33 protein-coding genes and 1 pseudogene (1 of these 34 only partly in view) are annotated in these 41,595 nt (G+C 73.0%); 25 read left to right on the top strand and 9 right to left on the bottom strand.

Annotated elements, in window-relative coordinates; all coding sequences use genetic code 11:
• The 6 genes and pseudogenes from ABZX67_RS21960 to moeZ all read left to right on the top strand — a co-directional run.
• Positions 1 to 70, top strand: a pseudogene (locus tag ABZX67_RS21960) (protein-tyrosine-phosphatase); the annotation flags it as partial.
• Positions 71 to 177: 107 nt separating this feature from the next.
• Positions 178 to 1,830 (top strand): DUF3492 domain-containing protein, encoded by a 1,653-nt coding sequence (locus ABZX67_RS21955; protein ID WP_355362673.1) that lies wholly within the window; start codon positions 178 to 180, stop codon positions 1,828 to 1,830.
• Positions 1,823 to 2,944 carry a hypothetical protein gene (locus tag ABZX67_RS21950; RefSeq protein ID WP_355362661.1) on the top strand — a complete coding sequence of 374 codons (1,122 nt, stop codon included), beginning with the start codon at positions 1,823 to 1,825 and terminating at the stop codon, positions 2,942 to 2,944. The genes ABZX67_RS21955 and ABZX67_RS21950 overlap by 8 nt, the downstream gene beginning before the upstream one ends.
• 153 nt (positions 2,945 to 3,097) lie before the next feature.
• Positions 3,098 to 4,090 (top strand): NAD-dependent epimerase/dehydratase family protein, encoded by a 993-nt coding sequence (locus ABZX67_RS21945; RefSeq protein ID WP_355362660.1) that lies wholly within the window; start codon positions 3,098 to 3,100, stop codon positions 4,088 to 4,090.
• A 59-nt stretch (positions 4,091 to 4,149) separates the two neighbouring features.
• Positions 4,150 to 4,938 (top strand): spherulation-specific family 4 protein, encoded by a 789-nt coding sequence (locus ABZX67_RS21940; RefSeq protein WP_355362672.1) that lies wholly within the window; start codon positions 4,150 to 4,152, stop codon positions 4,936 to 4,938.
• Between the two features lie 62 nt (positions 4,939 to 5,000).
• Positions 5,001 to 6,179, top strand: coding sequence for an adenylyltransferase/sulfurtransferase MoeZ (moeZ, locus tag ABZX67_RS21935; protein ID WP_355362658.1), 1,179 nt, complete (start codon positions 5,001 to 5,003; stop codon positions 6,177 to 6,179).
• Between the two features lie 120 nt (positions 6,180 to 6,299).
• On the opposite strand, the gene ABZX67_RS21930 is transcribed toward moeZ, so the two are convergent.
• The 3 genes from ABZX67_RS21930 to ABZX67_RS21920 form a co-directional block, all read right to left on the bottom strand.
• Complete coding sequence (locus tag ABZX67_RS21930; protein WP_355362656.1) at positions 6,300 to 7,865, bottom strand: alpha/beta hydrolase; 1,566 nt, start codon at positions 7,863 to 7,865, stop codon at positions 6,300 to 6,302.
• Positions 7,866 to 7,967: 102 nt separating this feature from the next.
• A complete protein-coding gene (locus ABZX67_RS21925; protein WP_355362654.1) occupies positions 7,968 to 9,554 on the bottom strand; it encodes an alpha/beta hydrolase in 1,587 nt (528 codons plus the stop codon).
• 113 nt (positions 9,555 to 9,667) lie between these two features.
• The gene (locus ABZX67_RS21920) at positions 9,668 to 12,304 is read right to left on the bottom strand and encodes a lysylphosphatidylglycerol synthase domain-containing protein (RefSeq protein ID WP_355362671.1); all 2,637 of its coding nucleotides are present in this window, start codon (positions 12,302 to 12,304) and stop codon (positions 9,668 to 9,670) included.
• Between the two features lie 170 nt (positions 12,305 to 12,474).
• On the opposite strand from ABZX67_RS21920, the gene ABZX67_RS21915 reads away from it, so the two are divergent.
• The 5 genes from ABZX67_RS21915 to nudC all read left to right on the top strand — a co-directional run bounded on the left by ABZX67_RS21915 (position 12,475) and on the right by nudC (position 22,299).
• Positions 12,475 to 12,909: an MGMT family protein gene (locus tag ABZX67_RS21915; protein ID WP_355362652.1), complete on the top strand. Its 435-nt coding sequence runs from the start codon at positions 12,475 to 12,477 to the stop codon at positions 12,907 to 12,909.
• Between the two features lie 69 nt (positions 12,910 to 12,978).
• A complete protein-coding gene (locus ABZX67_RS21910) occupies positions 12,979 to 16,311 on the top strand; it encodes an ATP-dependent DNA helicase (RefSeq protein ID WP_355362650.1) in 3,333 nt (1,110 codons plus the stop codon).
• A gap of 56 nt (positions 16,312 to 16,367) precedes the next feature.
• On the top strand, positions 16,368 to 19,841 hold the full coding sequence (locus ABZX67_RS21905) for an ATP-dependent DNA helicase (protein WP_355362648.1): 3,474 nt from the start codon (positions 16,368 to 16,370) through the stop codon (positions 19,839 to 19,841).
• A gap of 10 nt (positions 19,842 to 19,851) precedes the next feature.
• Positions 19,852 to 21,318, top strand: a complete 1,467-nt coding sequence (locus ABZX67_RS21900; RefSeq protein WP_355362646.1) for a dipeptidase — start codon at positions 19,852 to 19,854, stop codon at positions 21,316 to 21,318.
• A 36-nt stretch (positions 21,319 to 21,354) separates the two neighbouring features.
• A complete protein-coding gene (gene nudC, locus ABZX67_RS21895) occupies positions 21,355 to 22,299 on the top strand; it encodes an NAD(+) diphosphatase (RefSeq protein WP_355362644.1) in 945 nt (314 codons plus the stop codon).
• 11 nt (positions 22,300 to 22,310) lie between these two features.
• On the opposite strand, the gene ABZX67_RS21890 is transcribed toward nudC, so the two are convergent.
• Positions 22,311 to 22,553, bottom strand: coding sequence for a mycoredoxin (locus ABZX67_RS21890; protein WP_355362642.1), 243 nt, complete (start codon positions 22,551 to 22,553; stop codon positions 22,311 to 22,313).
• 194 nt (positions 22,554 to 22,747) lie between these two features.
• Between ABZX67_RS21890 and ABZX67_RS21885 the strand changes: the two genes are divergently transcribed.
• The 5 genes from ABZX67_RS21885 (at position 22,748) to ABZX67_RS21865 (ending at position 26,612) form a co-directional block, all read left to right on the top strand.
• A complete protein-coding gene (locus ABZX67_RS21885) occupies positions 22,748 to 24,928 on the top strand; it encodes an ATP-dependent DNA helicase UvrD2 (protein ID WP_355362640.1) in 2,181 nt (726 codons plus the stop codon).
• A gap of 166 nt (positions 24,929 to 25,094) precedes the next feature.
• Positions 25,095 to 25,427, top strand: coding sequence for a hypothetical protein (locus tag ABZX67_RS21880; protein WP_355362638.1), 333 nt, complete (start codon positions 25,095 to 25,097; stop codon positions 25,425 to 25,427).
• Between the two features lie 169 nt (positions 25,428 to 25,596).
• Positions 25,597 to 25,974, top strand: a complete 378-nt coding sequence (locus ABZX67_RS21875; RefSeq protein ID WP_355362636.1) for a WhiB family transcriptional regulator — start codon at positions 25,597 to 25,599, stop codon at positions 25,972 to 25,974.
• On the top strand, positions 25,971 to 26,300 hold the full coding sequence (locus tag ABZX67_RS21870) for a hypothetical protein (protein ID WP_355362634.1): 330 nt from the start codon (positions 25,971 to 25,973) through the stop codon (positions 26,298 to 26,300). Before ABZX67_RS21875 ends, ABZX67_RS21870 begins: the two co-directional genes overlap by 4 nt.
• Before the next feature lie 114 nt (positions 26,301 to 26,414).
• Complete coding sequence (locus tag ABZX67_RS21865; protein WP_355362632.1) at positions 26,415 to 26,612, top strand: hypothetical protein; 198 nt, start codon at positions 26,415 to 26,417, stop codon at positions 26,610 to 26,612.
• A gap of 54 nt (positions 26,613 to 26,666) precedes the next feature.
• Here the strand turns inward: ABZX67_RS21865 and ABZX67_RS21860 are convergent, their stop codons facing one another.
• Positions 26,667 to 28,043, bottom strand: a complete 1,377-nt coding sequence (locus ABZX67_RS21860) for an AarF/ABC1/UbiB kinase family protein (protein WP_355362630.1) — start codon at positions 28,041 to 28,043, stop codon at positions 26,667 to 26,669.
• Positions 28,044 to 28,106: 63 nt separating this feature from the next.
• A complete protein-coding gene (locus tag ABZX67_RS21855; protein WP_355362628.1) occupies positions 28,107 to 29,255 on the bottom strand; it encodes a ThiF family adenylyltransferase in 1,149 nt (382 codons plus the stop codon).
• Positions 29,256 to 29,455: 200 nt separating this feature from the next.
• Here ABZX67_RS21855 and ABZX67_RS21850 point away from each other — a divergent pair, with 200 nt between their 5' ends.
• The 4 genes from ABZX67_RS21850 to ABZX67_RS21835 all read left to right on the top strand — a co-directional run bounded on the left by ABZX67_RS21850 (position 29,456) and on the right by ABZX67_RS21835 (position 33,300).
• Complete coding sequence (locus ABZX67_RS21850) at positions 29,456 to 30,031, top strand: M48 family metallopeptidase (protein ID WP_355362626.1); 576 nt, start codon at positions 29,456 to 29,458, stop codon at positions 30,029 to 30,031.
• Between the two features lie 108 nt (positions 30,032 to 30,139).
• Positions 30,140 to 31,831, top strand: a complete 1,692-nt coding sequence (locus ABZX67_RS21845) for a TerD family protein (protein WP_355362624.1) — start codon at positions 30,140 to 30,142, stop codon at positions 31,829 to 31,831.
• A gap of 13 nt (positions 31,832 to 31,844) precedes the next feature.
• Positions 31,845 to 32,525, top strand: coding sequence for an AIM24 family protein (locus tag ABZX67_RS21840; RefSeq protein ID WP_355362622.1), 681 nt, complete (start codon positions 31,845 to 31,847; stop codon positions 32,523 to 32,525).
• A 19-nt stretch (positions 32,526 to 32,544) separates the two neighbouring features.
• Positions 32,545 to 33,300, top strand: coding sequence for an AIM24 family protein (locus tag ABZX67_RS21835; RefSeq protein ID WP_355362621.1), 756 nt, complete (start codon positions 32,545 to 32,547; stop codon positions 33,298 to 33,300).
• 54 nt (positions 33,301 to 33,354) lie between these two features.
• Here ABZX67_RS21835 and ABZX67_RS21830 read toward each other — a convergent pair whose 3' ends face one another.
• A complete protein-coding gene (locus ABZX67_RS21830) occupies positions 33,355 to 33,867 on the bottom strand; it encodes an NUDIX hydrolase (RefSeq protein WP_355362619.1) in 513 nt (170 codons plus the stop codon).
• Complete coding sequence (locus tag ABZX67_RS21825) at positions 33,864 to 35,291, bottom strand: zinc-dependent metalloprotease (protein WP_355362617.1); 1,428 nt, start codon at positions 35,289 to 35,291, stop codon at positions 33,864 to 33,866. Before ABZX67_RS21825 ends, ABZX67_RS21830 begins: the two co-directional genes overlap by 4 nt.
• A 189-nt stretch (positions 35,292 to 35,480) precedes the next feature.
• Here ABZX67_RS21825 and ABZX67_RS21820 point away from each other — a divergent pair, with 189 nt between their 5' ends.
• From ABZX67_RS21820 to ABZX67_RS21805, 4 genes are all read left to right on the top strand, one after another.
• A complete protein-coding gene (locus ABZX67_RS21820) occupies positions 35,481 to 36,593 on the top strand; it encodes an SDR family oxidoreductase (RefSeq protein WP_355362615.1) in 1,113 nt (370 codons plus the stop codon).
• A 122-nt stretch (positions 36,594 to 36,715) separates the two neighbouring features.
• Positions 36,716 to 37,177, top strand: coding sequence for a molybdenum cofactor biosynthesis protein MoaE (locus tag ABZX67_RS21815; protein WP_355362613.1), 462 nt, complete (start codon positions 36,716 to 36,718; stop codon positions 37,175 to 37,177).
• Positions 37,178 to 37,323: 146 nt separating this feature from the next.
• A complete protein-coding gene (locus ABZX67_RS21810; protein ID WP_355362611.1) occupies positions 37,324 to 37,494 on the top strand; it encodes a hypothetical protein in 171 nt (56 codons plus the stop codon).
• A 71-nt stretch (positions 37,495 to 37,565) separates the two neighbouring features.
• On the top strand, positions 37,566 to 38,654 hold the full coding sequence (locus ABZX67_RS21805) for a PDZ domain-containing protein (RefSeq protein WP_355362609.1): 1,089 nt from the start codon (positions 37,566 to 37,568) through the stop codon (positions 38,652 to 38,654).
• A 106-nt stretch (positions 38,655 to 38,760) separates the two neighbouring features.
• Here the strand turns inward: ABZX67_RS21805 and ABZX67_RS21800 are convergent, their stop codons facing one another.
• The gene (locus ABZX67_RS21800) at positions 38,761 to 39,318 is read right to left on the bottom strand and encodes a PPA1309 family protein (RefSeq protein ID WP_355362607.1); all 558 of its coding nucleotides are present in this window, start codon (positions 39,316 to 39,318) and stop codon (positions 38,761 to 38,763) included.
• A 137-nt stretch (positions 39,319 to 39,455) separates the two neighbouring features.
• Between ABZX67_RS21800 and ABZX67_RS21795 the strand changes: the two genes are divergently transcribed.
• A protein-coding gene (locus ABZX67_RS21795; protein ID WP_355362669.1) for a UPF0182 family protein crosses the window boundary here: on the top strand, positions 39,456 to 41,595 show its 5' portion. 845 nt of this gene lie beyond the right edge of the window; 2,140 of the gene's 2,985 nt are visible here — the first part of the coding sequence; the start codon lies at positions 39,456 to 39,458; the stop codon falls past the right edge of the window.

The following is a 41,595-nucleotide window of genomic DNA, read 5'->3' as shown; positions in this document are numbered from 1 at the left end:
GGGGCGTGGCATAGGCGGCACGGAGACCGACACCTTCCGCATCCTCCACGTCAGCACCGGCAACGTCTGCCTGGACAACCGTCCATCGCGCCACCGGCATGTCCGCTTACGTTCGTCCGAGCCGCGCGCCGCCGGAACGAACGGCGGCCGTACTCAAGGGAGATCGGGGGTGTGCTCGTGCGGATCGGACTGCTGGCCGAGGGCGGGTACCCGTATGCGTCGGGCGAGGCCGGGCTCTGGTGCGACCGGCTCGTGCGCGGGCTCGCGCAGCACGTCGTCGACGTCTACGCGCTCAGCCGCAGCGCCCGTCAGGAGGACGGCGGCTGGGTCTCCCTCCCGCCCCAGGTGGCGCGGGTGCGGACGGCGGCCCTCTGGGAGCCCGCCCAGGACGCCCGCCGCCACGGACGGCACGCGCGCCGCCGGTTCGCCACGCACGTCGGGCAGCTGGCACAGGCCGTGTGCGGCACCCGGGAGGACGCGGTCGACTCCTTCGCCGAGGGGCTGTACGGGCTCGCGGAGCTGGCGCGCGAGAGCGGCGGCCTCTCCGCGGCGCTGCGCTCCGAGGCCGCCCTCCGCGCCCTGGAGTCGGCGTGCCGCGCGCCCGGCGCACGCCGGGGCCTGCACGGCGTCACCGTGACCGAGCTCCTCGCCATCGCCGACCGGCTGGAGCGCGCCCTGCGCCCCCTCTCCCTCGACTGGTACGGCGAGGAGGACGGCCTCGGCGCGGTCGACCTGTGCCACGCCACGTCGGCGGGACGGGCCGCGCTCGCCGGGCTGGTGGCCAAACGCTTCTTCGGAGTCCCGCTGCTGGTCACGGAGTACGGCGTACGGCTGCGCGCGCACTACCTCGCCGGCGCCGAGGCGGGCCTGAGCGCTCCCGTCCGCACCCTGCTCGCCTCCTTCCACCGCCTCCTCGCCGGCGAGGTGTACCGGCAGGCCGCCGTCATCACCCCCGGCAACACGCACGCCCGCCGCTGGCAGGAGCGGTGCGGCGCCGACCGCGCCAAGCTGCGCACGGTGTACCCCGGCATCGACGCCGAGCCGTTCGCGGCGGTGGGCGAGGCCGGGGACAGGGTCGACCCGGGTGTGGCGCGCACGCTGGTGTGGGTGGGGCGCGTCGAACCCGCCAAGGACCTGATCACGCTGCTGCATGCCTTCGCCCGGGTGCGTGAGCGGGAGCCCGACGTACGGCTCCGGATCATCACCGAACCCGGGCGCGGGCGGAACTCCGCGGCGTACCTCGCCCACTGCAAGGCCCTGGCGGCGCGGCTCGTCCCCGCCAGTGCCGCCGGTTCTTCCGACGACGCTCCGGTGGTGTTCGCGCCGCGGTCCGGCGGCCCGGCGGAGGCGTACGCGGCGGGCGGTGTGAGCGTCCTGTCGAGCGCCGTCGAGGGCTTTCCGGCCGGGCTGGTCGAGGCCATGCTCTGCGGCCGCGCGACCGTCTCCACCGACGTGGGCGCGGTCGTCGAGGTCATCGGCGGTACGGGACTGGTCGTACCCCCGCGCAACGCCCCGGCGCTCGCCGATGCCTGCCTGGCGCTGATGCGCGACCCCGAGCGCCGTGCGCGCCTCGGCGCCGCCGCACGCGCCCGCGCACTGGAACTGTTCACCGCCGAGCAGAACGTGGCGGCATTTCGCGGCATTTACCTGGAGCTGCTGTCGCACACCCCGGCGCGCCGCGCCACCGGGGCGGTGAACGCCGCCGGTGACCCCGTGCCCTTCGCCCACCCGGCCGAGGACTTCCTCCAGGGCACCTGGACCGGGCGCCCCGGCACCCCGGCGTGGGCCGAGCGCCCCGTCGGCGCGCCCGTGGGAGGCGGCCGTGGCTGACCCCGTCAGGGCGCTGCTGCTCCGCCACCGGGAGCTGTGCGAGCGCGCCGTCGACCCGCTGGACATCGCCGCGGGCCTGGAGGCGTACGGCATCACCGACCGCACCGCCGCCCGCTTCCGGCACCGCGACGTCTTCTCCTTGGCCGAGGAGCTGTACGCCCGCGTGCCGCGCGCCGCCGAAGGCGAGGCGAGGCCGCCGTCCCCGCCGCCGGCCTCTCCGCCCGAGGCGGGGAGGCGCGTGTGGGTGCCGCTCACGCTGCTCCCCGGCGCCGTCGTCGCGGCCGCCCTGGCGGGCGCCGCCGTGACGAACGGAGTGCTGCGCACCGCCGTCGGCGTGGCCGGGGCGGCCGGGGCCGCCGCCGCGCTCGCCGGGTGCCTGCGGCGAGGGCCGCTGCGGGCGCGCGCCCGGCGCACGGCCCCCGCCGTGCGCGCCTGGCCCGCCCTGCTGCTGCTCGCGTACGCCGCGTACGGCGACGGCCTGCTCGTGGCGATCCTGCGGGGCGGGCCGGACGGGCCGTGGCCCCTCGCCCCGGCGCCGCTCCTGGGGCTGGCGCTCGCGGTGGCGCCCGCCGCCTGGTGCGCGCGGCTCTTCGCCGTACGAGCGCGCCGCCGGCTCGCGGCCGGCCGGAGCCTGCGCGACGTCGCCGCCGCCGTGCGGCCGCTGCTCGCCCTCGCCGTCGTGTCGTACGCCGTGGCGCTGACGGCACTGCTGGCGGCCGCGGGCGCGGCCGTGGCGGCGGTGCGGCCGGCGGACTCCCACGCTGACGGCGGCGGGTCGGGCGCCTTCGTCGCCTTCGGGGGCGTGAGCGGGTTCCTGGCCGCCGTCGCCCTGGGGGTCCTGCTCTTCGCCGCCCGGCTGCTCACCGTCCACGGCTTTCCCGAGCCGGCCGCCGCCGGGCTGCTCGGCGCCTGCGCCGCCGAGGCGCTCGCACCGGCCTCCCTGCTCGCAGGGCGCCTGCCCGGCTGCGAGGTCCTCGCCCGGCCCGTCGAGGCCGCGGTCGTGGCCTGGGGGCCCGGGGCCGTACCGGCCCTCGTCTGCGGCGTGGCGGCGCTGGCCCTGCTGGCGCGCGCCGCGGCCGTCCTCGCCCGGGCCTCCGCCCACGCGGCGCCCTGATCCCACGGCGCCCGCCGTCGCCGTGCCCGCTCGCGGAGCCGACACCGTACGGGCGCGGCGTACAGCCCTCACCCGGTAACACCACCCCAAGGAGAGAACAGACATGACACCCCGAACCCCAGCAACGGCCGGTCGGCACGAAGGGGCCGCGCGATGAGGGTGCTCCTGCTCGGTGCCAACGGCTTCATCGGGCGCTTCGTCGCCGACCGGCTGCTCGCCGACCCCGCCGTGCACCTCACCGCCCTCGGGCGCGGCGACGACGCCGACGTACGCTTCGACCTCGCCGGCGGCAGCCCCGGCGCGCTCACCCGGTTCCTGGACGCCGTCCACCCCGGGGTGGTCATCAACTGCGCCGGCACCACCCGGGGCGGGGCGCGCGACCTGATCCGGCACAACACCGTCGCCGTCGCCACCGTCTGCGAGGCGCTGCGCCGCAGCGGCTGCGGGGCCCGCCTGGTGCAGGTCGGCTGCGCGTCCGAGTACGGGCCCTCGCAGCCCGGCTCCTCCACCGCGGAGGACGCGGTGCCGCGCCCCGGCGGACCGTACGGCGTGTCCAAGCTGGCCGCCACCGAGCTGGTCCTCGGCTCCGGGCTGGACGCCGTCGTCCTGCGGGTCTTCTCGCCCGTCGGGCCCGGCACCCCGGCCGCGTCGCCGCTCGGGCGGCTCGCGGAGGCGATGCGCCGCGCCATGCAGGCCGGTGACGGCGAGCTGAAGCTGGGCGGACTCGGCGCGCAGCGCGACTTCGTCGACGTTCGCGACGTCGCGCGGGCCGTGCACGCGGCGTCCCTCTCCGCCGCGCAGGGCATCGTCAACATCGGCACGGGCCGTGCCGTACGGCTCCGGGACGCGGCCGCCGTCCTCGCGCGCGTCGCCGGTTACGCCGGCTCCCTGCACGAGCTCGACGCTCCGCCCTCCCGGCCCGTCATGGGGGCCCCGGGCCTCGGGAGCTCCGTCATCGGCGCCCAGCGCGGCGAAAGCCTGCCGGACCACCTGGCGGCCGCCCCGCCGTACCCGTACCCCGACGGCTGCGGCAGCTGGCAGCAGGCGGATGTCCGCACCGCGCGGGACCGGCTCGGCTGGCGGCCCCGCATCAACCTGGAGGAGTCCCTCGCCGACATCTGGATGGAGGCGGCATGCCGCATCTGAGGACGGCAGCCCGGCAGGCGGACCTCGCGCGAGGCATGGTGTACGACACGGCGCCGGGCATGGCGCACGGCGCGGCGTACGGGACGGCGTACGGCACGGCCCTCTCCGCGACCGGGCCGGACCGGCTCGGCCTCGGTGTGCCCGGCTACGCCCATCCGCTGCTCGCCCCCGCCGAATGGGCCGCGCTCACCCGCCCGGGCGCACCGCTGCACTGGGCCGTCCTCAACGTCGCGGACGGCCCCGGGACGCGGCCCGACCCGCACTGCCTGGAGGCGGCGGGCCGACTGCGCAACGCGGGCGTGAAGGTCCTCGGACACCTGGACCTGGGCCACGGAGCCCGGCCCTTCGAGGAGCTCGTCTCCGACGCCCAGCGGTACGTCGACTGGTACCGCGTGGACGGCTTCCTGCTGGACCGCTGCCCCGCGGACCGGGCGCACCTCGCCGACGTACGGCGCATGGCGGCCACGCTGGAGGTGCTCCTGGACCACGCCGACGGCGGACACCTGGTGCTGGGCCACGGCGGCCACCCCCACCCCGGGTACGCGCGGATCGCCGGCCAGCTGGTGACCTTCTCCGGGTCCTGGGCCGATTACCGCTGGTCGCAGGCGGCGCAGTGGACGGCGGCCCATCCGCCCGAGCGGTTCGTGCACCTCGTCCACGGCGTGCCGCGCACGCATCTCGACGAGGCGCTGCGCATCGCCCGCTGGCAGGGCGCCGGGACGATCTTCTTCACCGACCAGGCCGAAGACCGGTCCGCGGGGCGCGCGGGACAAACCAGTCCATTCGCGGCGCTGCCCGGCTACTGGGACGAAATCGTCTCGCGTATCGGACCGGGTGTCTCGGAATGAGGAGGGCCGTGGCAGTGTTACGGGGAGAACAACCGTACTGACTACCGACCAACGGAGTCCCCGTGTCGCTGCCACCCCTGGTCGAGCCGGCTGCCGAGCTCACCGTAGACGAGGTCCGCAGGTACTCCCGCCACCTGATCATCCCGGATGTCGGGATGGACGGGCAGAAGCGGCTGAAGAACGCCAAGGTGCTCTGTGTGGGCGCCGGCGGCCTCGGCTCGCCCGCCCTGATGTACCTGGCCGCGGCCGGCGTGGGCACGCTCGGCATCGTGGAGTTCGACGAGGTCGACGAGTCGAACCTGCAGCGCCAGATCATCCACAGCCAGTCCGACATCGGCCGCTCCAAGGCCGCGTCCGCGCGGGACAGCGTCCTCGGCATCAACCCGTACGTGAACGTGATCCTTCACGAGGAGCGGCTCGAGGCCGACAACGTGATGGACATCTTCAGCCAGTACGACCTGATCGTCGACGGCACGGACAACTTCGCCACGCGCTACCTGGTCAACGACGCCTGCGTGCTGCTCAACAAGCCGTACGTGTGGGGCTCGATCTACCGCTTCGACGGCCAGGCGTCGGTCTTCTGGTCCGAGTACGGGCCCTGCTACCGCTGCCTGTACCCGGAGCCCCCGCCGCCGGGCATGGTGCCCTCCTGCGCCGAGGGCGGCGTGCTGGGCGTGCTGTGCGCGTCCATCGGCTCCATCCAGGTCACCGAGGCGATCAAGGTCCTGGCCGGCGTGGGCGACCCGCTGGTCGGCCGCCTGATGATCTACGACGCCCTGGAGATGCAGTACCGCCAGGTCAAGGTCCGCAAGGACCCGAACTGCGCGGTCTGCGGCGAGAACCCGACCGTCACCGAGCTCATCGACTACGAGGCCTTCTGCGGCGTCGTGTCCGAGGAGGCCCAGGAGGCGGCGCTCGGCTCGACGATCACTCCCAAGCAGCTCAAGGAGTGGATCGACGAGGGCGAGAACATCGACATCATCGACGTCCGCGAGCAGAACGAGTACGAGATCGTCTCGATCCCCGGCGCCCGGCTGATCCCGAAGAACGAGTTCCTGATGGGCAGCGCCCTCCAGGACCTGCCGCAGGACAAGAAGATCGTCTTGCATTGCAAGACGGGTGTCCGCAGTGCGGAAGTGCTCGCGGTGCTGAAGTCGGCGGGCTTCGCGGACGCGGTGCACGTCGGTGGCGGCGTCATCGGCTGGGTCAACCAGATCGAGCCGGAGAAGCCGGTCTACTAGGCCTCTGGCCAGGCCTCTGACCAGGCCTGTGGCGGACCTCCTTCCTCACGTCAGCGCGCGGGGCCGGACCCAGGACGGGTCCGGCCCCGTGCGTTTCGCGCGAGCGCGCCGCGACGCGGCTTACGACGAGCAGGTCGTGCCGTTCGCCGGCACTTTGCCGTCCAGCAGGTAGTCGTCCACCGTCCCGGTCACGCAGGACGACGAACCGTACGCCCCGTGCCCCTCACCCTTGTTGGTGACGAGGACGCCGACGCCCGGGCCGAGCTCGGCCGCCATCTTCTGCGCCCCCTCGTACGGGGTCGCCGGGTCGCCCGTGGTGCCCACCACGAGGATCGGCGCGGCGCCCGGCGCGCTCGCCGCGGGGTGCGCGGCCTCGCCCTTCACCGGCCAGTCCGCACACCAGCCGGCCAGGTCCCACGCCAGGAAGTCGCCGAAGACCGGGGATATCCTCCGGAACTCCGGCAGCAGCGCCTTCACTTCACCGGTTGTCGGCCGCCGGCTGCTGTCGGCGCAGGAGATCACCCGCTGGGAGTGGGCCTGGGTGCTGTAGCGCCCGCTGCCGTCGCGGTTGTTGTACCAGTCGGCGAGCTCCAGCAACTTGTCGCCGGTGCCGTCCCGTTCGGCCTCCTCCAGCGCGCCCGTCAGCTTCGGCCACAGGCTCTCCGCGTACAGCGCCTGTGCGATGCCGGTCAGCGCCAGGCTGTCGGTGACGTCCCGGCCGCTGCTCGTCGGCAGCGGCTCCCGGTCGATCCGCTTCAGCAGCCCGGCCACCCGCGCGGTGCCCGCCTTCGCGTCCTCGCCGGTGGAGGCGAGGTAGTTGTCCAGCGCCCGCTGGAACCCGGTGGTCTGGTGGCGGGCGTGCGCCACGGAGTCGGCCGTCGGATCGACGACGGCGTCCAGGACGGTCCTGCCGACGTTCTTCGGGAACAGGTGCGCGTAGGTGCCGCCGAGCTGCGTGCCGTACGAGATGCCGAAGTAGTTCAGCTTCCGGTCGCCCAGCACGTGCCGGATGAGGTCCAGGTCCCGGGCGGTGTTGGACGTGGTCAGATGGGGGATCAGCGTGCCGTTGCGGGCGGCGCAGTCCTTGCCGAAGTCCGCGCCGTCCCGGAGGAACGCGGTCGTCTCCGCCTCGGTGTCCGGTGTGAGGTCGACGCTCGCCTCGGCGGCGGCCAGCTCCTCGTCGTCCCGGCACCGCACGCCCGAACTGCCCGCGACCCCGCGCGGGTCGAAACCGACCAGGTCGTACCGCGTGCCGAGCTTCCGGTACCCGTCGGCGAACTGGGGCAGCAGCTCCACGCCGGAGGCGCCCGGGCCGCCGAAGTTGAACAGCAGCGAGCCGATGCGCCGGTCCTTGTCCTTCGCCTCCTGGCGGATCAGCGCGACGCCGATGGTCTCGCCGCCCGGGTTCTTGTAGTCCAGCGGGACCTTGACGCTCGCACACGTCCACTCCCCGCCGGGCCGCTCGCCGCCCTCGGGCTTCGGGCACGCGCGCCACTCCGGCCGCTGCCCGGTGAGCGCGGCGGGCAGCGCGGCCGCCTGGCCGGTCGGAGCCTGCTGCTGCGGCGCGCCCCGCTCGCCGCCGCCCCCGGAGGAGCCGGGGCCCTCCCCGGTGGTGCAGCCGGCCATCGCCCCGGCGAGCAGCACCGCGGCCGCGGCCAGGGCCCCTGCTCGTACCCGCTCGGACATATGTCCCCCCAACATGTGCACTGGACCGCCCATCGTAGGCCCGGCCACTGACAGTGACGACGCCGAGCCGCACCGGGCGGCGTACGGCCGCCCGGAGGCGCCCTACGGGCAGACCGTCCCCGAGCGCGGGACCTTGCCGTCCAGCAGGTAGTCGTTCACCGTCCTGCGTACGCAGGCGTCGCCGCTGGTGTAGGCGCCGTGGCCCTCGCCCCGGTACGTGACCTCGATCCCGACGCCCTTGCCCAGGGCCTCCGCCATCCTCTTGGCACCTCCGTACGGGGTCGCCGGGTCGCCGGTGTTGCCGATGACGAGGATGGGCGCCGCGCCCTTGGCGCTGACGTCGGGATGGTCCCGGGTACCGGGCACAGGCCAGTGGGAGCAGCCGCTCAGGCCCCAGCCGAGGAAGGGGCCGAAGAGCGGGGACGCCTCCCGGAACTCGGGCAGCTTCGCCTTGGCGTCCTCCAGCGAGAACCGCGCCTTGTCGTCGACGCAGCCGATCGCCGTGTTCGCCGCCTGGAGGTTGTTGTAGTTGCCGTTCTGGTCGCGTCCGTTCATGGAGTCCGACAGGGCGAGGAGCAGCGCGCCCTGGCCACCGTCCGCCTCGTCGATGCCCTGTTCCAGATACGGCCAGTACTGCTTGGAGTACAGCGCCTGCACGATGCCGTTGACCGCCTGGGTCTGGCCGAGCTTGCGGTCGCCCATCCCCGCGACGGGCTTCTTGTCGAGCCGGGCGAGCAGGTCTCCGACGAACTTCTCGATCTCTTCCACGCTGCCGCCGGGCAGCTTGCAGGCCTCGCCGCGCTTCACGCAGTCGGCCGCGAAGTTCCGGAACGCCAGCTGGAACCCCCTCGTCTGGGCGAGCGCGCCCTGTTCGGCGGTGCCGGTGGGGTCGACGACGGCGTCGAAGACGGCGCGCCCGACCCGTTCGGGGAACTGGTGGGCGTAGACGCCGCCCAGTTCGGTCCCGTACGAGATGCCGAAGTAGTGCAGCTTGTCGTCGCCGAGGACCGCCCTGATCAGGTCCAGGTCCCGGGCGGCGTCCACGGTGCCGACGTGGGGCAGCAGATAACCGGAGTTCTCCTCGCAGGCGGCCGCGAAGTCCTTCAGGCCCTTCTGGTACGCCTCCTCCTCCCGGGCGTCGTCCGGTGACGCGTCCAGGGAGAGGAACGCGTCGAGCTCCCGGTCGTCCTGGCACTCCACGCCCTCGCTGCGGCCGACCCCGCGCGGGTCGAAGCTGACCAGGTCGTAGCGGGTGCGCAGCTCCTCCAGCTCCTTTGCGAAGGAGGGCAGGGCGGTGATGCCGGAGCCACCGGGGCCGCCGAAGTTGAAGATCAGCGAGCCGATCCGCCGGGCCGGATCGGTGGCCCTGGCCCGGATCAGGGCGAGCTCGATCGTGTCGCCCTCCACGTCCTCGTAGTCGAGCGGCGCCTCCATGAAGGCGCACTCCCATCGCGCGCCGCCCGGCAGCGGGGAGGGGGCCGTTCCGCTGCCCTCCTCGGCGGACGGGGCACGGCACGCGGACCACTCCAGTTCCTGGGCCGCCAGGTCCGTGGGCTGGTCCGGGGCCCCGCCGTCCTTGCCGCCGTCGGAGCACCCGGCGGCGAGCAGGACGGCGGCGGCGGTCGCGGCGCTCGCCACGGCGAGCACGGCGGTACGCCGGTGGGCGCGGGCGCGGGTGGGCGTCGGCATGCCCCCATGCTGCGCCGGTGCTCCGCCCGCCGCCCGCGACGGCGGTCCATGCGGGTGGCCGGGCCCGTGGCCAGGGCCCGTCGCCGGGGCTCTTCCAGAGCGAGCCCTTCTGGCTAGAGCCAACCCTTACGCGTCAGGAAGTTGAACGAGAACCACCCCGGCAGCACCGGCAGCCACAGCGTCAGCAGCCGGTACAGCAGCACCGCCGGCGTCGCGACCTCCAGCGGAAGCCCCACCGCCACCAGGCCGAAGGTGAGCGCGCCCTCCACCGCGCCGACACCGCCGGGCGTCGGCGCCGCCGAGCCCAGCGCGTTGCCGGCCAGGAACACCACGGCGAGGCTGGCGTAGCTCAGCTGCTGGTCGCCCTGGTCGAACGCGCGGATCGAGGCGTCCAGGCACAGCACGAACATGGCCGTCAGCAGCAGCATGCCGCCGATGCCGGTGAGCAGCTTGCCCGGCCGCTGGAGCACGTCCAGCATGCGCGGCACCACACCCGCGAACAGCGAGCGCAGCCGTGTCGAGACGAACTTGCGCAGGGCCGGGATCGCGGTGACCACCAGCACCAGCACGGCGACCGTCAGCAGGCCCGCGATGACCGTCCTGGACGGCGTGAAGTCCTGCGTCTTCTCCGTGCCCGTCAGATAGCCGAAGGCCAGCAGCAGCAGGATGTGCGCGCCGAGGCCGAAGAGCTGCGAGGCGCCGACGCTCGCCACCGCCAGGCCGGGCCGTACGCCGGACCGCTGGAGGAAGCGGGTGTTCAGCGCCACGCCGCCGACCGCCGCCGGGGCGACGATCTTCACGAACGAGCCCGCGACCTGAGCCACCACCGTCCTCACGAACGGCACCCGCTCCGGTACGAAGCCGAGCAGGCTCATCGCCGCCGCCACATAGCTCAGCGCGGAGAAGAGCACGGCCATCGCCACCCACGCCCAGTCCGCGTGCGCGATGGTCGACAGCGGCGTGCGGGCGATCTGCGACAGCAGGAAGTACGCCGCGATGGCCCCGGCGATCAGGCTGATCAGGGTGCGGGGCCTGATCCGCTCCAGCCGCACCGGTTCCACCGGCGCCTGCGGCCTGATCAGCAGCACCTGCCGCCGGATCTGCGCGAGCAGGTCCTCCTCGCGGGCCTCGTCCAAAGCCTCGTCCAGCGCCCGCTTCTCGGCCTGCTTCTCGGCCCGGACGGCCTTGCGCTCGGCCTTCTCGTCCTTGACGGCGCCCTCCGGCTGCCCGTGCTCCGCCGCGGCCTCCAGACGCGCCTGCCGGGCCTCGTCGGACGCCTTGAGGACCGCCTCACGCTCGCGCTCCGCGCGCTCCCGGGCGAGCTTGCGCAGCGTGGCGCGGGTGGAGCGGCTGAGGGCGATCGGCTGGAGCAGCGGCAGGCAGTCGGCGACCTTGTCCGGCCCGAGCACCTCGACGGCGGCGGCCACCGCGCGTTCCGCGCCGACCCGCAGGCCCAGCGTGGTCAGCAGCTGCGCGATGTCCATCCGCAGCACCAGATCACCGGCGGCGATCTCCCCGCCCCGCAGATCCGTGAGGATCACCTTGCCGGAACGATCCACCAGAATCGCGTCACCCGTGAGCCTGCGGTGGGCGATGCGCCGCGACTGCAGCGCCCTGACCTGCTCCCAGGCGCCGCGCACCAGCTCGTCGGTGATCTCCTCGTCCGTCAGCGCGTCCAGGGAGCGCCCGCCCAGGTGCTCGTACACCAGCATCACGGCGTCCGGACCGAGCTCGGAGGTGGCGATCAGCTTCGGCGCGCTGGCCCCGGCGGCGATCGCCGCGTACGCCAGCAGCGCCTCCTGCTCCAGCGCCTGCCGCAGCGACTGGATGGAACGGCGGGTGGTGATGCCGCGCAGCGTCATCCTGCGCCACAGGCGGTAGAAGAATCCCTGCGCCTGCTGCTCGCGGTCGACGACCGTGACGTCGAGCGGAGGGCCGTCCTCCAGGGTGACCAGATAGCGTCGGCCCCGGTCGCCCTGCTCGGTCGACTCGGACACGTCCTCCGCGCGCATCGCGCTGACCGGACGGAACCCGACGTGGCGCAGACCGGCGAGAAGCGTCTGCCCGGTGGGCCGCACATTGGGGGAGCCGACGGCGTAGAGCGTGCCATAGGCGACGGTCCAGCCGATCAGGATGGTCAGGATGATCGAGAGGGGAGTGGTGTAGCCCGCCACCAGCATGGTGAACGCGTCGAGCAGCAGCACCACCCACAGGGCCACCCGCCAGCGCGGTCTGCGGGCCATCCCCACGGCCGACATATAGGCGATGACCGGTGCCAGATAGCCGTGCACGGGGTCGGTGAGCCCGCCCCCGGCCTGCGGCTGCGTCAGCGCGTCCTGAATGGTGCCGGGCGCGCCCCGGGCCACCCAGAGGTCGGTGGCGAGCGTCACCCCGTGCGCCAGTACGGCGGCGAGGACGCCGTCCGCGATGCGCAGGCCGTCCCGTTTGATCAGCCGCTCGATGGCGAAGGCGACGGGCACCAGGAGCACGGCGATGCTGGAGGCGAGACCGGCGAGCTTGACGAAGAGGTCGGACGCCTGGCCGGTGCGCTCGTTGATGTCCTGCTCCAGGCCGGACGTGGTGGCCTGGGCGAACGCGGCGATGGCCAGGACGACGGCGATCGCGAAGAGACCGATGAGCAGCCGCAGCAGATCGGACGGGCGGTGTACGCGGGCGGCGAGAAGCGGCTCGTCACCGGAGACGCGGTCGATGGGCCCCTCCGCGTTCACGCATACCGTCTCCTTCTGCATCTCCCCGAGAGGCCGTACATCCTGCCCCTTCATGGTGCCTCTGTCTTGTTGATCTCGTATCACCGGTCACCGCCCTCACCGCCCGGAAGATGGTGGCATGACCTGGTGCCGGCGGAGGGCATCAGGGTGCGCGGACCGTGGTGTCGGTGGCGTGGGGCAGGATGGTCCGGATGAGTACGCAGAAGCCTGAGGGGCTTCCGGACCCTTCCGACCCTTCCGAACCGCCCGCGCTTCCCGAGTACGCGGAGCGGGTCCTGGAAGTCGCCGAGCTGATCCCGCCCGGCCGGGTGATGACGTACGGGGACGTCGCCGAGTGGCTCGAGGAGGGGGGACCTCGCCAGGTGGGCCGCGTCATGGCGCTGTACGGCGGGGCCGTGCCCTGGTGGCGCGTGGTGCGGGCCGACGGGCGGCTGCTGCCCGGGCACGAACTGCGGGCCCTCGCGCACTACCGGGAGGAGGGCACCCCGCTGCGCGCCGCCCCGAGCACCGAGGAGGGGCACCTGCCGCGCCTCGACATGCGACGGGCGCGCTGGGACGGCGGCGAGGCGCCTCTCGGTGACGCAGGTGATACAGGTGATGCAGGTGACGCGGCGAGCGGCGCATGACGGTGCCGCCGTCCGCGTAACGTTGTTGCCCTTCACCACCAGCACACCCACCAGGACCGGCGATCCAACGTGAGCTCCTCCTCCACCACCACCGGGCGTACGCCGTACCGGGAGCGCACTCCCGGCGCGTACCGGCTGGTGCGTACCCCGCCGGCTCCCGTGAGCCCCCCTCTCCTGGACGCATCGCAGCGTGCGGTGGTTGACCACACCCAAGGGCCCCTGCTGGTGCTGGCCGGTCCGGGCACCGGCAAGACCACCACCCTGGTGGAGGCGGTCGCCGCCCGCATCGCCCAGGGCGCCGATCCGGAACGGCTCCTGGTCCTCACCTTCAGCCGCAAGGCGGCGGTGGAGCTGCGGGACCGGATGGCAGCGCGCATCCCCGGCGCACGCGCCCCCCAGGCCACCACCTTCCACTCCTACTGCTACGCCCTGATCCGCGCCCACCAGGACGCGGCCCTGTTCTCCGAACCCCTGCGGCTGCTGTCCGGCCCCGAGCAGGACCTCGCCGTGCGCGAGCTGCTCGCCGGCCAGCTGGACCTGGAGCGCGAGGGGCTGGCCCGGGTCCACTGGCCCGACGAACTGCGCGCCTGCCTGACCACGCGCGGCTTCGCCGACGAGGTCCGCGCCGTACTGGCCCGCTCGCGCGAGCTGGGGCTCGGCCCGCGCGCGCTGGGTGATTTCGCGGCGCGCCAGGGACGGCCCGACTGGTCGGCGGCGGCGCAGTTCCTCGCCGAGTACCTCGACGTGCTCGACATGCAGGGCGTGCTGGACTACGCCGAGCTGGTGCACCGGGCCGTGCTGCTGGCGGACGCGCATTCCGTGGCGCTGCCCGCGTACGACGCGGTGTTCGTCGACGAGTACCAGGACACCGACCCCGCCCAGGTCCGGCTCCTGAGGGCGCTCGCGGGCGGCGGGCGGACCCTGTACGCGTTCGGCGACCCGGACCAGTCGATCTACGCCTTCCGGGGCGCCGACGTCAACGGCATCCTTGACTTCCCGCACACCTTCCGCCGCGCCGACGGCACCCCCGCGCCGGTCGCCGTCCTGACCACCTCGCGGCGCTCGGGCGCGGCCCTGCTGGCCGCCACGCGCCTGCTGACCGCGCGGATGCCCCTGCCGCGCCTCCCGGGCGACAAGGTCCGCGCCCACCGGGAGCCGGCCGCGGTGCGCGCGGGCGGCCGCGTGGAGGCGTACACCTTCCCGACCCCCTCCACGGAGCTCGACAACATCGCGGACATCCTGCGCCGCGCCCACCTGGAGGACGGGGTGCCCTGGCAGGAGATGGCGGTCCTGGTCCGCGCGGGCGCCCGTACGATCCCCGCCCTGCGCCGCGCCCTCACCTCCGCCGGCGTGCCCCTGGAGGTCGACGCCCCGGACATCCCCCTGCGCCACGAGCCCTCGGTGGCCCCGCTGCTGACGGCGCTGCGCGCCACGGCGACGGCCGCGCTCGGGCAGACGGCGGCGCCCGAGGACGGCGTTCCGATAACCCCAGAGGCCCGTGAGGCCCCCGTCGAGGAGGCGGCCGCCGGGTGGCTCGACCCCGAGACGGCCATCAGCCTCCTCACCTCGCCCCTCGGCGGCATGGACGCCGCCGACCTCAGGCGCCTGGGACGGGCGCTGCGCGACGAGGAGCGGGTCGGCGGGAACAAGCTCCCGCCGCCCTCCGACACGCTCATCGCCCGCGCCCTCGCCGAACCGGAGCGGCTCGTCGCCCACGACCCCGCCTACGCGCGCGGCGCCCAGCGGCTCGGCGGCCTCCTGCGCCGCACCCGCGAGCTCCTCGCGGACGGCGGCACCGCCGAGGAGGCCCTGTGGCTCCTGTGGGACGGCACCCCCTGGCCCGCCAGGCTCCAGCGGGCGGCGCTGCGCGGCGGCGCGGCGGGCCGCAACGCCGACCGGGACCTCGACGCCGTGTGCGCCCTCTTCGAGACCGCCGCCCGCGCCGAGCAGCGCACCGGCGGCCGCGGCGCCCTGAACTTCCTGGAGGAGCTCGACGCCCAGGACATCGCCGCCGACACCCTCATGAAGCGGCCCGTCCGCCCCGACGCCGTACGGCTGATGACGGCGCACCGCTCCAAGGGCCTCGAATGGAGCCTGGTCGTCGTCGCCGGCGTACAGGAGGGCCTCTGGCCGGACCTGCGCCGCCGCGGCTCCCTCCTCGAAGCCGACCGCATCGGGCGCGACGGCCTCGCCGAACCGCTCACCCCCGGCGCGCTGCTCGCCGAGGAGCGCCGGCTCTTCTACGTAGCCGCCACCCGCGCGCGCGACCGCCTCGTCGTCACCGCCGTCAAGGCGCCCGCCGACGACGGCGACCAGCCCTCCCGCTTCCTCACCGAGCTGGGCGTCGAGCCGAAGGACGTCACCGGCCGCCCCCGCCGCCCCCTCGCCGTGGCCGCGCTCGTCGCCGAGCTGCGCGCCACCACCGTGGACCCCGAGGCGTCCGAGGAGCTGCGCGACGCCGCCGCCCGGCGCCTCGCCCGGCTCGCCGCGCTCACCGACGAGGACGGCCAGCCGCTCGTCCCGGCCGCCCACCCCTACCGCTGGTGGGGCCTGTACGACCCGACGCACTCCGCCGTGCCCCTCCGGGACCGCGACCGGCCCGTCGCGCTCTCCGGCAGCGCCCTGGACCAGCTCGCCAACAGCTGCGCCCTCCAGTGGTTCCTGGGCCGCGAGGTCAAGGCGGACGCCCCGGCCACCGCCGCCCAGGGCTTCGGCAACGTCGTCCACGTCCTCGCCGACGAGGTCGCCTCCGGCCGCACCCCCGCCGACCTCGCCGTCCTCATGGAGCGCCTCGACTCCGTCTGGGACGCGCTCGCCTTCGACGCCCCCTGGAAGTCCGCCCAGGAGAAGGAGCACGCGCGCGTGGCGCTGGAGCGGTTCCTGCGCTGGCACGTCATGGACCGCGGCGGCCGCACCCCCGCCGCCACCGAGCACGACTTCGACGTCACCCTGGAGGCGGGCGCGTACGAGGTGCGCATCCGGGGCTCCATGGACCGCGTCGAGGCCGACGAGCACGGCCGTGCCTACGTCGTCGACTTCAAGACCGGCAAGCAGGCGCCGACCAAGGACGAGGTCGCCCACCACCCCCAGCTCGCCGTCTACCAGCTCGCCGTCCGCGAGGGCGCCGTCGACGAGGTCTTCGACGGCCGCCGCCCCGAGCCCGGCGGCGCCGAACTCGTCCACCTGCGCCAGGCCGCCCCCAAGAAGGAGGGCGGGGAGGCGCTGCCCAAGGTGCAGGCCCAGGAGCCGCTCAGCGGCGAGTGGGTCGGCGACCTCCTCGCCACCGCCGCCGGACGCGTCCTGGACGAACGTTTCACCCCGGCCACCGGCAAGCACTGCGACCACTGCGCGTTCCGGGCGTCGTGCAGCGCCCGCCCCGAGGGCCGCCACATCGTCGAGTGAGCGCCCGGTGATCGTCGGGGCAGCACTGTCAGTGCGGCCGGTTAGCCTCGATGACCGTGACCACTCGCCTCACCGACCCCGAGCAGCTCAAGGAGCTTCTCGGCATCCCGTTCACCCCGGAGCAGACGGCCTGCATCACCGCGCCGCCCGCCCCGCAGGTCATCGTGGCCGGAGCCGGCTCCGGCAAGACGACGGTGATGGCCGCCCGGGTGGTCTGGCTGGTCGGCACCGGCCAGGTCGCGCCCGAGCAGGTCCTCGGTCTGACCTTCACCAACAAGGCGGCCGGCGAGCTCGCCGAGCGCGTCCGCAAGGCGCTCGTGCGGGCCGGGATCACCGATCCCGACGTCATCGACCCGGACAATCCGCCCGGCGAGCCGCGCATCTCCACGTACCACGCCTTCGCCGGCCAGCTGCTCACCGACCACGGCCTGCGCCTCGGCCTGGAGCCCACCGCCCGCCTCCTCGCCGACGCCACGCGCTACCAGCTCGCCGCCCGCGTGCTGCGCGAGGCGCCCGGCCCGTACCCCGCGCTGACCAAGTCCTTCCCCGCGCTCGTCAGCGACCTCCTGGCCCTCGACGCCGAGCTCGCCGAACACCTCGTACGCCCCGCCGACCTCCTCGCGTACGACTCCGACCTCCTCGCCGCCCTCGAGACCGCCCGCCTCACCAACGCCGACCTGCGCAAGGTCCCGGAGACCGCCGCCGCGCGCCGCGAGCTCGCCGACCTCGTCATCCGCTACCGCGCGGCCAAGCGCGAGCGCGACCTGCTGGACTTCGGCGACCAGATCGCCCTCTCCGCCGAGCTCGCGCTGACCCGCCCGGAGGTGGGGCGGATCCTGCGGGACGAGTTCCGCGTCGTCCTCCTCGACGAGTACCAGGACACGTCCGTCGCGCAGCGGCTGCTGCTGTCCGGGCTGTTCGGCGGCGGCACCGGGCACCCCGTCACCGCCGTGGGCGACCCCTGCCAGGCCATCTACGGCTGGCGCGGCGCCTCCGTGGCGAACCTGGACGACTTCCCCGAGCACTTCCCGTACGCGGACGGGACCCCCGCCACCCGCTTCGCGCTCAGCGAGAACCGCCGCAGCGGCGGCCGCCTCCTCGACCTGGCCAACGGCCTCGCCGCCCCCCTGCGCGCCATGCACGCGGGCGTGGAGGCCCTGCGCCCCGCGCCCGGCGCCGAGCGCGACGGCACCGTGCGCATCGCGCTGCTGCCCACCCAGGCCGAGGAGATCGCCTGGCTCGCCGACTCCATCGCCCACCTCGTACGCACCGGCAAGGAGCCGGGCGAGATCGCGATCCTGTGCCGTACGGCGACCGACTTCCCCGAGATCCAGGCCGCGCTCGTCGCCCGCGACATCCCCGTCGAGGTGGTCGGCCTCTCCGGGCTGCTGCACCTCCCGGAGGTCGCCGACCTGGTCGCCGTCTGCGAGGTCCTCCAGGACCCCGGCGCCAACGCCTCCCTCGTACGCCTCCTCACCGGCCCGCGCTGGCGGATCGGCCCCCGCGACCTGGCGCTGCTGGGCCGCCGCGCGCGGCTGCTGGTCCACCGGGACCGCGACGGCGCCACGGACCCCGACGAGCGGCTGGCGGCGGCGGTCGAGGGCGTGGACCCGGCCGAGGTCGTCTCCCTCGCCGACGCCCTCGACACCTTCCTGGACGGCGGTGGCGAGGACGACGGCCTGCCCTTCTCCGCCGACGCCCGGGTCCGGTTCGCCCGCCTCGCCGCCGAGCTGCGCGACCTGCGCCGCTCCCTCGCAGACCCGCTGATGGACGTCCTGCACCGGATCCTCGCCACCACCGGCCTGGAGGTCGAGCTCTCCGCCTCCCCGCACGCCCTGGCCGCCCGCCGCCGCGAGACCCTCTCCAACTTCCTCGACATAGCGGCCCGCTTCGCCTCCCTGGACGGCGAGGCGACGCTGCTGGCGTTCCTGGGCTTCCTGCGCACCGCGGCCCAGTACGAGAAGGGCCTCGACAACGCCCTGCCCGGCGGCGAGAACACCGTCAAGGTCCTGACCGCCCACAAGTCCAAGGGCCTGGAGTGGGACGTCGTCGCCGTCCCCGGCCTGGTCACCGGCCAGTTCCCCAGCACCAGGTCCCGCGAGTCGTGGACCGCCCAGCCGCAGGTCCTGCCGCACGCCCTGCGCGGCGACGCCCCCACCCTCCCGGCGGTCGAGGACTGGGACGCGAAGGCGCTCAAGTCCTTCAAGGACGCCATGAAGGACCACCAGCACACCGAGGAGCTCCGCCTCGGCTACGTGACCTTCACCCGCCCCCGCTCCCTCCTGCTGGCCTCCGCGCACTGGTGGGGCCCCACCCAGAAGCGTCCGCGCGGCCCGTCGCCGTTCCTGCACGCCCTGTACGACCACTGCGCGGCGGGCTTCGGCGAGATCGAGGCCTGGGCCGACGAACCCGCCGAGGACGCCGAGAACCCGGCCCTGGACGAGTCCTCGGCGGACCAGCCCTGGCCCCTCCCGCTGGACCCCGCCTCCCTCGCCCGCCGCCGCACGGCCGCGGAGCGGGTGCTGCGGTACCTGGAGACCGAGGGGGACCCGGAGCCTCCGGCGGTTGCCGGTACCGACGCCGACGCCGACGTCGACGAGCCGTGGTCCGACGAGCCTGTCGATCCGGACGAACCCCTGCCCGAGGACCTCGCGGACTGGGACGACTGGGACGACCTCGCGCCCGAGGAGCCCGACGCGGGGGCGTACGCCGAAGCCGACGCCGGCAGCGGTGCCGTGCCCGCCCCCCGGCGCGGCGAAGCCGCCGACGCCCCTGCGGACAGGGGCGTACAGGCGGGGGAGAGGCTCACCCCCGAAGACGCCCGCACCATCGCCTCCTGGGACCGCGACCTCGACGCCCTCACCGCCGAGCTCCTCCGCGCCCGCGCGACCACCCGCGACGTACACCTCCCCGCATCGCTGTCCGCCTCGCAGCTGCTGCGCCTCGCCGCCGACCCCGACGGCTTCGCGCAGGAGCTCGCCCGGCCCATGCCGCGCCCCCCGCAGCCCGCCGCGCGCCGCGGGACGCGGTTCCACGCGTGGGTCGAGGCCCGCTTCGGCGCGGTGCCGCTCCCGATGCTGGGCCCCGACGAGCTGCCCGGCGGGGAGGTGTACGCCGACGAGCCCGAGATCGCCGACGAACGGGACCTCGCCGCGCTGAAGGAGGCGTTCGAGCGCACGCCGTACGCCCACCGCACCCCGTACCGCGTGGAGGCGCCGTTCCAGCTCACCCTCGCCGGCCGGGTCGTCCGCGGCCGCATCGACGCCGTCTACCGCGACCGCGAGAGCGGTGCGTACGAGATCGTCGACTGGAAGACGAACCGCTCCCACACCGCCGACCCCCTCCAGCTCGCGGTCTACCGCCTCGCCTGGGCCGAGCAGCACGGGCTCGACCCGGAGGCGGTCGGCGCGGCCTTCGTCTACGTACGCACGGGTGACGTCGTCCGCCCGGACCACCTGCCCGGACGTGCCGAGATCGAGCGCATCCTGCTCCGTGGGACGCCCGACGGGCCGACCCCCGATCCCGGATAGGCTCAAGGGCATGAGCGACACCCCGGACAGCGCCGTCCAGACCGTACGTACGTACATAGAGCAGCACCGCGCCGCCTTCCTCGACGACCTCGCCGAGTGGCTGCGCATCCCGTCCGTGTCGGCGCAGCCCGCTCACGCCCCGGACGTACGGCGCAGCGCCGAGTGGCTCGCCGCGAAGCTGGCGGAGACCGGCTTCCCGGTCGCCGAGGTCTGGGAGACCGGGGACGGTGCCGGCGCCCCGGCCGTCTTCGCCGAGTGGCCCTCCGGGGACCCGGCGGCACCCACCGTCCTGGTCTACGGCCACCACGACGTCCAGCCCGCGGCCCGCGAGGACGGCTGGAACACGGATCCCTTCGACCCCGTCGTCCTCGGAAACCGCCTCTACGCGCGCGGTGCCGCCGACGACAAGGGGCAGGTGTTCTTCCACACCCTGGGCGTCCGCGCGCACCTCGCGCTGACCGGCCGCACCGCACCGGCCGTCACCCTCAAGCTGCTCATCGAGGGCGAGGAGGAGTCCGGCTCGACGCACTTCCGGGAGCTCGTCGAGCGGCACCGCACCCGCCTCGCCGCCGACGCCGTGATCGTCTCGGACACCGGCATGTGGTCGGAGACCACCCCCACCGTCTGCACCGGCCTGCGCGGCGTCGCCGACTGCGAGATCACCCTGTACGGGCCCGACCAGGACCTCCACTCGGGCGCCTTCGGCGGCGCCGTCCCGAACCCGGCCACGGCGGCCGCCCGCCTCGTCGGGGCCCTGCACGACGAGGACGAGCGCGTCACGATCCCCGGCTTCTACGACGACGTCGCGGAGCTCACCGACCGCGAGCGCGAGCTGATCGCGGAGCTGCCCTTCGACGAGGCTTCCTGGCTGGCCACGGCGAAGTCGTACGCCACCCTCGGCGAGACCGGCTACACCACGCTGGAGCGGGTCTGGGCCCGCCCGACCGCCGAGGTCAACGGCATCGGCGGCGGCTACCAGGGCCCCGGCGGCAAGACGATCGTCCCGGCCTCCGCCCATCTGAAGCTGTCGTTCCGGCTGGTCGCGAACCAGGATCCGGACAAGATCGAAGCGGCCGTACGCGACTGGGTCGCCGCCCGCCTCCCGGCGGGCATCCGCCACGAGATCGTCTTCGGCGCCTCCACCCGCCCGTGCCTGACGTCGCTCGGCCACCCGGCCCTCCAGGCGGTCGCACGGTCGATGAGCACGGCCTTCGACGGCGCGAAGATCCGCTTCACGCGCGAGGGCGGCTCCGGCCCGGCCGCCGACCTCCAGGACGTCCTGGGAGCCCCGGTGCTGTTCCTCGGCATCTCCGTACCGTCCGACGGCTGGCACGCGCCGAACGAGAAGGTCGAGCTCGACCTGCTGCTCAAGGGCGTGGAGGCGACCGCCCACCTGTGGGGCGACCTCTCCACGGCACTGCCCGCAGGACCGCCCACGGCGCCGCCGGCAGCACAGTCCGCCGCCGCACTCCGCTGAACAGACACCCATCACCCGGGGGAGTTGGAACCACCAGTGAGCACGATGAGCAACGAAGCCCACCGGCCGATCAGCCTGACGGCCCCGAGCGGCATCGACCGCGCGGCACACCACCGCCTGGACGAGGCGTGGCTGGCCGCGGCGTGGAGCCACCCGACGACCCGGGTGTTCGTGGTCTCCGGCGGGCAGGCCCTGGTCGACGACACCCCCGACGGCCGCACCGAACTGGTCATGACTCCGTCCTTCGATGCCCCGGTCACGGAGACCCACCGGTACTTCCTGGGGACGGACGCGGAGGGCGTGAGCTACTTCGCGCTGCAGAAGGACGCGCTGCCGGGCCGCATGGACCAGTCGGCCCGCCCGGCCGGCCTGCGCGAGGCGGGGCTGCTGCTGTCACCGCGTGACGCGGGGCTGCTGGTGCACGCGGTGGCGCTGGAGAACTGGCAGCGGATGCACCGCTTCTGCTCCCGCTGCGGCGAGCGCACGGTGATCGCGGCCGCCGGTCACATTCGCCGCTGCCCCGCCTGCGGCGCCGAGCACTACCCGCGCACCGACCCGGCGGTGATCATGCTGGTCACCGACGAGCAGGACCGCGCGCTGCTGGGCCGCCAGGTCCACTGGCCGGAGGGCCGCTTCTCCACGCTGGCGGGCTTCGTCGAGCCGGGCGAGTCGATCGAGCAGTCGGTCGCGCGCGAGGTCTATGAGGAGGCCGGCGTGACGATCGGCGAGGTGGAGTACGTCGCCAGCCAGCCGTGGCCCTTCCCGTCGAGCCTGATGCTGGGATTCATGGCGCGCGCCACGTCCTCCGAGATCAACGTCGATGGCGACGAGATCGAGGAGGCCCGCTGGTTCTCCCGCGACGAGCTGCGGGCCGCGTTCGAGTCCGGTGAGGTTCTTCCCCCGTACGGAATCTCGATCGCGGCCCGACTGATCGAGCTCTGGTACGGCAAGCCGCTGCCGAAGCCCGGAAACGCCGCCTGAGCGGGTTTCCGTCAGGCGCCGATCTTCTGCTTGACCTGGGCCAGCGAGGGGTTGGTCAGCGTCGTGCCGTCCGCGAAGAGCACGGTCGGCACGGTCTGGTTGCCCCCGTTGGCCTTCTCGACGAACGCGGCCGACTCAGGGTCCAGCTCGATGTTGATCTCGGTGTACGCGATGCCCTCGCGGTCCAGCTGGCTCTTCAGCCGCCGGCAGTAGCCGCACCACGTCGTGCTGTACATCGTCAGGGTGCCCTGCATCGTCTCTGCGCTCCTCGCGTTCACTGGGGGCGGGTGCCGAACCGGTCGCGGCACCCGGAGACAGAACGTATGCCTGCCGCCGGTCATTCCCGGGGGCGTCCATGTGGTGACTCAGCGCACGATTAGTACGACCGGAGCCCCCGTCCTGTGGACAACCGGCGGGACCGCCGTCGCCGACCTGGCAGCATGGCAGGGTGACAGCAGCAACGGACTCCACTCTCTTCCCGCAGGTCCCTCAGACGGCCGACGCGGTGCTCGACGGGCTCGACCCCGAGCAGCGCGAGGTGGCGACGGCCCTGCACGGTCCGGTGTGCGTGCTGGCGGGTGCCGGCACGGGCAAGACGCGCGCGATCACCCACCGGATCGCGTACGGCGTGCGGGCGGGCATACTCGCGCCCGCCAGTGTGCTGGCCGTCACCTTCACCAACCGGGCCGCGGGGGAGATGCGCGGGCGGCTGCGCCAGCTCGGCGCGGGCGGCGTGCAGGCCCGCACCTTCCACTCCGCCGCCTTGCGCCAGCTCCAGTACTTCTGGCCGAAAGCCGTCGGCGGCGAGCTGCCCCGCCTGGTGGAGCGCAAGATCCAGCTGGTCGCCGAGGCCGCCGCGCGCTGCCGCATCCGGCTCGACCGCAATGAGCTGCGCGACACCACCAGCGAGATCGAGTGGGCCAAGGTCACCCAGACGGTCCCCGCCGACTATCCGGCCGCGGTAGCCAAGGCCCAGCGCGACGCTCCCCGCGACCCCGCCGAAATTGGCCAGATCTATGCCATGTACGAGCAGCTCAAGCGGGACCGCGGAGTCATCGACTTCGAGGACGTGCTGCTGCTGACCGTCGGCATCCTCCAGGACCGGCACGACATCGCCGAGCAGATCCGCCGCCAGTACCACCACTTCGTGGTGGACGAGTACCAGGACGTCTCGCCCCTCCAGCAGCGGCTCCTCGACCTGTGGCTGGGCGACCGGGACAACCTCTGCGTCGTCGGCGACGCCAGCCAGACGATCTACTCCTTCACCGGCGCCACCCCCGACCACCTGCTGAACTTCCGCGCCCGGCACCCCAACGCCACCGTGGTGAAGCTCGTCCGCGACTACCGCTCGACGCCACAGGTCGTCCACCTGGCCAACGGGCTCCTCGCCCAGGCCCGCGGCCGGGCCGCCGAGCACCGCCTGGAGCTGGTCTCCCAGCGCGACCCGGGCCCCGAGCCCGCCTACACGGAGTACGCCGACGAGCCCGCCGAGGCCGAGGGCACCGCCCGCCGCATCCGCGACCTGATCGCCGCCGGCGTCCCGGCCGGCGAGATCGCCGTGCTCTACCGGATCAACGCCCAGTCCGAGGTGTACGAGCAGGCCCTCGCCGACGCCGGCGTGCCCTACCAGCTGCGCGGCGCCGAGCGCTTCTTCGAGCGCGCCGAGGTGCGGGAGGCGGGCATCGCCCTGCGCGGCGCGGCCCGCGCCGGGGGGAACGACCCGCTGCTCGACGACGCCGGAGACCTGCCCTCGCAGGTGCGGGCCGTGCTGTCGACCAAGGGCTGGACCACCGAGCCCCCGGCCGGCTCCGGTGCCGTCCGCGACCGCTGGGAGTCGCTGGCCGCCCTGGTCCGGCTCGCCGAGGACTTCGCCCGCGCCCGGCCGGACGCCACGCTCGGCGACCTGGTCACCGAGCTCGACGAGCGCGCCGCCGCCCAGCACGCCCCGACCGTCCAGGGCGTCACCCTCGCCTCGCTCCACGCGGCGAAGGGCCTGGAGTGGGACGCCGTGTTCCTGGTCGGCCTCACCGAGGGCATGATGCCGATCACCTACGCCAAGACGGACGAGCAGGTCGAGGAGGAGCGCCGCCTGCTGTACGTCGGCGTCACCCGGGCCCGGCTGCACCTGTCGCTGTCCTGGGCCCTGTCCCGCTCGCCCGGCGGCCGCGCCTCGCGCCGCCCCACCCGCTTCCTCGCCGGACTGCGCCCCGGCTCGGCGCTCCCCGGGACCCGTGCCGCCGGCGGGGGCGGCGGCGTCGAGCGCGGCAGCGGCGGCTCGCGCCGCAAGCGCCGCGGACCGGTGCAGTGCCGGGTGTGCGGCACCACCCTCACCGACGCCGGCGAGATGAAGCTGATGCGCTGCGAGGGCTGCCCCTCCGACATGGACGAGGGCCTCTACGAGCGCCTGCGCGAGTGGCGGTCGGAGCAGGCCAAGGAGCTGGGCCAGCCCGCGTACTGCGTCTTCACCGACAAGACGCTGATGGCGATCGCCGAGGCCGTCCCGTCCACCGACGGTGAGCTCGCCGCCATCTCGGGCGTCGGGGCGCGCAAACTGGACCGCTTCGGCGCCGATGTCCTGGCCATCTGCGCAGGTCAGGAGGTTGGCGGCGGCGAGGAGGAGGACTCCTGAAAACTCGTCGGAAAAATAGTTTGCGCCCACAGCAGTGATCCCCATAGGTTCTTAACCACGAGAACAGCGGCTTCTCTGAAGCCCTGTCCTTGTGCTGTACTTATCCGAATACGCGCGGGACCGGCTCCGACCGATCCCCCCGAGACGCCGAGAGGAGGCGATTCCAGTGATCAGCATCAACGCCAGCTCCATCAGCACCACCGCCAAAATGACCGATCCCTCGGTCGTCTCCGCCTGCTCGCTCGGCCTCTCCGGTTCGGCGTTCCCTGGCACCGGTCTGTCCGGCCTCGTGGCCGAGCGCCCCGCCATGCTTCCGATGGGTCTTCCCGTCCGGGAGCGCAATGAGCGACCGACCGAGGCACTGGAAGCAGCAGTAGTGAAGGCGCAGGCCCAGGCCTATGCCTTTGCGGCGACCGGTGCCGAAACCAAGAAGCAGACGCAGCACCACCACACGATGTGGGCCTTCCGTGGGCTCGAACCCTGGAGTGATCCAGCCTGATCCAGCATCAGGCCGGCGCCTTCAGGGCCGCGGAACCCCACCCGGGATCCGCGGCCCTTCTGTTTTCCCTGATGCGGGAGACGGAGCGAAGGGGCCTCGGGACAAGGCAGAACCCGGTACCAGCCCACCGGCCAACAGGCCGGACCGACCAGACGAGGAAGACAGAACCGTGCAACTCGAAGCGCACGCCCCGTCCGTACCGCCTTCACAGACGATCCCCCCGCCCGGCCTCACGGAGGACCCCGCTTTGACCCCCCTCGCCCCCCTCACCGCGCTCACCGCGCTCGACGACGCCATCGAGAACCTGGGCGTACCCGTTCCCTGCCGCGCTTACGACCCGGAGGTCTTCTTCGCCGAGTCGCCGGCCGACGTCGAGTACGCCAAGTCCCTCTGCCGGACCTGCCCGCTCATGGAGGCCTGCCTGGCGGGCGCCAAGGAGCGGCGCGAGCCGTGGGGCGTCTGGGGCGGTGAGCTCTTCGTCCAGGGCGTGGTCGTCGCCCGCAAGCGGCCGCGTGGCCGCCCGCGCAAGAACCCGGTCGTGGCATGAACGCCACTGCCGGAACCATCGACCGCCCCCTGACGCACGATCCCCAGAAGCAGGCCCCCATGTCCTCTTCCGCGAGCGAGCCCAACGGCTCCGCCACCACCCCAGCTGTCACCACCATCGGCGCGAACGTCTCGCGTCAGAACAGGAACCGTGAGATGCAACTCCTCCAAGAAGCCCTGGCCCGTGCCCATATGCACGAGCGCATGCGGGAAGTGAACGCGGAACGCCAGGCCGTGCGCCTGGTTGCCGCCCGCCGCATGCAGCGCCGCGCCGAGCGTGTCTCGCTGCGCGCCCGCCGAGCTCTGGCCATGGCTGTTATGCACTAAGTGCCCCAGGGCACTGAGCCAGACAGTGGAACCTCGCGGGGGCCGGTCCGAACGGATCGGCCCCCGCGGTGCGTTGCGCGCGGGCCCGGGCCCCGGCGGAGTTATCGTCTCGTAGTGAACGAGCGGACTCCTCCCCCCGAGCCGCAGGGCAAGCAGAGCGTGGTGTGCTCCCGCTGCGGCAAGACCGCCGACAAGCTGCCGGTGACCTGGACCTGTTCCGTGGAGAACGGCAGCCGCCGCTACTTCTGCGACGACTGCGCCCGCGCCCACCTCAGAGCCATCGAAAGCAGACTCGACTCCGCTTGGTGGTGACGGCGGTGACGGCGGTGGCGCGGTCCACCGACCGGAACCGCACCACCAGCCGTTTCAGGCCTGGACCTCCACCACGGCCGCGTCCTCCTCGCCATCCTCCTCCGGTAGGAAGCCCGGCAGCCACGACTCGAGCTCGTCCCGCAGTCGCACCGTCGCGTTCAGCTGGCACAGCACACCGATGGTGCTCAACGTCACCCGATGGATCAGCAGGTAGGACGGCGGCAGGTTGAGCTGCTTGCCCAACTGGTGCGCGGGAGACCGGACATCGGCGATCCGTGCGGCTTGGGCGCGGATCCAGCCGCGCGTGAAGGCGAACGCGTCCGCCTCCGCCGGCTCGATGATCGGCAGCAGGTACTCCAGCACCGCATCCGGGTCGAGCTCGATCGTCTCCTTGACGAACCCCTCCGCGCACAGGAGGTCGTAGACCGTCTCCGCCTCCCCCTCCAGGGTCATCCGCAGACAGGTGCCGATGGTGTCCGGCAGACCACCCGGCAGCCGGTCCACCGTGCCGAAGTCCAGCACCCCCAGCCGCCAGTCGCCCTCTTCGCCGTCCGCCGCGGGCAGCAGCCGGAAGTTGCCCGGGTGCGGATCGGCGTGGAGCAGACCCGTGCGGGCGGGACCCGAGAACAGGAACCGCGCCAGCAACTGCCCCGCCCGGTCCCGCTGCTCCGGCGTACCGTCCGCGATGATGTCCGCCAGCGGTATGCCCTCGATCCACTCGGTCACCAGCACCTGATCGCTCTGGTGCACCACATCCGGCACCACCACATCGGGATCGTCGGCGAACTCCACCGCGTGCTGCCGCTGCGCGTCCGCCTCCAGGCCGTAGTCCAGCTCCTCCGCCACCCGGTCACGCAACTCGGTGATCAGCGGCTTGATGTCCATGCCCGGAACCAGCGGCCCCAGCAGCCGGGCGAAACGGCTCAGCTGTGTCAGGTCGGACAGCAGCGCGTCGCCCGCCCCCGGGTACTGCACCTTCACCGCCACCTGGCGGCCGTCGTGCCACACGGCCCGGTGCACCTGGCCGATCGAGGCGGCCGCCGACGGCTTGTCCTCGAACTCCAGGAACAGCTCGCGCCATTCCGCGCCCAGCCGCTCCTCCAGCACCGAGTGGACCGTGCGGGTCGGCATCGGCGGAGCCGCCTCCTGGAGCTTGGTGAGCGCCGCACGGTAGGGCCCGGCGACCTCCTCCGGAAGCGCGGACTCGAAGACGGACAGCGCCTGCCCGAGCTTCATCGCACCGCCCTTCAGCTCGCCCAGCACGCGGAACAGCTGCTCCGCCGTCCGCTGCTGCAGCTCCCGGGCCACTATCTCCGCCGACTTGCCGCCGATCCGCTTGCCCAGGCCCCATGTGGCCCGACCTGCGAAGCCCAGCGGCAACGCGGCCAACTTGGCGGTACGGGTTACCGCCTTCCGGGGAAGATCAGACATGCGCCCCTCCAAATCCCAGACTGCCGTGCCGCGTTGCCTCCGGCATGACTGCGTTGATGCCCGTTACCCCGCCATTGTGTCCTGCCCGGCCCCCGTCCCCGAGGTGCGCTCCCCCTCTCCGCGGCCCGCCGCGCCGCAGGTACAGTCGCGATGCGGGGCGATCCGCTCCGCGCGCCAGTCCAGCAGCGGCAGCGATGTCTCCCAGCGGGTCCCCGTGCTCGCGGGCAGCTCCCCGTCCAGGAACGCCAGCGCGTGCGCCGCCGCCAGCCCCGCGGCCGCCGTCGCCAGGCCCAGGTCGCAGGCCGGCACCCGGCTCCGCCGGCCCGAGCGCCACTGCGCCAGCATCCGCGGCCACGCCGGGTCGCGATCCGCCCGCTCAAGATCCAGGCACCGCGCGCACGCCGTGCCACCGGGCAGCACCAGCGGCCCCACCACACCCGTGGCCTCGACGACCCCCGCGTACAGATGGGGTGTCCCCGTGGCCACCCAGTCGTCCGCGGTGAGCGGGTCCGGGGCGTACGCCGACAGCCCGTCCCGCGGAGCCACCACGACCAGCGACAGCCCCGGCTCCGAGCCCGCCGGGCGCCCCGCGCGCGGTGCGGTCCGCGGCGCGCGGCCGGCCGGGGCCGCCCTGCCCACCAGCCGCCGGGCCGCCGCGTCCCGCCGCTCGCCCACCGCCTCCGCCGGCAACCCGCCGGGCGCGACGTCCCACGGCTCCACCCGATCGCCGTCCAGGACCTCCACCCGGCCGACGCCCGACGCGGACAGCAGCGCCGCGATGCTCGCGCCCACGCGCCCGGCCCCCCGCACCTGCACCCGCATCGACCGGCGGGCCGCCAGCCGCCGTATCGCACCGCCCGGCTCACGGTGGACGACGGAGAGCGACGCCAGATCGGCGCGCAGCCGGTCGAGCGCGCCGTCCTCCTTGCGCAACGCGTCCGCCGCCGGATCGCCCGCCGCCGCGTCGTCCAGCAACCCCGCCTCCGCAAGCCGGGCGACGAGCGCCTCCATGCGGCCCTCCGGCAGCCCCAGCGCCCGCGCCTCCTCGCGCAGCAGCGGGAGCCCCCGCGTCCCGTCGAACAGGCCGAGCAGACTGCCCGTCGTCGTGTCCACCGGGCCCAGCACCACCGCATGCGCGGGCGTCGCCCCGAACTGCACGAACTGCAGATTCCGCCATGCCCGCCGCAGCGCGGGCTTCACCATCGGATGCATATCCGCCCCCGTGATCCCTGCCGAATCCCCGTTGATCCGTGCAGCCAGAATGCCCGTCGCGGGCGATACCGGCCGAGCGTTGTCCACAGGGCCGATGTATTAGTCGTTTAGTCGTTCAAATGGTGCAGGCTATGGATGGATCATGCGGGAACCAGTCCGGAGGGGGGACTTCCCCCGCTGACAGCGGGTAACGTCGGGGCGTGCCCGCCGACCCACAGCCCAGCCTGGCCAGCGACCCGCCACGCCCCTCGGGGACGAGTGCGGTCGAGGTCCGAAGGAGCTCCCGGCGCCGCCGGACGGTATCCGCCTACCGCGAGGGCGACCGGACGATCGTGCTCATCCCCGCCCGCATGTCGGAGGCGGAGGAGCGCCGCTGGGTGTCCGTGATGCTCGACAAACTCGCGGCCCAGGAGAGCAGGCGCACCCCGGGCGACAGCGAACTGGCCGAGCGCGCCGCGCGCCTGTCCGACCAGTACTTCGAGGGCCGGGCCAGGCCCACGTCCGTGCGATGGGTGACCAATCAGAACACCCGCTGGGGCTCCTGCACGCCCGGGGAGGGCAGCATCCGCCTCTCGCACCGGCTGCAGGGCATGCCGGAGTACGTCATCGACTACGTACTCGTCCACGAACTGGCCCACCTCCTCGTGCCGGGCCACGGGCCGCGGTTCTGGCGGCTGCTGGAGGCGTACCCCCGTACCGAGCGGGCCCGCGGCTATCTCGAAGGAGTCGTCGCGGCGGCGCGCCTGCCGCATCCGCCGCCCGCTCGCGGAGAGTGATATTCACCGATCCTGTACCGAACGTGTACCGGCTTGGCTCGATGTCGTCGGGAGCCGTTAGCCTGGCGCGACGGATTCACGTTTCGGGATGGGGGACGGTCGTTACGCATGGCCAGGGAATTCCAACGCGGCCACAAGGCCAAGATCAGTGACCTGACACCCGGGACCGATCTGTACGTGGGCGTGCAGATCGCGGCGCCCGGTCTGACCTTCGACATCAGCTGTTTCGGCCTCGACGCCGACGAACGGCTCTCCGACGACCGGTATTTCATCTTCTTCAACCAGCCGAAGTCGCCCGAGGAGTCCATCCAACTGCTGGGCCCGCAGGCCGGTGACACCGAGTCCTTCCGGGTCACGCTCGACCGCGTCCCCGCGAACATCCACAAGCTTTCCTTCACCGCGACGATCGACGGCGCCGGGCAGATGTCCCAGGTCGGGCCCGGGTACATCCGCATCGTCGCGGGCGGCGAGGAAGTGGCCCGGTACGCCTTCACGGGCGCCGAGTTCAGCACCGAGCGCGCGGTCATGCTTGGCGACTTCTACCGCAAGGACGTCTGGCGGTTCGCCGCCGTCGGCCAGGGCTTCGACGGCGGCCTGGAGGCGCTGCTCAAGAACTTCGGCGGCGAGGTCGCCGAGGAGGAGCCGGCCGCCCCGCAGCCGCCGCAGACCGCGGCGCCGGGGTTCGCCCCGCCCGCCTTCGCCGCACCGGCCGCTTCCGCACCCCCTGCACCGCCTGCCCAGCCGCAGGCTCAGCCGCCGCAGCCGGCACCGTCGTTCGGCGCGCCGGTCGCCCCCGCGGCACCGGCCCCGGTGCCCGCGCCCGCCCCGGAGCCCCCGGCGCAGCCCGTGCACGCCGCCCCCACCATGGCCGCACCGATGGCCCCGCCGGTCGCGCCGACCCCGCCGCCCGGGCCGTTCCCGTACGGACAGTCGCCGCAGCAGCCGCACTTCGGCCAGGGCCAGGTCCCCGGCCAGACCCCGCCGTACGGCCAGCAGGCCCCGGCCCCGTACGGCCAGCAGGCTCCGGCCCACACCCCGGCCCCGGCCCCGTACGGCCAACAGCAGTACGGCCAGCCCGCCTACGGCCAGCCTCAGTACGGCCAGCAGCCGCCCGTCGGCATGGCGTCGCCGGGCGTCGGCGCCGGACTGGAGGCGGCGCTCCAGAAGTACCGCGAAACCCCCACCGGTCAGCGCTGGACCCCGCAGAACCAGCAGCTCATGCGGGTGGACCTCGCCATGGGCGGCATGCCCGTCCTCGCCCGCCAGGGCAGCATGGTCATGTACCAGGGCAAGGTCGAGTTCGGGTACAAGGGCGCGGGCTTCTCCGGCCGCATCGTCGGCAACGCCACCGGCCAGGAGATGCAGCTCATGCGCTGCACCGGCCGCGGCCAGGTCTTCCTCGCCGAGAACGGCGCCCACCTGCACCCCATCGAGCTCCAGGGCGACGGCATCTGCGTCTCCGCCGAGAACGTCCTCGCGTTCGACGAGTCGCTCCAGTACGAGGTGCGCCGCATCGAGGGCCACGGCATTCCGGGCGGTGCGCTGTTCACCATGCAGTTCACCGGCACGGGCACGGTCGTCGTCAAGACGCACGGCGTCCCCGTCGTCCTCCCCGTCACGCCGACCACCTTCGCCGACTGCAACGCCGTCGTCGCCTGGTCGTCCGCGTCCCAGGTGATCCTCTCCAGCCAGGTCCGGCTGCGCCGCAACGCCTACCCCGGCCACAGCGGGGAGACCGTCAACCTGCAGTTCCGGGGCGCCCCCGGCAACTTCATCGTCGTCCAGCCGTACGAGGTCTGAGGGAGCCCGAAGAATGAACCAGCAACTCGCGGGCTACGCCCCCACCCCCGTCGCGGCCCGGATGGAGAACCACGGCCGCCACATGCTCAAGGTGGCCATGGCCTCCGGCCAGGACCTGTACGCGCGCACCGGCTCGATGGTGTCCTACGAGGGCTTCGTCCAGTACGAGCCGAACCCGCCCGCCGTCCGCCAGATCGCCTCCCAGTGGATCACCGGCGAAGGCGCGCCGATCATGAAGTGCTCCGGCGACGGCCTGCTGTACCTCGCCGACTACGGCGCCGACGTCGTCGTCATCAACCTCGACAACGACGCGATCTCCGTCAACGGCACCAATGTGCTGGCCTTCGACGCGCACCTCCAGTGGGGCGCCGAGAGGGTGAAGGGCCTGGCCAAGTTCGCCGGACAGGGCCTGTGGAACGTACAGATCGCCGGCACCGGCTGGGTCGCCCTCACCTCGCGCGGCACCCCGGTGGTGGTCGACTGCGGCCGCGGCGAGGACGAGACCTACGTCGATCCCGACGCGCTCGTCGCCTGGTCGCCGACGCTCAAGGTGAAGGGCAAGCGCAGCTTCAAGGCCTCCTCCCTGATCGGGCGGGGCAGCGGGGAGGCGTACCAGATGGCCTTCTCCGGCCAGGGCATCGTCGTCGTACAGCCGAGCGAGGACAGCACCGACCGCCTGCGGATCCGGGGCTGAGGGGGAGCGAGAACACACCATGCAGAGCCCGCTTTTCAGCTACACGGAACAGCAGACCCAGGACCGGTACGCCGTCCAGAACCCGCAGCTGCTGCGGGTGGCGCTCACCGGCCACGACGACGTCCTCGCCCGCAAGGGGGCCATGGTCGCCTACCAGGGCCTGATCGACTTCGACGGCGAGATCCAGAACCAGACGCAGCGCCGCGCCCATGCCAACACCGGTGAGGGCCTGGACCTGATGCGCTGCTCCGGCCAGGGCACCGTCTACTTCGCCAACCTGGCGCAGTACATCCACGTCGTGGACGTGGACCAAGAGGGCATGACCGTGGACAGCGCCTATGTGCTGGCGCTCGACTCCACGCTGCACACCGAGGTCATCGCCGTGGACAGCCAGTACGGCATCTCCGGCTCCGGCAAGTACCAGCTCAACATCTCCGGCCGCGGCCAGGTCGCCCTGATGACGTCGGGGCAGCCGCTGATGATGCACGTCACGCCCGAGAAGTACGTCAGCGTCGACTCCGACGCGATCGTCGCCTGGTCGTCGTCGCTGCGCGTCCAGATGCAGGCCCAGACCCACTCCTCCAGCGTGCGCCGCCGCCGCGGCACCACGGGGGAGGGCTGGGAGCTCAGCTTCCTGGGGCAGGGCTTCGTGCTCGTCCAGCCCAGCGAGGTCATGCCGCCGCAGGCGGCCCAGATCGGGCAGGGCGTCGCCGCGCAGTTCGGCGTGGGCCAGCACGGTGCGCACGCCCAGAACCAGAACAACGCCTGGAACTGAGCGCCGCGGCGGGTAAGGGGCGGCCGCCAATGGCGACCGCCCCTTACCCGAAGGTCAGCGTGCCGCTTCCACCAGCCGTACGACCGAGCCGTCGGCCACCGCCGCCACCTCGTCGTACGCGAACCAGCGCAGGTCCAGCGACTCGTCGCTGATCGCCTCCACCGCGTCCGGCGGCGCGACCGCCACGTACTGGACGTCCAGATGCCAGTGGCAGGGCGCGGGAATCGGGTGCCGGTCCAGCCGGACCGGCCCGCCCGGGCGCAGTGTGAGCCCCGGGATCCCGGACTCCTCCGTCGCCTCCCGCAGCGCCGCCCCGGCCACCGTCTCGTCGCCGGGCTCGCAGTGGCCGCCCATCTGCAGCCACATGCCCAGCTTCTTGTGCAGGGTCAGCAGCACCCGGCCGCGCTCAGGATCGACCACCAGCGCGCTCGCCGTCAGGTGCCCGGCCTCGCACGCCTTCCACATGCCGTCCGGGTGCGCCGCCAGGTGGTCCAGATAGAGCTGTCGCAGCTCGGGCTGGTCCTCGTACGCCTTCAGTACGAGGACGGCGTCGTCGTGCAGGCTCACTTGTCGGTGTCGTCCTCGTCGTCGCCCTGGGGCCCCTTGGGCCGGTCCTGGTTGCCCGCGGCCTCGCCGAGCATCTTGTCGAGCTCCGAGAAGTCCAGGTGCTCGCGGTGGACGAAGCCGTCCGGGTCGTCCAGGTCGGACGCCGTCGGCAGCATGTCCGGGTGCTGCCACAGGTCGTCGCGGCCGTCCACGCCCCGCGCGTCCGTCAGCGACGCCCACAGCCGGGAGGCGTCCCGCAGGCGGCGGGGGCGCAGCTCCAGGCCGATCAGCGTGGCGAAGGTCTGCTCGGCCGGACCGCCCGAGGCCCGCCGTCGGCGCAGCGTCTCGCGCAGCGCGGCCGCCGACGTCAGCCGGGACTTCGCGGCCTCGTGCACCACGGCGTCCACCCAGCCCTCGACCAGCGCCAGCGCCGTCTCCAGGCGGGCCAGCGCGGCCTTCTGCTCGGCCGTGTCCTCGGGCTGGAACATGCCCTGCTGGAGCGCTTCCTGGAGCTGCTCCGGGTTGGACGGGTCGAGTCCGCTGACCGCGTCCTCCAGCTTGGACGTGTCGACCTTGATCCCGCGTGCGTACCCCTCGACCGCGCCGAACAGGTGCGAGCGCAGCCACGGCACGTGCGCGAAGAGCCGCTGGTGGGCGGCCTCCCGCAGCGCCAGGTACAGCCGCACCTCGTCCTTCGGGACGCCCAGGTCCTTGCCGAACGCCTCCATGTTCAGGGGGAGCAGCGCGGCCTTGCCGGCCGGGCCCAGGGGGAGGCCGATGTCGGTCGAGCCGACCACTTCGCCCGCCAGCACGCCCACGGCCTGACCGATCTGCTGACCGAACATGGCGCCGCCCATGGAGCGCATCATGCCGAGCAGCGGCCCGGCCATGGCCTGCATCTCCTCGGGGAGGACGTCGCCCATGGCCGCGCCGACCCGCTCGGCTACCGGGTCCACCAGCTGCTGCCAGGCGGGGAGCGTCGCCTCGACCCACTCCGCGCGGCTCCACGCGACGGCCGTGTGCGCACCGGACGGCAGGGACGTCACGCCGTCCAGCCACAGGTCCGCCAGGCGCACGGCCTCCTCGACCGCGGCGCGCTCGGCCGGACCCACGCTGGAGTCCTTGGTGCCGTCCGAGGTGCCCTGGGAGACGGTCTGGCGCGCGATCTGCTTGGCCATGTCCCAGTTGACGGGACCGCCCTCGTAGCTCAGCATCTGGCCGAGCTGCTGGAAGGCCGCCCCCAGGTCGTTCGGGTTCAGCGAGCCGAACATCGCGGCGAACGGGTTGTCCGCGCCGCCCATGCCGCCCGGCAGACCGCCGAACCCGAAGGGGTTGCCACCGGCACCACCGGCACCCTTGTCACCTTCGGAGGGCTTCTTCTTGCCCTCGTCGCCGTCCTCCGGCTCCTCCGGCGGAAGGCCGAATCCGAATGGGGTGTCACTCACGGGTTTCCTCGGCTCGTAGGGCCGCCGGCTTCTGCCGGCGGCGGCTGCCCGACAACACCACCAGCGTAGACATCCGAGCCGGACATGGGCTCGGTGCTCCGCTGAGTCCTGGCCTGCGGCAGGATGGACGCCACCTGGTACGTACGCGTCATTCGCGTACGTACTGAAGACAACCGCTGGAGACGCCCGGTGAGTTCCCCAGATCCGCAGGTTCGCGCAGCGCGAAACCTCTCAACCCAGTCCGCCGCCCGCCGCCCCGTCGTCGCGGTCACCGGTGCCGCGTCCGGCGTCGGTGACCTGCTGACCCGGCGCCTCGTCGGGTCCGAGGAGGTCAAGCAGGTCATCGCCATCGACGAGCGCCGAGGCGAGGTCGCCGAGGCGCACTGGAACATCCTGGACGTACGGGACCCGGCCATCGCCGAGAAACTGCGGGGCGCGGACGTCGTGGTGCACCTCGCTCTCGACCTCGACCTGGAGACCGACGCGGCCGCCCGTACGGCGTACAACGTCCGGGGCACCCAGACCGTGCTGACCGCGGCCGCGGCCGCGGGGGTCCACCGGGTGGTCCTGTGCACGTCGGCCATGGTCTACGGGGCCCTGCCCGACAACGACGTCCCGCTCTCCGAGGACGCCGAGCTGCGGGCGACCGCCGAGGCCACCGGGGTGGGGGACCTCCTGGAGATCGAGCGCCTCGCGCGCCGGGCACCCCGCGCGCACCCCGGACTGAACGTCACGGTCGTGCGCCCCACGGTCCTGGTCGGCGGCGGTACGGACACGGCGCTGACCCGCTACTTCGAGTCGCCGCGCCTGCTCGTGGTGGCCGGATCCCACCCGACCTGGCAGTTCTGCCACGTCGAAGACCTGGTCAGTGCGCTGGAGTACGCCGCCCTGGAGAAGGTCGAGGGGGACTTCGCCGTCGGCTGCGACGGCTGGCTGGAGCAGGAGGAGGTCGAGGAGCTCAGCGGCATCCGCCGCATGGAGCTCCCCTCCGCCGTGGCCCTCGGCGCGGCGGCGCGACTGCACCGGATCGGCCTCACGCCGTCGCCGGCCGGTGACCTGGCGTACACGATGCACCCGTGGGTGGTGAGCGTCGGGAGGCTGCACGACGCCGGCTGGCGGCCGCGGTGGACCAATGAGGAGGTCCTCGCGGCGCTCCTGGAGGAGGTCCAGGGCCGCCACACGGTCGCCGGCCGCCGCCTCGGCCGCAAGGACGCCACCGCGGCGGGCGCGGCCGGTGCGACGGTGGCCCTGCTCGGCACGGCGGCCCTGGTACGGCGCGCCCGCAGGCGCCGTGGTCTGTAGCCGGCGGCCCGAGGCCCGGCCCGCGCGGGCGGCCGAGCTGTAGAAGGCTCCAACGCGCGCGGGGACGGGCCGGGCGAAAACGCTATTCCGTGATGTCAGTGCCGTACGGCACGATGGGCGGCATGGCACCCACGTACGACCACCCCGGCGAGCACGCGGCGGCGGACCCGATCCGGCTGCTGGAGATCCGCGACACCCCGCTGTCCCTGGACGAGGTCTTCACGGCCGTCGGTGACGACGCGGCCGGCGGCACCGCGCTCTTCGTGGGCACCGTGCGCAACCACGACGGCGGCACCGACGTCGACTCCCTCGGGTACTCCAGCCACCCGAGCGCCGAGGCCGAGCTGCGCCGGGTCGCCGAGAAGGTCGTCGCGGAGTTCCCGGTCCGCGCCCTGGCCGCCGTGCACCGCGTGGGAGACCTGGCCGTCGGGGACCTGGCGGTGGTCGTGGGCGTGTCGTGCCCGCACCGCGCGGAGGCCTTCGCGGCCTGCCGCAAGCTGATCGACGACCTCAAGCACGAGGTGCCGATATGGAAGCACCAGCGCTTCTCGGACGGGACGGAGGAGTGGGTAGGGGCCTGCTGAGCCTCTGGCGCCGGTCGGGTGGGACGATCGTCCGATTTGCGTAACCGCACCCCGGGCACGAGCGTTGAAACGGCGGATGGTTAATCTGCTGATCAGCCAGTGGCGTATGAGCCGGTGGCGTTCGCTCATGGGGACGGGAGGTCGCGATGGCAGTACTGGCGTGGTTGCTGATTCCGCTGTTCGCTGCCGTCGGTGCCGCGATATGGGGGAGCTGGGCCTCGCGCACCCGTACCACGGAGGACGTGGCCGAGCTCGCGGGGTACGCCCGCTTCCGTGACGCGATGGAGAAGTCCCACTCCCGCGGCGGTCCCGCCTGAGGGCCCGGGAGTCACCCCGTACGGACCGGCCCCAGGGGTGTACTGACAGACGCGTCCCGTACTGTCGTTCCATGCCACGCCGCACTGCGACGATGCTCGCTTCGACCCTCATCCTCATCGGGCTGCTCTGCGCGGGTGTGTTCATCAAGGTGCCGTACTCCGAGATGAGCCCGGGACCGACGGTCAACACGCTCGGTGAGTCCGGCGGCGAGCCGGTGCTGCAGATCTCCGGCCACAAGACGTACCCGGCGTCCGGGCACCTCAATATGACGACGGTCAGGGTCACCGGTGCGGACTACAGGATGAACCTGGTCGAAGCCGTGTACGGATGGCTCGCCCACGACAGCGTCGTGGTGCCGCACGAGACCCTCTACCCGAACGGCAAGACCGAGGAGCAGTCCACCCAGGAGAACGCCGAGGAGTTCAGCCAGTCCCAGGAGAGCGCCAAGGTGGCCGCGCTCGGGCAGCTCGGCATCCCGGTGGCCTCGCGGGTCGTGGTCTCCTCCGTCCAGAAGGGCAGTCCCGCCGAGAGCGCGCTCCACGCCGGCGACGTGATCAAGGCGGTGGACGGCACGGCCGTCAAGGAGCCGCAGGACGTCGCGAAGCTGGTGACCAAGCACAAGCCGGGCGAGAAGGTCGTCTTCACCATCGTCCCGGCCAAGGCGGCGGCCGCGGCGGAGAAGGCGGGCCGGGAGCCCACCGCCACCGAGCAGCTCACGATCACCACGAAGAAGTCCGCCGAGGGCGACCGGGCGATCGTCGGCATCCAGGCGGGCGTCGATCACGCGTTCCCGTTCCCCATCGACATCTCCCTCGCCGACGTGGGCGGCCCCAGCGCGGGCCTGATGTTCTCGCTGGGCATCCTCGACAAGCTGACGCCGGGTGACCTGACGGGCGGCACCTTCGTCGCCGGCACGGGCACCATCGACGACAAGGGCAAGGTCGGCCCGATCGGCGGCATCGAGATGAAGCTGGTCGGCGCGCGGAACGCGGGCGCCCGCTACTTCCTGACGCCCGCCGACAACTGCGCCGCGGCGGCCTCGGACACGCCCGAGGGCCTCACCCTGATCAAGGTGGAGACGATCGATGGCGCGGTGAAGGCCCTGGACAAGGTCCGCAAGGGCGACACCGCCGGCCTCCCGAGCTGCTCGGCGTCGTAAGGCCCCACAGCCTCTTCACGCCGTAAAGACCCGGAGCCGCGGGGAGCCCGGGCGGCCCCCCGCCCCCGGGCCCGTACCCGCCCCTCGGGCCCGTACCTGCGCGTCCTCAGCCCTCGAACGTCGCCGACAGCGCCTCCGCCAGGCCCGGGACCAGGTCGGCGCCGGTGAGGACCTCCGTCGGGGAGTCCTTCTCGCGCAGCCGCAGCGCCGACTCCCGGGCGCCGTTGCGCAGCACGGCCACCGTCATCCGGACCTCCTGGCGGTCCGGGTGGTCGCCGACCCACTTCGCCAGCGCCGCCTCGTCGAGGCCCTCCGGCACGGACGCCTCGGCGGACGGCGGCAGCATCAGCCGCTCCACCGTCATCGCGCACCCGGCGACCGCCTCCGGCCAGGCGATCGTGGCGAGGAACTCGTCGAGGGGCCGGTCGGCGGGGATCTCGTCCTGCTCGATCGGGGTGAGCGGCGCGGCGGCCTCGTCGGCGTCGAGACCGAGCTGGGACGCCAGCCCCGGCTCCTGGGAGCGCAGCTGCGCGGTGTCGACGAGGGCGAAGAGCCGGGCCGGCTGGTCCCAGCCGAGGCCGGACGCGTACTCGTCGATTTCGAGCACCGCGCGGGTGAGTGGACTGGCGGCCATCGGGGGGCCGGAGGGAGAAACGTTGGACATGGGCAATATCCTGCCTCCTTTCCACCCGGATACGGGAACTAGGTAAAGCCTGAGTAAGTTGCATCAGTGGGCCCTACGCTCACTGGGCCCGCTCAGACACGACCGCGAACTTCGAGGGGCGTACGTTGGCTTTCCAGATGCCGGACCGCGGCGGAGGCCCGACCGGGCCACGGATCAGAGTCGGCCGGCCGTCCCGGCGGGCCCGCACCCTGCTCATGACGCTGGGGGTGCTGGCCGTGCTGGCCATGCTCTTCGTCATGTTCGCCGGGTTCTGGACGGACTGGCTCTGGTACCGGTCGCTCCACTACTCCTCCGTCTTCACCACCACCCTGTGGACCAAGATCGGCTTGTTCGCCGTCTTCGGCCTGCTCATGGCGACCGCCGTCGGGCTGAACATCTGGCTCGCCCACCGGCTGCGCCCGCCGCTCAGCGCCATGTCGCTGGAGCAGCAGAGCCTGGACCGCTACCGGATGGGCGTGGCGCCCTACAAGAAGTGGGTGCTCCTGGCGATCACCGCCCTCGTCGGGCTGATCGCCGGCGCCTCCGCCTCCGGCCAGTGGCGCACCTGGCTGATGTGGGTGAACGGCGTGTCGTTCGGCCAGAAGGACCCGCAGTTCGGGCTGGACGTCTCCTTCTTCACGTTCGACCTGCCCTGGTACCGGTTCCTGCTCGGCTTCGGCTTCGCCGCCACCGTGCTGTCGCTGATCGCCGCGGCCCTGACGCACTACCTGTACGGCGGGCTGCGCATCACCAGCCCCGGCGCGCGTGCCACCGCGGCCGCCACCGGCCACCTCTCCGTCCTGCTCGGCGTCTTCGTCTCGCTCAAGGCCGTGGCGTACTGGCTCGACCGGTACGGCCTCGCCGTGAAGTCCAGTGACTTCAAGGCGACCGGCAACTGGACGGGCCTGCGGTACGTCGACGCCAACGCCTACCTGCCGGCCAAGACGATCCTCTTCTGCATCGCCGTCATCTGCGCCGTGCTGTTCTTCGCGACCCTCTGGCGCCGCACCTGGCAGCTGCCCGTCATCGGCTTCGGCCTGATGGTGCTGTCGGCGATCCTGATCGGCGGGCTGTACCCGGCGATCGTGCAGAAGTTCCAGGTCCAGCCGAACGAGCAGGCCAAGGAAGCCCCGTACATCGCCAAGAACATCGAGGCGACGCGCAAGGCGTACGACATCGACGAGGCGGAGCCGGAGAACTACTCCGGCAAGTCCACCGTCAAGGCCAAGGACCGGCTGCGCAGCGACGCCGACTCGGCCGCCAGCTACCGCGTGGTGGACCCGAACATCGTCTCGCCCACCTTCCAGCAGCTCGAACAGCGCCGGAAGTACTACCAGTTCCCGACCACCCTCGACGTCGACCGGTACCAGGGCAAGGACACGGTCGTCGGTCTGCGCGAGCTCAACATCCGCGGCATCCCGAAGCGGAACTGGATCAACGACCACTTCACGTACACCCACGGCTACGGCGCGATCATGGCCACGGGCACGGGGACGGACGCCAACGGCTCGCCCATCTTCACCGAGGCCGGTCTGCCCACCTCGGGCCAGCTCAAGACGTACGAGCAGCGGATCTACTACGGCGAGAAGACCGAGCAGTACTCGATCGTCGGCGGCCCGCAGAAGGAGCTCGACTACGAGCAGAACGGCGAGAAGACCACCAGCTACAAGGGCAAGAGCGGCGTCAGCCTCGAGAACACCTTCAACCGGGCGGCGTACGCGGTGGCCTTCAGCGAGCCGCAGATCCTCTACTCCGGAGCCATCGGCGACGGTTCGCGGATCCTCTACAACCGCACGCCCAAGCAGCGCGTCGAGGCGGTCGCCCCGTGGCTGACCATCGACGGTGACGCCTACCCGGCGGTCGTCGGCGGCCGCATCCAGTGGATCGTCGACGCCTACACGACGACGAACGGCTACCCGTACGCGTCCCGTACGACGCTGGGGGCGACGACCACGGACTCGCTGACCGCCGGCAACGAGACCCGCGCGGTGGTCGCCCAGCAGAACCAGGTCAACTACATCCGCAACTCGGTGAAGGCCACCGTCGACGCCTACGACGGCACGGTGAAGCTGTACCAGTGGGACACCGAGGACCCGGTCCTGAAGACCTGGATGAAGGCGTTCCCGGGGACCGTCCTGCCGAAGGACGCCATCAAGCCGGACCTCAAGGAGCACCTGCGCTACCCGCAGGACATGTTCAAGGTCCAGCGCGAGCTGCTCACCCGCTACCACGTCAAGGACCCCGCGCAGTTCTACAGCGGCAGTGACGCCTGGCAGG

The organism is Streptomyces sp. NPDC003036 (assembly GCF_040611175.1).
Lineage (GTDB): Bacteria > Actinomycetota > Actinomycetes > Streptomycetales > Streptomycetaceae > Streptomyces.
The sequence above is the reverse complement of the archived record's forward strand: the minus strand, read 5'-3'. Positions and strand labels throughout refer to the sequence as shown.

What these genes read in the sequence shown, in the direction of transcription:
- ABZX67_RS21945 (WP_355362660.1), top strand. Translation starts at nt 3,098, where the DNA reads ATGAGGGTGCTCCTGCTCGGTGCCAACGGCTTCATCGGGCGCTTCGTC.
- ABZX67_RS21940 (WP_355362672.1), top strand. Translation starts at nt 4,150, where the DNA reads ATGGCGCACGGCGCGGCGTACGGGACGGCGTACGGCACGGCCCTCTCC.
- ABZX67_RS21930 (WP_355362656.1), bottom strand. Translation starts at nt 7,865, where the DNA reads ATGTCCGAGCGGGTACGAGCAGGGGCCCTGGCCGCGGCCGCGGTGCTG.
- ABZX67_RS21925 (WP_355362654.1), bottom strand. Translation starts at nt 9,554, where the DNA reads ATGCCGACGCCCACCCGCGCCCGCGCCCACCGGCGTACCGCCGTGCTC.
- ABZX67_RS21920 (WP_355362671.1), bottom strand. Translation starts at nt 12,304, where the DNA reads ATGCAGAAGGAGACGGTATGCGTGAACGCGGAGGGGCCCATCGACCGC.
- ABZX67_RS21915 (WP_355362652.1), top strand. Translation starts at nt 12,475, where the DNA reads ATGAGTACGCAGAAGCCTGAGGGGCTTCCGGACCCTTCCGACCCTTCC.
- ABZX67_RS21900 (WP_355362646.1), top strand. Translation starts at nt 19,852, where the DNA reads ATGAGCGACACCCCGGACAGCGCCGTCCAGACCGTACGTACGTACATA.
- ABZX67_RS21890 (WP_355362642.1), bottom strand. Translation starts at nt 22,553, where the DNA reads ATGCAGGGCACCCTGACGATGTACAGCACGACGTGGTGCGGCTACTGC.
- ABZX67_RS21870 (WP_355362634.1), top strand. Translation starts at nt 25,971, where the DNA reads ATGAACGCCACTGCCGGAACCATCGACCGCCCCCTGACGCACGATCCC.
- ABZX67_RS21860 (WP_355362630.1), bottom strand. Translation starts at nt 28,043, where the DNA reads ATGTCTGATCTTCCCCGGAAGGCGGTAACCCGTACCGCCAAGTTGGCC.
- ABZX67_RS21855 (WP_355362628.1), bottom strand. Translation starts at nt 29,255, where the DNA reads ATGCATCCGATGGTGAAGCCCGCGCTGCGGCGGGCATGGCGGAATCTG.
- ABZX67_RS21845 (WP_355362624.1), top strand. Translation starts at nt 30,140, where the DNA reads ATGGCCAGGGAATTCCAACGCGGCCACAAGGCCAAGATCAGTGACCTG.
- ABZX67_RS21840 (WP_355362622.1), top strand. Translation starts at nt 31,845, where the DNA reads ATGAACCAGCAACTCGCGGGCTACGCCCCCACCCCCGTCGCGGCCCGG.
- ABZX67_RS21835 (WP_355362621.1), top strand. Translation starts at nt 32,545, where the DNA reads ATGCAGAGCCCGCTTTTCAGCTACACGGAACAGCAGACCCAGGACCGG.
- ABZX67_RS21815 (WP_355362613.1), top strand. Translation starts at nt 36,716, where the DNA reads ATGGCACCCACGTACGACCACCCCGGCGAGCACGCGGCGGCGGACCCG.
- ABZX67_RS21810 (WP_355362611.1), top strand. Translation starts at nt 37,324, where the DNA reads ATGGCAGTACTGGCGTGGTTGCTGATTCCGCTGTTCGCTGCCGTCGGT.
- ABZX67_RS21805 (WP_355362609.1), top strand. Translation starts at nt 37,566, where the DNA reads ATGCCACGCCGCACTGCGACGATGCTCGCTTCGACCCTCATCCTCATC.
- ABZX67_RS21800 (WP_355362607.1), bottom strand. Translation starts at nt 39,318, where the DNA reads ATGTCCAACGTTTCTCCCTCCGGCCCCCCGATGGCCGCCAGTCCACTC.